We start from the raw sequence: 57,671 nt of genomic DNA on the forward strand, positions 1-57,671 counted from the left end.
GCTCATGTGCGCTGCCCATCGCAGCGAGGTGTTGGCCGCCGTTCGGGCGGCCTTGACGCAGGGGCGGCCCTGCCGGCTTGTCGCCACGGCACTGATCGAAGCCGGCGTGGATATCTCGTTCCCGATCGTCTACCGCGCAGAGGCCGGGCTCGATTCCATCGCCCAGGCGGCCGGGCGATGCAACCGGGAGGGCCTCCGGGCTGTTGATGACAGCGAGCTCAGGATTTTTGCAACGGCCAATGATGCATGGGCGCCGCCACCCGAGCTGCGCCAATTCGCCGACGTGACGCGCGACGTATTGAGGAACAGCCAGGGAGACCCGCTGGATCCTGCCACCATTGAGAAGTACTTCAAATCGCTGTACTGGGCCCGCGGCGATGACGCGTTGGACAGACATGACCTGCTGGGCACGCTGGAGGGTGCGCGGATCGACAGCCTGCCCATGGAAACATTGGCCGAGAAGTTCAGGATGATCGAGACCGCACAGCGCTCCGTAATCATCCCTTTCAAAGAAGAGGGCCGCTCGGCCGTTCGAGACCTTCACTTCGTGAGTGGTTTGGCCGACATCAGCCGCCGCCTGCAACGCTATCTGGTGCAGGTTCCGCTGTACGGATTCGAAGCTCTGCGCAAGGCTGGTGCCATCGAAGCCGTGCGCCCGAAAGAGTTTGGGGATCAGTTCTTTGTTCTGGTCAATGAGAGCCTGTATGGCGAGCACGTCGGTCTGAGTTGGGAAGCGCCGACATTCATCAGTGTCCAGTCATTGGTCCAGTAGATCGCTTCATTTGCTCCGGAGAGAGCCGGAAGCATCCATCGAGAGGTTAGGGAGGCAAGATGGGATTTGGTATTCGTTTGCATGTGTGGGGCGAGCGAGCCTGCTTCACACGGCCGGAGATGAAAGTTGAGCGCGTCTCGTACGACGTCATGACGCCCTCAGCGGCGCGCGGCATCCTCGATGCCATTCACTGGAAGCCGGCATTGCGATGGCATGTCGACAGGATTCACGTGCTCCGGCCGATTCGATTTGAGTCCGTCCGCCGCAATGAAGTCGGCAGCAAACTCGCCCCCGGTGCTGTGAGCAAGGCGATGAAAGCACAAACCGTGGGGGGCCTTTGCAACGTTGTCGATGAAGATCGACAGCAACGCGCCGCCACGGTCCTGCGCGATGTGGCCTATGTGATCGAGGCGCACTTTTCGCTCACACCCAAAGCCGGGCCAGACGACTCGGTGGGGAAGCATCTGGACATCTTCAAACGCCGAGCCCGAAAGGGCCAATGCTTCCAGATGCCCTGTTTTGGCGTGCGTGAATTTCCGGCGCATTTTGCGCTGGTGGAGGATGCGGACGCCATGCCTCCTGCCCACACGACGCTCGCGGGATCACAAGACCTGGGCTGGATGCTGCTGGATATTGATTTTGATCAGGGCAGCACGCCGCGCTTTTTTCGGGCGCGTATGCAGGACGGCGTGATGGAGGTTCCTCCCTGGGAGAGCGTGGAGGTGAAATCATGATCGTTGAGGCGCTTGCGCTGCAATACCAGCGCCTGATCGAGCGTGACGAACCCGGACTCGCCCCCTATGGCTACAGCCCGGAACAGATCAGCTTTGTGGTCGTGTTGTCTCCAGAGGGCGATGTGGTGGACGTTCAATCACTGCTCGAAGTCATCGGGAAAAACGTCCGGCCGCGCCGCATGACGGTCCCGCAGCCGGAGAAGCGGGCGTCCGGGATCAAGCCGAACTTCCTGTGGGACAAGACCAGCTACACCTTGGGCGCCAGCGCCCGAAGTAAACGGGTGCTGGAGGAGCATGAGGCCTTCAAGGCATTCCATGTCCGCGTACTGGCTGGCGAGGTGGATCCCGGCCTGGCAGCATTCTTGAAATTCCTGAAAAAGTGGCAACCCGAGCAGTTCACGTCCCCTCGGTTCCCGAAGGAAATGCTGGACACCAACTTGGTTTTCAAGCTGGATGGTGAAAGGCAATATCTGCATCAGCGGCCCGCCGCGCAAGCGGTGCGCGCGCGGCTGTTGGCCGCTCCCGTAGACGACGATGTGTCCCTCCCAGTCCGTCGATGCATGGTCTCCGGGGAGATTGCTGCGGTGGCGCGGCTACATCCCCCCATCAAGGGCGTGGATCGTGCGCAGAGCTCCGGGGCGTCCATGGTTTCGTTCAACCTTGAGGCATTCAAATCGTACGGAAAGTCCCAGGGTGACAACGCACCGATGTCGGCGCAAACCGCCTTCGCCTACACCACGGTGCTGAACCATATGCTGCGGCGTGGTCCTCACAATCGACAGCGCTTCACGGTAGGAGATGCGTCCGTCGTTTTCTGGGCGGAAGCTCAGGACTCGCAAGCCGCCCACAGCAATGAAGATTTGCTGGCGATGCTGCTCAATCCCGACAGCCGACCGGATGACGGGAAGGAGACGGAGGCAGTACGGCATGTGCTGGACGGGATCGCCAAGGGGAGACCTTTGGCTGAGCTGGATCCTCGGCTGCAAGCGGACACACGCATGTTCATCCTCGGGCTGTCGCCGAATGCGTCGCGCCTGTCGGTCCGATATTGGTTGCGGGATACGTTGGGGGACCTGGTGCAGTGCCTGCATCAGCATGCGCGTGACCTGGAACTGGAACCTTCGCCGTGGAAGACCGAACCCAGTGTTTGGCGGTTGTGCCTGGCGACCGCGCCGTCCCGCGGCGATCCCCCCAAAGCCAAGGCGGACGATGTCCTGCCTCAACTCGCGGGCGATGTCATGCGGGCAGTTCTGACGGGAGGGCGGTATCCGCAGAGCCTGCTGAATCACATCGTGATGCGTATGCGGTCCGATGGGGATATCAGCGGCGTGCGGGTGGCCTTGTGCAAGGCGGTACTGAACCGCGAACTGCGACTGTCTCAATCCAAACAACAGGACAAGGAGGTTCCAGTGAGTCTAGATGTTGATTCCACCAACGCCGGCTATCTGCTCGGGCGGTTGTTCGCAGTCCTCGAAGGCGCGCAGCGAATGGCACTGGGTGGGCAGGTGAATGCCACCATCCGTGATCGATATTACGGGTCTGCCTCTGCCACGCCCGCTCTGGTGTTTCCGCTGCTGCTTCGCAATACGCAGAACCATATGAGCCGACTCCGCAAGGATAAGCCCGGTGCTGCGGTTCATCTTGAGCGGGACATTCAGGCCGTCATGAGCAAATTGCCGGGTGAGTTTCCGAAGCACCTGGGTCTGCAGGATCAAGGCCGCTTCGCAATCGGCTACTACCACCAGGCGCAGGCCCGATTTCAAAAGCCAGACGTGGATTCCGCTGCTCACAGCCGCGGTGACACCGCTGATGCCAACACCACCGAGGGAGGAACCCAATGAACGCCATCCAACATCGCCATGAGTTTGTGTTTCTGTTCGACGTCACCAACGGGAATCCCAACGGGGATCCGGACGCCGGCAACCTGCCGCGGCTGGACCCGGAAACGAACAAAGGAATGGTGACGGACGTCTGCCTCAAGCGGAAGGTCCGTAACTTCGTGGCACTTGAGAAGGGGGATGAGGAAGGCTTCTCGATCTACATGCAGGAGAGGGCGGTGCTGAACCAGCAGCATGCCCTTGGACGCAAGGCGGTGGGGCTGGACAAGGAGACTGCCGATGAACTCAAGAAATTGCCCAAGGATGAGGCCAAGGCGCGTGAACTGACTGCGTGGATGTGTCGCAATTTCTTTGACGTCCGCGCGTTTGGTGCCGTCATGACCACCGGGGTGAATGCCGGGCAGGTGCGAGGTCCGGTGCAACTGGCATTTGCGACGTCCGTGGATCCGGTCTTGCCTGTCGAAGTGTCCATCACCCGCATGGCGGTGACGACGCAAAGGGAGGCCGACGAGCAGAGCGGTGACAACCGAACGATGGGCCGCAAGCACATCATTCCGTATGGGCTTTATCGACTGCACGGGTTTGTCTCGGCCAAGCTGGCAGAACGAACGGGATTCACGGAGACTGATTTGAGTCTGCTGTGGAAGGCTCTGATCAACATGTTTGAGCACGATCGATCTGCCGCCCGTGGAGAGATGGCGGCGCGCAAGCTGTTTGTCTTTGAGCATGAGAGTGCCATGGGCAATGCCCCGGCGCACACGCTTTTCGAGACGGTGGAGATCCAGCGGCTGATGGGTGAGGGCGATGGTCCGGCCCGGTCGTTCAAGGACTACGCCGTGGAAGTCAAGCGCGATAGGCTTCCAGCGGGCGTCATGCTGCACGAACTGCTGTGATCAGACAGTGGGGCCGTTCGAGGGGCTTGCATGGATGACAAGCTGTGGGTCCCCCTGTCTGCGCTGCAACACTATTTGTATTGCCCCAGGCAATGCGCGCTGATACATGTAGAGCAACTGTGGGCTGAGAGTCAGCATACCGCCGAGGGGCGTTTGCTGCATGAGAGGGCCGACACGCCGAAGGTGGAACGACGTCGGGGCGTTCGCACCGTCACGGCGGTTCCGCTCAGCCATACCGGTTTGGGCATCACGGGTGTGGCTGATGTGGTGGAGTTCCGCCGGGGCGAGGATGGTTTGGAGAAAACCTATCCGGTTGAGTACAAGCGAGGGCGTCCAAAGCCGAATCGCAGTGATGAGGTCCAACTCTGCGCCCAGGCCTTGTGCCTGGAGACCATGTTGGGATGCCAGGTCGAGGAGGGGGCGCTGTACTACGGCGAAACAAGGCGGCGCACGCCGGTGCAAATGGATGAGGAATTGCGCGCCATCACGATCGCAACGATCGCGGCCACACGCACTATGTTGGTGGGTGGGACGACACCCTTGGCTACGTATTCCCCCAAGCGCTGTGACAACTGCTCTTTGCTGGATCTGTGCCAGCCGCAACTGCTTTGCCGCGGTGAGGGCGTGCAGCACTGGCTGCGTTCGCAACTAAAGCGGGAGTGAGCGATGCGTCGTCAACTCAACACTCTGTATGTGACTACGGAGGGGGCTTGGCTGCGCAAGGACGGCGCCAACATCGTCATGGACGTGGATGGCGAAACTCGCGCGCGTTTGCCAGTCCATATGCTGGATGGGCTCGTGTGCTTCGGCCGGGTCCTGGTGTCTACACCGTTGCTCGGCTTCTGCGCAGAGCAAGGCATCACGGTGTCATTCTTGACCAGTTATGGGCGTTTCCAGGCGCGGGTGGAGGGGCCCGTGTCCGGGAACGTACTGCTTCGGAGGGAGCAGTACCGACGCACGGATGATCCTGCGTCGTGCGCGCTGATCGTGCAGAACATCCTGGTTGGAAAGCTGCATAACCAAAGGGCTGTATTGGGCCGCGGCCTGCGGGACCATGCGGATAAGCTTTCTGACGCTGCAAATGCCGCGCTTCAGCATGCCCACCAGCGACTCGACCGGATCATCAAAAAGGTACAAGCCGAGGGTGATGTCGACGTTCTGCGCGGACTGGAGGGTGAGGCCGCTCAATGCTATTTTGGCGTGTTCGATCATCTCATTCGCAGCAGCGATGGCGCCATGCGATTCAGGAGTCGAAGCCGAAGGCCTCCGATGGACGCGGTAAATGCCTTGCTCTCATTCCTGTATACGTTGCTCACGCACGATTGCAGGTCGGCATTGGAAAGCGTTGGACTTGACCCGGCGGTCGGATTCCTGCATCGGGACCGTCCGGGTCGGCCCAGCCTGGCGCTGGACTTGTTGGAGGAATTCAGGCCGATGATGGCTGACAGGCTGGCGCTGTCGATGATCAACCTGAAGCAATTAACTGCCAGGGACTTCCAGACGATGGAGAACGGGGCCGTGCAGTTGAGGGAAGAGTCCCGGAAGAAGGTGTTGACGGCCTATCAGGAAAGAAAGCGCGAAGACTTGATGCACGCGTTCCTGGGAGAGAAGGCACCGATAGCGCTATTGCCATTTCTCCAGTCCCAACTCATGTCCAGGCACTTGCGCGGTGATCTCGATGGTTATCCACCATTCCTTTGGAAGTGAGGGATGTGAGGTGATGGTCTTGGTGAGCTATGACGTGAACACGCAGGACAAGGCTGGCGTGAGGAGGCTGCGCCAGATTTCGAAAGCGTGTTTGAACCTGGGGCAGCGGGTGCAGTTGTCAGTGTTTGAGATCGAACTCGAGCCAGCCCAGTGGGTGGCGCTGAAAGCGCGGCTGATCTCCATCATGGACCCCGCGACGGACAGTCTTCGTTTTTACTATCTCGGCAAGCGTTGGCAGAGCAAGGTGGAACACGCGGGAGCCAATGCGGCGCTTGATCTACACGCGCCCCTGATTTTGTAAGTGCAGCGCGAACCGGTATTGATTGGGAGTTGCGTGGGAGGTTCGCAGCGCGCTAAGGGCTTGCTGCCATTGGTGAAAAGCGTCAGAGAGGCTGGGCAGGCGCTGCAGGCACACGTTTGAAAGGAGGGTTCGCATTAGCGAATCCTTTTTTTTAACTGGGAGAATGGGTTACGAAGACGGGGTCGCGCCCTTCACGGGCGCGTGGGTTGAAACAAGTCCCGACAGGAAGGCCTGGCCATGATGAGGCGTCGCGCCCTTCACGGGCGCGTGGGTTGAAACCGCAAGGATGCTCCAGGCGTCTTCCAGGTGCTTACGTCGCGCCCTTCACGGGCGCGTGGGTTGAAACTGGCACCACGCCCGCAGGTTCGCCGGATCGCAGGTCGCGCCCTTCACGGGCGCGTGGGTTGAAACTCTGCCCTCCTCTTCCTCCTTCCTTCTCCTCTCCTGTCGCGCCCTTCACGGGCGCGTGGGTTGAAACGTCCAAATGCTGCCGGCCATGGTCGCCGCGTCACGTCGCGCCCTTCACGGGCGCGTGGGTTGAAACAATGTAGATGTCGAGCACCCCCTCACCCTTGCAAGTCGCGCCCTTCACGGGCGCGTGGGTTGAAACGTCCTCTTCTTTCACCAGCGCGTTGAGGATGTGGAAGTCGCGCCCTTCACGGGCGCGTGGGTTGAAACATCGCCTCGGTCCGCCAATTGCTGGCGACGTACAGTCGCGCCCTTCACGGGCGCGTGGGTTGAAACTGGAGCGTCTTGGGAGTCGTTTTCTGCAACTGACGGTCGCGCCCTTCACGGGCGCGTGGGTTGAAACTTGACGCTATTAGCAATCTCCGGGGGCGTTCCGTCGCGCCCTTCACGGGCGCGTGGGTTGAAACATGGCTATAAACGCGGAGCTGCCAAGCATCAGGCGTCGCGCCCTTCACGGGCGCGTGGGTTGAAACAGCCTGGGGTGGCTGGCCAGGAAGTTCGAGGTCAGCGTCGCGCCCTTCACGGGCGCGTGGGTTGAAACTCGCGTGAGTACCTGTGCGACTTCTCGGCCGCAGGTCGCGCCCTTCACGGGCGCGTGGGTTGAAACATTTCGACCGCGGCAAAAGAGGTCATCCGATGAGGTCGCGCCCTTCACGGGCGCGTGGGTTGAAACAGCGCCGACGCAGATCGATCCGCCCGCAGACAAGGGTCGCGCCCTTCACGGGCGCGTGGGTTGAAACTCGCCGAACTGGTCTTTGGGGTGGCGCTTCTTGTCGCGCCCTTCACGGGCGCGTGGGTTGAAACTTTCTAGAGGCGCAGGCACGGGCTACCCCGGCCGTCGCGCCCTTCGCGGGCGCGTGGGTTGAAACTCTCGCTCAATTGGCGCAACGGCACCAAGCGCGTGTCGCGCCCTTCACGGGCGCGTGGGTTGAAACTTTGATCCCCTGCGTGACCTGCTTGTGCGCCCCGGTCGCGCCCTTCACGGGCGCGTGGGTTGAAACACCGTACAGCAGTTCTTCCGACGCAATCGGGTTTGTCGCGCCCTTCACGGGCGCGTGGGTTGAAACTGTGAGCGCAGGTGCGGCGGTGTAGAGCTTGGTGGTCGCGCCCTTCACGGGCGCGTGGGTTGAAACTCCGTCATGCGGGCGATGATTTCGTGAGTGCTGCCGTCGCGCCCTTCACGGGCGCGTGGGTTGAAACCTGCACGTCCGTGATGCGCTCGGCGACCTGCTGCTTGTCGCGCCCTTCACGGGCGCGTGGGTTGAAACACTGGCACGCTCAACTACGGTGGCATTGAAGTTGGTGTCGCGCCCTTCACGGGCGCGTGGGTTGAAACTTTGCCAGGAGGGCGCGGGCTTCTGTCCACGCATGTCGCGCCCTTCACGGGCGCGTGGGTTGAAACTCCACGTCGCCGATGGTGCCAGTCGATTCCGTCGTGTCGCGCCCTTCACGGGCGCGTGGGTTGAAACGAATTGCCGTGCACGGGGCCGACATCAAGCTCACGTCGCGCCCTTCACGGGCGCGTGGATTGAAACCCCTTTGATGCCGTGGGCGGCTTCGATGGCGCGAGTCGCGCCCTTCTCGAGAGCGTGGGTTGAAACCGCTCCACCCAGGGAGGCGAGTGATGGAATAGGCGTCGCGCCCTCCACGGGCGCGTGGATTGAAATCCTCTCCATGTTGGTCATGTCGCACCCTTCACCGCCGCAGGACACCGCAGCCGGTCATCGCGCACCGGCGCGTGTTCAGGCCAGGCGATGACCTCCCGTCAGCTCTCCACGCCCGTAATGTCCCGCTATGAGCCCCCGAGCCGGCCTGGGGTCTCAGCGAAGTCAACCCGACAAACCCCCGGGCCTGCAGCGTCCCACGCCGAATCCCGCGCCTTCATCACCCGGGCACCGCCCATCGGACAGGGGAGGGCCGATCCGCGCGCCGTAACAACTTTTTTTCTGCCCGCCATTTAAGTCCCCGCTCCCCCCAGTCGTCCTAAGCAGGTGAGGGCAGTTCACACCGCCCCTCACCAAACAAGCGCAAGACCACTCTTTAGGAGCGAACATCATGTTGAGCCTGCACACCAACGCCGCGGCCCTGTCGACCCAGAACTCGCTGAGCTCGACGCAGAAAAACCTCTCCACCTCGATGACCCGCCTGGGCACCGGCTATCGCGTCAACTCCGCGATGGACGACGCCGCCGGCCTGCAGATCGCCACCCGTCTGGATGCCCAGACCCGCGGCATGGCCGTGGCCCAGCGCAACACCCAGAACGGCATCTCGATGCTGCAAACCGGTGAAGGCGCCCTGAATGAAGTCAGCAACATCCTGCTGCGCATGAAGGACCTGGCCACCGAAGCCTTCTCGGCCTCGTCCACGACGACCGACAAGACCGCGATGCAGAACGAGTACGACGCCCTGGGCACCGAACTCACCAACATCGTCAAGAACACCAGCTTCGGCGGCACCCAGCTGTTTTCCGACGGCACCACCATCGACGGCTCCAACGGCAAGATGAGCGCCGCCATGAGCTTCCAGATCGGTGCTTCCGCCGGTGAAACCATGTCGGTGGACGTCAGCACCCAGCTGACCGCCCTGGCCACCTCGCTGGGCAACATCTCGTCGCAATACGCCGCCACGCCGGCTGCCGGTACCGAACTGTCGGCCACCGCCAACACGCTGCTGACCACGCTGGGCACCGCCATCGACAAGGTGGGTGAACTGCGCGCGTCCTTCGGTGCTGCCGCCAACCGTCTGGACCATGTCTACAACAACCTGCAGAACATGAGCACCAACACGACGGCTGCCAAGGGCCGCATCATGGACACCGACTTCGCGGCCGAGTCGTCCACGATGACCACCAAGCAGATGCTGATGCAGTCCGGCACCGCGATGCTCAAGCAGAGCAACAGCATGTCTGGCCTCGTCATGTCGCTGCTGGGCTGATCGACGCACCACACCCCCCTCGGCGGTGCCGCTGGCACCGCACTTCTCAGCAGCCGGGTGTTCACCCGGCTGTTTTTTTGCCTGGACAGGCATGAAGGCAGGGCGCCATGGCGACTGGATCGAGCTCCTCCCTCTCGCCGATCTCGGCGGTCTCGGCCACGGCGCGCATCTCGGCGCCCGGTCGCGATCCCCAGAGCCTGCAAGCCGGCGATCTGTTGCGTCTCACACCCGGCAGCCGGGCCACCGGCGGCTGGACGCTGGAGTCGCTGGAAGGCAGCCAGGTGCTGTCCCTCATCCAGCCGCCGATGGACGATCTGGCCCCGGGCGACGAGGTGCTGATGCGGGTGGTGAGTGTTTCGCCGCGTCTGTCGCTGGAAGTGGTGGAACGACGCGGCAGAGGGCCGGGCGTTGCCGCGGCGGTGGATGCGTCGGCTTTCGAGGAGTTGTCCGGTGAGCGGCCCGCCGATGCGACCCGCAGTGAGGCTCGGACACGGGCCGCAGGGCCAGGCAACACCACCGCCGATCTGCCCGGCGCCGAGCGCTATATCCAACGTGATGGCCAACGTGATGGCCGACGTGATGGCGCAGGCCTTCAACAGGCGTCAGCGCCCCTCCGGGGTGACAGCACCTGGGCACAGCTGAGCTCCCTCCGCGCCGATCTGGCCGGCTGGCGGCGCCAGATGTTGTCCGACCCGGGCATGCCATCCCGATCCCTCAGTACCGCGCAACTGGTGCAAGGCTGGGCCCAGGCCCTGCAGCAGGGGCGTCCGCCGGTGTCCCCGGGGGGAGAGCCGTTCTGGTTGTTGCCGCAGCCCTACTGGCTGCGCCACGAGCGTCATGAGCGCGATGGGGCTTCGTCGGAGTCCCCCCGCTCGCCCGAACCGGAGCTTGACGACGAACCCGCCCTCAGCCTGCTCTTCAAATGGAAGGACGCTGCCATCGGCATGCAGCTGCAAGGCCCGCGCCATGCGCTGAAGCTGATCCTGCTGGCGGAGTCTGAGCAGGTGTTGACGGCCTTGCGCAGCGAGTTGCCGGCACTGGTCGCCGCGCTGGTGCGGGCCGGCGTGCGGCTGCAGCGGCTGGGGTGGCGGCAGCAGGCGCTTTGGGTGCCGGTGGATCCGTTCCCGGATCTGCGCGCCGACCCCGGCCTGCTCAGTGCCGCCGCGGAGCTGATGCTTGCGCTGCGCTGAACCTCACTTCAAGCCGCCACTGAGGAAGGCCTTCAGTCGCTCGCTCTGCGGCGAGGTCAGCACCTCGCGCGGAGGACCCTGTTCTTCCACCCGGCCCTGGTGCAGGAACATCGTGTGGGTGGACACCTCGCGTGCAAAGCCCATCTCATGGGTCACGACAATCATGGTGCGGCCTTCCGCGGCCAGGTCGCGCATGACCTTGAGCACCTCGCCCACCAGCTCCGGATCCAGTGCGGACGTGGGCTCGTCGAACAGCATCACTTCCGGTTCCACCGCCAGCGCGCGGGCGATGGCCACGCGCTGCTGCTCCCCGCCGGACAGCTGAGCCGGGTACACATCCTTGCGGTGCGACACACCGACACGTGCCAGCAAGGCTTCCGCCTTTTCGATGGCCTGGGCGCGGGGCTGCTTGAGCACATGCACCGGGGCCTCAATGACGTTTTCCAGCACCGTGCGGTGGGCCCACAGGTTGAAGTTCTGGAAGACCATCGCCAGACGGGCGCGCCAGCGCTGCAATTGCGCGGCGTCGGCGGCCCGCAGGCTGCCGTCACGGTCCTTGACGAGCTTCAGTTCTTCATCGCCCAGGCGCAGCTGGCCCTGGTAGGGCTGTTCCAGCAGGTTGAGGCAGCGCAGAAAGGTGCTTTTGCCGGAGCCGCTGGAGCCGATCAGGGTGATCACATCGCCGGGGCTGGCCGACAGCGAGATGCCCTTGAGCACCTCCCGGTCGCCATAACGCTTGTGCAGGTCAAGGACAGAAAGACTGGCGGCGGACATCAACGGGCTCCCAACAACTTGCCGGTGCGCAGCGCTTCGCGTCCGGCGACTTTGGCGACCTTGGCGCCGGCGGTGACCAGACGCAGCGTATCGCGTGCAAACAGCAGTCCATCGACCGGACTCTTCAGTTCCGTCACCGACGCGGAGATCGGGTCGATGACATGGGCCAGCACCTCACCCTGTCTGACTTCGGCGCCCACCTCCCGAATGAAGGTGAGCACACCCGGCACCGGGCTCTGGATGGGCATGCAGCCGGCCAGCGGGCGGGCGTCTCCCACCGGCGCGGGCGCGGGCGTCACCGGGCCGCTGAGGGCGCCACGGAAGGTGAGGAAATCGATGATGGCCTGGGCATCGTGGCTGGCCAGGTCGTGGTGCACGTCCTGCTGGCCGCGCAATTCCACCGTGACCGACAGGCAGGCCTGCGGAATCGGGAACCGGTCGCCGAAGTGCGCCTTCCAGCGCCACCAGGGCTGGGAGCAGGCTTCGTCGAAAGGCTGGTCGCCGGAATCCATTGCCAGCAGCGTGACCGCGGCGCCCAGGTAGGCGGCCAGCGGCTCGCATTCGGGCCAGCACGGCGTCTCGGTGTAGAGGTGCACCAGCGCCTGGGCGTCGCAATGCAGGTCCAGCACCACATCGGCGTCACAGGCCAGGCGCATCAGCGTCTTGCGCAGGGCCTGCAGCTCGGTGGCGGCCGGCGCCGCGTCGATCTCGGTGCGCAGCGCCCGACGCAGCACGGCCACATTGTGGGCGGCATCACCGGTCAGCGCCGGCGCCGCACGTTCCGCGGCAGCGTCGATGAAGACCGGGTAGTGGCGGTTGAAATTCTCGCCGGAGAGCGACTCGAAGCGCCCCAGATGGGACTGCAGCCACCACTGCGACAGACCAATCGGGTTGGCCATGGGCACCAGCACGATCTCGCCCTGGATGCGACCGGCCGCTTCCAGGGCATCCAGTTGGCGGCGCAGATGCCAGGCGGTGAGCATGCCGGGCAGTTCATCCGCATGCAGCGACGCCTGGATGTAGATCTTGGGGCCGGCGCCCGGCTGGCCATAGTGTAGCGAGACCAGTTCACGCTGGGTGCCGGGCGAGGGACTGGGCAGGAGATGTTGTTGGACTTGCATGGCGAAATGAGGATGGTCCCTGGCGCTGCTCACGCCGGGCAGGGCGGCAGCGGCAACAGGGGCGCTTCAAGGGCATCAGGGCATCAGAGGCGTCAGAGGGCGTCAGAGCGCTTCGCAGAGGGGGCAACGGCGCGGCCGGGCTGAAACCGGGATGCGCCTGCCGGCCTGCTTCACCGAGGCATCAGCGGCTTGAGCCACCGGGCCTCGGCTTTGTGGAACAGGCCCACCAGCACCAACGTAAAGCAGAAGTAGAACAGAGCCGCGGTGATGAAGGCCTCGAAGGGAATGTAATAGGTGGAGTTGATCTCCCGGGCAGCGCCCGTGAGGTCCATCAGCGTCACGACGCTGGCCAGCGAGGTGCCGTGCAGCATGAAGATCGCTTCGTTGCTGTAGGCCGGCAGCGAACGCCGCAAGGCGGACGGCAGCACGATGCGGCGCAGCATCACCCAGCGGGTCATGCCCAGGGCTTTGGCGGCCTCGATCTCGCCGTACGGCAGCGCACGGATGGAGCCGGCGATGATCTCGGTCGTGTAGGCGCAGGTGTTCAGCACAAAGGTCAGGCAGGCGCAGAACCAGGCCGAGCTGAACAGCGGCCAGACGGCGCTTTGCTGCATCCATTCGAACTGGCCCAGGCCGTAATAAATGAGGAACAGCTGCACCAGCATCGGCGTGCCGCGAAAGACGTAGGTGTAGACCCAGATCGGGCGGGACAGCCACGGAATCGGCAGGGTGCGCAGCACCGCCAGCGGGATGGCCAGGGTCAGGCCGATGAGCAGCGAAATGCCCAGCAGCTCCGCCGTGGTCACGGCCCCTTCCAGATAGCGAGGGAAGTTCTCGAGGATGGCGTCCAGGTTCATGAGCGGCGAGGGTTCAGGAGGCGTCGGAGCGGGCAAGGCTCGTGAGTCACGTCAGTGCATCGCTGGCATGGCGTCAGGCCGGTGCGGCAGGGGAAGGCGATGGGACGGCCCATCACAGCGACTGACGCCGCACACCGATGGACAGCCGCTGGTTCAAGTGGCTGAACAGCAGTTCCGAGAGGGTGGTGAACACCAGGTAGATCAGCGCCACCGCGCTGTAGAACACAAACGGCTCGCGGGTGCTGCCGGCAGCCTGCATGCCGCGGGTCATCAGGTCATGCAGGCCGATGACGGACACGATGGCGGTGCTTTTGATCAGCACCAGCCAGTTGTTGGACAGGCCCGGCAGCGCATGCCGGAACATCTGCGGGAACGTGATGCGCCAGGCCACCTGTCGCGGCGACATGCCATACGCCAGGCCCGCTTCCCGCTGCCCGGGCGGCACCGCCAGGAAAGCACCGCGGAAGGCCTCGGTGAGGTAGGCGCCGAAGATGAAGCCGATGGTCAGCACGCCGGCCACAAATGGGTTGATGTCGATGTAGTCCTCATGGCCCAGTGCCATGGCGACGTTGTTGACCAGCACCTGCCCGCCAAAGAAGATCAGCAGCATCAAAAGCAGATCGGGCACGCCGCGGATCAGCGTGGTGTAGACGGTGGCCACCGCTTTGGCGGCGCGCCATCGCGACAGTTTGGCCAGCGCCCCCAGCAGGCCCAGCAGCATTGCCAGTGCCATCGAACTCAGCGCCACGGCCAGGGTCAGCAAGGAGCCTTCCAGCAGGCTGGGCAGATACCCATGCAGATTCATCAACGTCTCTTTGTCAGACCGGGCCTGCCGCCCCTCACTGCGGAAGCGGCAGGCCATGGAGGGTCCCTTCAGCGAAGCGACCGCCCGGAAGTCACTTCACCGAAATGTCGTACTTGAAGTACTTGTCGTTCAGCTTCTTGAACTCGCCGTTGGACTTCAGGGCGGCGATGCCGTCGTTGAACTTCTTGGCCAGGGTCTTTTCGTCCTGCTTGCGCAGGCCGACACCGACGCCGACACCGAAGTACTTCGGATCGTTGTACTCGGGGCCGACCATTTCATAGCCCTTGCCGGCCGGGGTCTGGATGAAGCCCATGTCGGTGGCGACCATGTCGGCCAGGGTCAGGTCCACACGGCCGGACTTCAGGTCGAGGAACGCCTGGTCCTGAGTGGCGTAGCGAACGATGTCGCTCTGCTTGAAGGTGGCATCCACAAACTTCTCGTGGATGGTGGCGCGCTGCACGCCGATCTTTTTGCCCTTCAGGCCGGCAGGCGAGAAGTCGAACTTGGTGCCTGCCTTGGCGGCGAAGCGGGCCGGCACGCTGTAGTAGGGGTTGGAGAAGGCGATGACCTTCTTGCGCTCATCGGTGATGGACATCGACGCGATGATCGCGTCCACCTTGCGCGACTGCAGGGCGGGGATGAGGCCGTCGAAGTCCTGCTGCACCAGGGTGCATTCGGCCTTCATCTGGGCGCACAGGGCGTTGGCCAGGTCGATCTCGAAGCCCTTGAGCTTGCCGTCCGCGCCGACTTCGGAGAAGGGAGGGTAAGCCCCTTCCACGCCGATGCGGATCTTTTTCCACTCAGGCGCCTGGGCCTGGACACCGGCCGCAGCCAGCATGGCAGCCGCCACCAGGGTGGCGCGGGCAATCAGAAAGCGACGTTGCATGAAGTTTCCTTTGTGGGGGATTCAGAAAGCCCGATGTTGCAATGCGGCATGACTCGCAACCATCAGGGTTATAGAGAGTGCAAAAACGTGTAGACCGGCCGGACGGTGGACAAAGGGTCCTCCTCCTGGGGGACATGGCCCAGCGCCGGGAACATTTCGAGCCGGCTGCCGGGGATCTGTTGCTGGAAGATGCGGGCCGCTTCCGGCGGGATGAGCTGGTCCCGGCCGCCCCACAGAATCAGCGTCGGGGCCTGGATGCGGGGGAGCAGGTCGGCAAAGCGGCCCGGTGTGCGCTGCGCCAGCCGCTGGGCCAGCGCTTCGCGGTTGCCCTCCCGCAACGTCAGCTCGAAATAACGGTCCACCAGCGAGGCGGTGACCTTGGACGGGTCGCCATACACGCTCTTGATGCTGCGCTCGACCAGCGGTCGGGGCAGGAAATTCCGCGCCAGGGCGCGGAGCAGAGCCGATTGAGGCACCCGAAAACCGGCGGGGACGGCGGTGCTGGCCACATCCAGATTGCCGGCGTCCACCAGGACCAGGGCGGCGACCTGCTCCGGATGCCGCGCCGCATAACCCCAGGCAATGCCGCCGCCCAGTGAATTGCCGCCCAGCACCACCCGCTGCAACTTCAGATGGGCGAGGAAACGCTGCAGAAATCGGTCATAGGCTTCGTCGCTGTAGTCGCCCTGCACGGAGGGACCGGTGAGGCCGAAGCCCGGCAGGTCGAGGGTGATGACCCGGCGCTCGGTCTTGAGTTCCGACACCCAGCCGGCCCAGGTGTGCAGGCTGGCGGCGGTGCCATGCAGCAGGACGATGGGGGCGGCGTCGTCCCGCGGACCTTCGTCACGCACATGCACCAGCTGCGTCCGACCATCGCCCATCGGCAGTTCGATGAAGTCGGATGGCGCCTCCGCCCAGCGGCTCAGCAGGCTGTCCAGCGGACGGTCCGGGGCATGGAAGGCCATGGCCAGCAGCGCAGTGGCCAGGACCAGGAAGCCCAGCAGCTTCATCAGCCTGGCAAGCACGGTGGGACGTTCGCTCATGCCGCTCAGTGGCCGCTCAATGGCGATCCAGCGCTTCGTTGTCGGGGGAGGGGGCCAGGCCCGGATCGACCGCCCGGCGCTCGTCGAAGACGAAGCAGTCGCCGTGGTAGTGGTCGCCGCCGACTTCCTCGAAGTACTTCAGGATGCCGCCTTCGAGCTGGTAGACGGGACCGCCCAGGCCCTGGTCGGCCAGGTAGAGCGCCGCTTTTTCGCAGCGGATGCCGCCGGTGCAATAGCTCACCACCGTCTTGCCTTCCAGCTCGGCCCGGTGGGCCCGGACCGCGTCCGGGAATTCGCTGAACTTGGTGATGCGCCAGTCGATGGCGCCATCGAAGGCGCCGACATCCACCTCGAAGGCGTTCCGGGTGTCCAGGGTGACCACCGGCCGGCCGTCATCGTCATGGCCCTGGTCCAGCCAGCGCTTGAGCGTGGCGGCAGGCAGGGCGGGGGCGCGGGGGCTGCGGTCCGGCCGGATGGTGGGGTGATTCATCCGGATGATCTCCGGCTTGACCTTCACCAGCAGCTTGCGGAAGGGGACGGTGTCGCTCCAGCTCTCCTTGGGCGCGAGCGCCGCGAAGCGGGTGTCCGCGCGCAGGGCGTCCACCCAGGCATGCACGTCGGCGGCGGGACCGGCCAGGAAGAGGTTGATGCCTTCTTCGGCGATCAGCACGGTGCCCTTCAGGCCCAGCTGGCTGGCATGGGCATGCAGCTGGTCGCGCAGCGACTGGGGGTCGCTGATGCCAACGAACAGGTAGCAGGAAATGTTGAGGATGGTCGGGCCGGAAGTGTTCACGTCGGCAAACCGGGCGCAGGGCCCGTGGCTACGGTGCAAAACCGGCGATTGTAGGTGGTGGGCCAGGCCGGCCGGACGCAGCATTCCGTGCATGGGCGTCAGTCGCTGGGCGGGTCCGCAAGTTCGGTGCCGAGGGCGCTGTGCGCCCCCCGGCGTCAGCGGCTGGTCTCACGCGGCGGTTGGCGGTCCACCTTCACGTCGGTCGGCCGCACCCGCACCGGTGCACTGGCGGTGCAGATCTCGGTGTGCTCGGGGCTGTGGACAAACCAGCCACCGCGGTGGCGACGGGCATTGAGCAGGGCCTGCCAGGTGGGCGTGTCGGTGCGCATCACCTGAAGCTGGGGACGCTGGTCGGCCGGCATCGCCGCGGCCAGGGTCACCCGGGTGATCGGCTGGCGCTGTTCGGCCTTTTCGTAGAACCCCAGACGGCCGGTGCCGCGGGGCAGGGCGGAGAGGTATTCCATGCCCTTGAGCACCCGGCCGACCACGGTGATGTTCAGGTCCAGCCCGCGCGGCGCGTGGCCGATGACGACGTACAGCTCGGCGCCGGTGCTGGAATCGACCTCGTTGCCGCGGCCGGCGCCGACGGTGGCGTAGCAGTGCGCCATCCAGGCGCGTCCGGTGGCCGGGTCGGCCGCGACCGGGAATCCGTCCACATGGCCGGCGCGCGGCGCCCAGCCGTCCGGATCCGGTAGCACGGTCAGGGGCAGGCCCTTGAGCGGCACATCGAATTCAGCCGGCAGGTGGGCGGTGGCACCGGCCGGGAAGGGACGGGCCTTGCCCTTGACGCCGGTCTCGTCGTCATCGGCGTCCGGGTCGCCCCACTGGGTCACATAGTTGTCCTGCACCCGCAGGATGGCCAGGCCATCCCAGTAACCGCCGCGGGCCAGCGCCCGGATGTTGTCCACATGGCGCGGCGCAAAGCGCGGTGCCAGTTCGATGTAGGCCTCGCCTTGCGGCAAGGTCATGATGAGGAGGTTGTCCGGGTCCACCTCGCGCCAGGCGGCGGCGGGCGAGGTGGCGATGATGTCGGCGGCGCTGGGCAGCGTGGCGGCCGAGGCAGCACTGGTGGGGGCTGCCGGCGCCGCCGGGGCCTTCGGGGATGTCGCGGCCTTCGCGGCCTTCGCGGACTTCGCAGCCTTCGCGGCTGTCGGGGCCGTTGCGGACTTCGCCGCTGTCGAGGCCGCCGGCGCTTCTGCCGCCATCACCGGCCCGACCAGACCCAGCACCACCAGGGCGCTGCACAGCGAGCGCCAGGTCGACTTGGGCGCAGAGGCCGGGGCCGACGCCTGCGCCAGCACCTGGACGGACACCGGCGCTGTGGGCGACATGGATGCCGACAACACCGGTATCGACGCCGATAGGGGCGCCGCCAAAGGCGCCTCCCGAGAGACAGACACGGCGGACGGCACAGCAGACAGGTCGGACATCTTCCAGGCGCTCCAGGCAGGCATCATTGGGTGCGCAGAGCATAGCGCCCGGGAAGGGGATGCCAGACGCCCGAAGGGGTGGCCGTCCTCCCTACAATCCCGGATATGGCTTTTGTTCACCTCCGCATTCACACCGAGTTTTCCGTGGTCGACGGCACCCTGCGCGTCGACGATGCCGCCAAGGCTGCCGCCAAGGACGGGCAGGTGGCCCTGGGCCTGACCGATCTGGCCAACATGTTCGGCGGGGTGAAGTTCTACAACGCCTGCCGCAAGAAGGGCGTCAAGCCCATCCTGGGGGCCGAAGTCTGGCTGGAGGCGGACAGCCACGACAAGCCGCCCAGCCGGGTGCTGCTGCTGGTGCAGAACATCCAGGGTTACCTGAACCTGAGCGAACTGCTGTCCCGGGCCTGGATCCAGAACGTGCAGCGCAACCAGGCGCTGCTCAAGCTCGAATGGATGCAGGAGCTGAATGAAGGCTTGATCTGCCTGGGCGGCATGCAGTTCGGCCCGATCGGCCAGGCGCTGGTCGCCGGTGACGCCACCCGGGCGATGGACTGGGCCCGGCGGCTCGGCGCCATCTTCCCGAATCGTTTCTACATCGAGCTGCAGCGCGCCGGCCTGCCCGGCCAGGAAGCGCTGGTGCGCCAGCTGGTGCCGCTGGCGGCCAAGGCGGGCCTGCCGGTGGTGGCCACCCACCCGATCCAGTTCCTGGAAGAAGACGACTTCGAAGCCCATGAAGCGCGGGTCTGCGTGGCCGAAGGCGAGACGCTGGCCAATCCCAAGCGCATCAAGCGCTTCCTGCCCAGCCAGCACTTCAAGAAGCAGGCGGAGATGGAGGCGCTGTTCGCCGACATCCCCAGCGCCATCACCAACACGGTGGAAATCGCCCGGCGTTGCAGCCTGACCCTGGTGCTGGGCAAACCGCAGCTGCCCAACTTCCCCACGCCGATCCGTGACGACGGCACCCCGATGCCGATGGAGCAGTACTTCCGCCAGCTCTCTTACGAGGGCCTGGAAGACCGCCTGAATCTGCTGTTCCCGGATCCGGCGAAGCGGGAGGCGGTGCGTCCCCGCTACGTGGAGCGGCTGGAGTTCGAGCTCAACACCATCATCAAGATGGGCTTCCCCGGCTACTTCCTCATCGTGGGTGACTTCATCCGCTGGGCGAAGAACAACGGCTGCCCGGTGGGTCCGGGCCGGGGCTCCGGTGCCGGCTCGCTGGTGGCGTATGTGCTGCTGATCACCGACCTGGATCCGCTGCAATACAACCTGCTGTTCGAACGTTTCCTGAACCCGGAGCGGGTGTCGATGCCTGACTTCGACATCGACTTCTGCCAGGGCAACCGCGACCGGGTGATCGAATATGTGAAGGACAAATACGGCCGTCCGGCGGTGAGCCAGATTGCCACCTTCGGCACGATGGCGGCCAAGGGCGCGCTGCGTGACATCGGCCGGGTGCTGGGCATGGGCTTCGGCCATGTCGATTCCATCGCCAAGCTGGTGCCCGCGCCTCCGGGCAAGACGGTGACGCTGGCCAAGCTGCCGCCGGACTTCGACCCGGACAAGGCCAAGATGGTCTATGCCCGGCATGAGTCGCCGGAGATCGAGGAACGCGAAAAGCAGGACGAGGAAGTGGCCGGCCTGCTGGAGATGGCCGCGCGGGTGGAGGGCACGGTGCGCTCCATTGGCATGCACGCCGGGGGCGTGCTGATCGCCCCGGGCAAGATCACCGACTTCTGCCCGCAATATCAGCAGCCGGGCTCCACCTCGGCGGTCAGCCAATACGACAAGGACGACGTCGAAGCCATCGGCCTGGTGAAGTTCGACTTTCTGGGTCTGGCCACGCTGACCATCCTGGAGCTGGCCAAGAACTTCATCGTCTCGCAGTATCCGGAACACAAGGACTTCGCCTTCGAGACGATTCCGCTGGACGACAAGAAGACCTACAAGCTCTTCTCCGACGGCCTGACCGAATCGGTGTTCCAGTTTGAATCCAGCGGCATGCAGCGCATGCTCAAGGACGCCAAGCCGTCCCGCCTGGAAGACCTGATCGCCCTGAACGCGCTCTACCGCCCGGGCCCGATGGACCTGATCCCCAGCTTCGTGGCCCGCAAGCACGGCAAGGAAGTGGTGGAGTATCCCCATCCGCTGGTGGAGCCGGTGCTGTCCGAGACCTACGGCATCATGGTCTACCAGGAACAGGTGATGCAGACGGCGCAGGTGCTGGGCGGCTACTCGCTCGGCGGCGCCGACATGCTGCGCCGGGCGATGGGCAAGAAGAAGGCCGAGGAAATGGCCATGCACCGCGACCTGTTCCGCAAGGGCGCCGCGGAAAAGGGCATCGACCAGAACAAGGCCGACGAAGTCTTCGACCTGATGGAGAAGTTTGCGGGCTACGGCTTCAACAAGTCGCACGCGGCCGCTTACTCGCTGCTGGCCTATCACACCGGCTGGCTGAAGGTGCATTTCACGGCGGAGTTCTTCGCCGCGAACATGACCATCGAATCGGACGACACCGACAAGCTCAAGGTCCTGATGAAGGACGCCAAGCTGTTCGGCATCGAGTTCGAGCCGCCCAACATCAACCTGGGCGTCGGCCGTTTCGAGCCGATGCCGCCCACTGCCGGCGTCGACAGCACCGACAAGCGCGGCGGCACGCCCCGCTCCCGCAAGATCAACTACAGCCTGGGCGCCGTCAAGGGCACCGGCGCCGGCGCGATCGAGGCCATTGTGCGGGCCCGTACCGAAGGCGGTCCGTTCAAGAGCTTCTTCGACTTCTGCGCCCGGGTGGACCGCAAGTCGGTCAACAAGCGGGTGGTGGAAGCGCTGATCAAGGCCGGTGCCTTTGACGCGCTGGAGCCGGACCGTGCGCGGCTGCTGGCCAGCGTGTCGCTGGGCTACACCTATGCGGACAACCTGGCTCAGAACGTCAATCAGGGCGGCCTGTTCGACTTCGATGACACCCATGGCAGCTCCACCGCCGAACCCGAACTGGTGGACGTGCCGAGCTGGGGCATCAAGGAACGGCTGAGCCTGGAGAAGACGGCCATCGGCTTCTACCTCTCCGGCCACCTGTTCGACGAGCATGAGCCGGAGCTGCGCAAGATGGTGCGGCGCCGCATCGTGGATCTGCAGGACAGCCGCGAGCCGGTGGTGGTGGCGGGCATCGTCAGCGACATGCGGGTGATCAACGGCCAGCGCGGCCGGGTGGGCATCTTCAAGCTGGACGACAAGACCGATGCGATCGAGGCGGTCGCCAACGAAGAGATGCTCAACACCCACAAGGAACTGCTGACCGAGGATGAACTGGTCATCGCCGTGGGCAAGGTGCAGAACGACCGCTTTTCCGGCGGCCTGCGGATGAACATCCAGCAGGTCTACAGCCTGCCGGCGGCGCGCGCCAAGTTTGGCCGCTTCCTGCGCACGGCGCCCAATCTGCCAGCCGCCACCGTGCTGGAGCTGATCCGCAACTGGCCGGCCAAGCGGGTGGAAACCGAGCAGGGCGTCCTCAGCCAGGGCCTGGAGTTGCGCATCCCCATCCGCCGGGATGGTGCCGTGGCCGAACTGGGGCTGGGCGGCGCCGGCAAGTTCTGGCCGAGCGACGAGGCCTTGAAGAAGCTGGCGCCGGCCGAGATCGTGTACGACTCGGGCGGTTGAGGCCCCGGGGATCGGCTGTCGATCCCCCATTTGACGGATCAATTCCGCCGTTCAGTCTGGGTTGTCGAGCGTAAGCTTGATCCCATCATGGACGCCCCCACCAAGACCGGCCTGATCCTCACCGGAGGCGGGGCGCGTGCGGCCTATCAGGTGGGCGTGCTGGCGGCGATTGCGCAGCTGCGGCGTGATGCCTGCGCCACCGAAGGCAGCCCGTTCCAGGTGATCGCCGGCACCTCGGCTGGCGCCATCAATGCCGCCACGCTGGCCTGCCAGGCGGACGACTTCTGTTCCGCTGTCGATGGGCTGATGTACATCTGGCAGAACATCCATGTGGATCAGGTGTATGCGGCCGACTCGTTCGGCGTGATCCGCAGCGGCGCCCGCTGGCTCACGATGATGAGCCTGGGCTGGGCGTTGGCCCGCTGGCGGCGCACTCGCCCCCGCAGCCTGCTGGACAACACGCCGCTGCGCGGCCTGCTCAGCCGCTGGATCCAGCTGGACCGGCTGGACCGCATGCTGGCGGAGGGCCATCTGGATGCGCTGGCGGTGACCGGCTCCAGCTACACCTCCGGCCATCACGTCACCTTCTATCAGACCCACGAGCCGCGCGCGCCCTGGGTGCGCAGCCAGCGGCTGGCGGTGCAGACGGAGCGGCTCAGCATCGAGCATCTGATGGCTTCATCGGCCATTCCGTTCATCTTTCCTGCCGAGCCGCTGGACCTGCACGGCCGCATGGAGTGGTTCGGGGATGGGTCGATGCGCCAGACGGCGCCGATCTCGCCGGCGGTGCACCTGGGGGCGCACAAGGTGCTGATCATCGGCGCGGGGCGGATGCATGAGGCGGGCGGGGAAGGGCCGGCCAGCCCGACACCGTCCGGCCACCCGAGCCTGGCGCAGATTGCCGGGCATGCGCTGTCCAACATCTTTCTGGATGCGCTGGCGGTGGACATCGAGCGGATGCAGCGCATCAACAAGACCCTGTCGCTGCTGCCGTCCGAGTCGCTGCGCAGCACGCCGCTGCGTCCGCTGGAGGCCCTGGTGATCGCGCCCAGCCGGCCCCTGGACAGCCTGGCCTCGGAGCATGTGGGGCATCTGCCGCCGCCGATCCGCGCCTTGCTGCGCAGTGTGGGCGTGTCCGGGGAAGGCGCCAGCGCGAGTGGATCGGCGCTGCTGAGTTATCTGCTGTTCGAGCCGGCCTACACGACCGAGCTGATCATGCTGGGCATGGCCGACACGCTGGCGCGGCGCAGTGACATCCAGCGCTTCTTCGGCTGGCCGGCGCAGGCGCCACAGATCGATCCGGCGTTGATGCGCAAGCGCGCGGGCGGCTTTGCGTTGCAGATGCCGCCGAATCCCCCGGGGCCACCGCGACTGGTGGCTTGATGCCGGGCGACCGCGAGGTTGGTGCCGGCTTTGGGGCCGCGCAACGGGTCTGGGGTCGGCACCGAGGCGTCCGGCGCCATCGCGTTCAAGGCAGGCGCAGCTCGGCCATCAGTCCGCCCGAGGGCCGATTGGTCAGGGTCAGTTCGCCGCCCTGACGCTGCGTCAATTCCCGCGCGATGTAGAGTCCGAGGCCGGCGCCCCCGGTGTGCCGGTTGCGTGAGTCTTCGAGGCGGTAGAAGGGCTCGAAGACGGCGTCCAGCTTGTCCGGCGGAATGCCCGGTCCGTGATCACAGACGTGCACCCAGGCGCCCCGGCTGTCCCGACCGGCCCGTACCTCCGCCTGACCGCCATATCGCAGCGCGTTGCCGATGAGGTTGCCCAGCACCCGGCGCAGGGCCATCGGCTGGCCTTTGGCCACGACCGGGTCGCCTTGCTCGAAGCTGACCCGCTGGCCCTGCTCGGCGAGATCGTCCACCAGCGACTGCGCCAGCGCGCCGAGGTCCATGTCCCGCATCTCTTCGGATGCACCCGGCCCGTCACCGCGGAACAGCTCCATCACCGCATCCACCAGCGCATTCATCTCGTGGATGTCCTCGACCGACCGGACCCGCTGCTGCTCGCCGATGTCCAGCGTCTCCAGCCGCATCCGCAGCCGGGTGAGCGGGGTGCGCAGGTCATGGGAGATCGCAGCCACCATCAGTCCGCGCTCATTGAACTGGCGCCGCAGCTGCCGCGCCATCGCATTGAACACCTGTGCCGTCTCACGGACTTCCAGCGTGCCCTGGTGTTCATCCAGCAGCGGCAGCTTGTCCTGCTTGTGCAGCGAGCTGCCGAGGGTGCGGGAGGCCCGCACGAGGTCCCGCATCGGTCGGGCCAGCCAGCGTGACGCCAGCCAGGCGGCCAGCGCCGTGACCAGCAGCCGGATGCCGTAGTCCACCATCAGGGCCTTGTTGCTGAGGCCGCGGAAGGGGCCGCGTTCCCGACCCGGGCCACCTTCCATGAATTCCGGACCCGCGCCCGGAATGGTGGGTTCCATCATCGCCGGCCCACGCGCGTCGTCGCGCCGCTCACCACGCGGGTCCGGATCGAAGCGCTGACGGTCGTGGCTGCCCGCGCCACCCGGGGGCGCGCCGATCTGTCCCATTGGCGGCAGCGTCGGCGCGACCGGCATGTGCGTGAGCGGCATGTTCCAGCCCTCCACCCACTGCACGGTGAGAATCGCCAGCACCTGCGCGGCCACCAGCGTGATCCACAGCAGCAGAAAGATCCGTCGGGCGAGCGTGTCGCCCAGGATGCGGCCGATCCAGGCCTTCAGCCCTGCACGTGGGGCCACGGGATCATTCAAGACTGCACCTGGGCATCAAACAGGTAGCCCTCGCCGCGCATGGTGCGGATCAGGCGGGGCTCCTTGGGCGAATCGCCCAGCTTCTGGCGCAGGCGCGAGATGGTCAGATCGACGCTGCGGTCGTTGACCTCCACCCCGGGCGCCCGGGTGAGCTCGATCAATTGCTCGCGGGAGAGCACCCGCCCCGGCCGCTCCACCAGCGCGGTCAGCATGCGGTATTCCGCGCTGGACAGCGGCACGACCACCTGCTGCGGCGACACCAGCTGACGCAGCAGCCGGTCAAAGCTCCAGCCTTCGAAGCGGAATTCCCGGCGGGTCTGAGCGTCGCTCTCGCCCCGCTTGGCCCGGCGTCGGATGGCGTGGATGCGCGCCACCAGCTCGCGCGGCTCAAAGGGCTTGGCGAGGTAGTCGTCGGCGCCCATCTCCAGGCCCAGCACCCGGCTGATCGGATCGCCGTGGGCGGTGAGCATGATCACCGGCACGCTGGCGTGATGCTGCTGGATCCACTGACACAGGCTCAGGCCGTTTTCATCCGGCAGCATCAGGTCGAGCACCACCACATCAAACACCTGCGCCGCCATCAGCCGACGCATTTCGCGGCCATCGGCCGCGGCACTCACCGTGACGCCAAACTTCTGCAGATAGTCCTGCAGGGACGCACGGATCTCTGCATCGTCATCGACCACCAGACAACGGGTCATTCGTTCCTCCACCAGAGGCGCCGGCCGTGAGGCCGGTGCGTCGCCGCACGATACACGACCGGCAGGCAGGGCGGGAGGGCAGGGCGGCCGTGGCGCGGCGGCGTCGTGACGTCGGTCGCGATCCCGGTCGTGGCTGCTGTCGCGAGGCGTGCCGACGTCGGCCGGTGGCCAGGCGGAGGGAAACGGAGGATGCGTCACGCGGAGATTCCGACGGTCAGGGTGGCGGCATAACCGGCCGTGGTGCTCCCGGTGACGGTGGCCAGCTGGGTGCTATAGCCGTCGCTGAAGATGTTGTCGGTGGCGAAGCTCATCTGGTTGAAGTTGGTCAGGCTGCTGCTGTAGGTGGACAGCGCATAAACGGCAGCGCACACCTCGGTCGGGAAGGCGATCTGGGACGTCTTGACCTTGTTTGAATACGAGGTGGCCGCAGTGACGCTGGGATAGACCTCGAAATGCATGTGGGGCATGCGGCCCGAGTAGCAGCCGGGGACGATGGTGGTGAAGGTGACGGTGCCGTCGCTGCCGGTGACCTGCACGCCGCGCAGGTAGTTCTCGCCGGTGATGCCGCTGCTGTAGAGCGAATAGCGGCCCAGGCGGTCGCAGTGCCAGAGATAGATGGCGTAGCCGGAGAGGTCGGCACAGCTGTTGGCCGCGTTGACCAGGGTGAGGGTGACGGTCAGCACCACGCCGTCCGCCGTGCCGCTGGCGGAGGCGACACTGCTGCGGATGTCGCTGCGCACGATGCCGGAGAGGGCCAGCGCATTGACCACGCCGCTGCTGGTGCTATTGGAGCCGTCGCCGGGGTAGGGGCCGGCCGTCTCTTCGGGAATGACGCTGCAGGTGGCGGTGCCCGATGAACCGCTGCTGCCGCTGCTGCCGCTGCCCGAGCTTCCGGAACTGCTCGATCCACTGGAGGAACTGCTGCTGCTGCTGTCGTCCGAGCCGCCGCCGCCGCATCCGATCAGCGGCAGCGCGCCCAGTCCTGCCACACCCGCCAGCAGGCCCAGCGCGCGACGGCGCTGCTGCTGCCGCGTCATCACCGTCAGGTCGTGGGCCAGACCGAGATGATGGTCGTGGCCGTGGCCACCGTGAGCATCTTCATGAGCGGTGGCCGCGAGCGCGGAAGGGCGGAAGTCGGGTCGGCAAAGAGGCATGAGGAACTCCGTCGAAGGGAGTCCTCATTGGAGCGACGCAGAATGTCGGCGACTTAGCCAGTTTGTGTCAGCGCCGAAACATGCCGGGACGCACGCCGCATCGCCGCATGGACGCCAGGTCTCCTGGCCACCCGGTCGGCACCGGGTCTTTGCAACGGCCTCAGTGCTGCACCTGCACCATGCTGGCATAGGTGCCGCCAGCGGCGAGCAGTTCGTCGTGGCTGCCGCGTTCGATGACCTGGCCGTCGGCCATCACCTGGATGATGTCCGCCCGGCGGATGGTGGAGAGGCGGTGGGCAATGACGATCAGCGTCTTGCGACCCTGCCATTGCTCCAGCGCCTGCTGCACCGCCCGTTCGCTTTCCGTATCCAGGGCGGAGGTGGCTTCGTCGAAGATCCAGACCGGCGCGTCCTTGTAGAGCGCGCGCGCAATCGCCACCCGCTGGCGCTGGCCGCCGGAGAGCTTGCTGCCGTTGGCGCCGATGTTGGTGTCCAGCCCTTCCGGCAGGCCCTGCACAAAGTCCCACAGCGCCGCGGCGCGCAGCACCTGTTCCAGCTTGGCGTCGTCGCGCGGCTGGGCATAGGCGATGTTGTCGGCCACCGAACTGTCGAACAGTACGATGTCCTGCGACACCACCGCAAACTGCCGGCGCAGATTGGCCTTGGTCAGCTCGTCGATCGGCACGCCGTCAAACAGCACACGACCGCCGTCCGGATGCTCGAAGCCCAGCAGCAGGCTGACCACCGAGGTCTTGCCGGCGCCTGAGCTGCCCACCAGTGCGGTGGTGCGGCCGGCGGGAATCTCAAGGTCGAGCCCGCGCAGCGCATCGCGGTTGGCGCCGGGGTAACGCAGGGTCACCTTCTCCAGCTGGATGTGGCCGCGGCCGTCGTGGATCTCCCGGGTGCCGGTGTCCCGTTCGGCGGGCAGGTCCAGCATGCCCATGCAGCCGCGGGCGATCACCAGTGCATTGGTGATGGGCTGCATGACGTCGCTCAGGTGACGCAGGCGGGAGCTCATCAGCAGCAGGGCGGTGACGAAGCCGGCGAACTCACCCACGCCGGTGCCGGTCTGCCGCGCCTGCAGCAGCGCCAGGCTGACGATGATCGAAATCCCGACGCTGGCCATCAGCTGCGACAGGGGTTGGGCCAGGGCATTGGCGGCGGCGGTCTTGAGGGCACTGCGCTGCACCTCACGGGCACGCTCGGCAAACCGGGCGCGCTCATGGTCGGCCGCATCGAAGCTGCGCACCACGCGCCAGGCGCGGGTCACGTCCTCAATCACCGTCACCAGCCGCAGTTGTGAGTCGTAGGCCCAGCTGCCCATGCGGCGCACCCGGCGGTTGACCTTGCGAACGACAAAAGCCAGACCGGGCACGGTGATCAACGACAGCAGGGTCAGCTTCCAGTTCAGGAAGAACAGATAGCCCATCAGCGTAATGGCCGGGAGCCCGTCCCGCAGGATGGTCACCAGCGAGCCGGCCACCAGGCCGACCACCTGCTGCGGATCACTCACCACCTTGCTCACGGCGGTGGCGGGCTGCAGGTTGGTATAGACGCGGGCGTCGGCGTGCAGCAGTGTCTGCAGCAGGGCGGCGCGGATGTCCATCACGGTGCGGGAGATGGTCCAGTTCAGCAGGTACTGGCCGCAGAAGCTGAACAGGCCGCGCAGCGCGAACAGGCCGATCAGGGTGACCGGCACCATCCAGATGGGGAAGCTGTACTGGGTGGTGCCCACCGCGCCGGTCTTGGGATTGAAACCCTCACCCAGCGCGAAGTTGATCAGGTTGGGGATCAGCGGTTCGGTGGCGGCCACCAGCAGGTAGGAGAGCACCGTCAGGAACAGCCCCACACGGTGGGGCTTCATGAAGCGCCACAGACGACTGGCCGTCGGGCCCAGCGGTTCAAGCGGGGTGGAAGCGGAGGGAGCTGCGCTCATGGATGCAGGGCGGCGGACGCGCGAAGGCCGCGTCCGCAAAAAGGCGAAAAACGGATTGTGCCCGGAATCGGGACGACCCTGCGGGCCACCCGGGGCGGGGCGTGGAGCCGTGCGCTGAGCTGGCGGCCAATGCAGCCTTGACGCCGCCCGGCGGGCAGCGTGTCAGGCCGCGCCTCAGTTCGGCGACGCCTGGCCGCCGCCGCCGTCGCCGTCGCGAGTCTCGAGCAGGTCGTGAGCGGTTTTCAGCGCGGCCGCCACGATCTGGTCCATGTTGTAGTAACGGTACTGGGCCAGCCGACCAACGAAGGTCACGCCTTGCGCCGCTTCCGCCAGGGCGGCGTAACGCTTGAACAGCGCTTCATTTTCCGGCCGTGGCACCGGGTAATACGGATCGCCCTCGGCCTGGGGGAACTCCCGCACGATGGACGTGCCGGCATGCTGCTCGCCGGTCAGGTGCTTGAATTCGGTGATGCGGGTGTACTCGTGGTCATTCGGATAGTTCACCGTGCCCACCGTCTGGTACTGCTCGGTGTCCGGCAGATGCTGATGGTCAAAGCGCAGGCTCCGGTAGGGCAGCGGGCCATAGCAATGATCGAAGAAGGCGTCGATCGGGCCGGTGTAGATGATGTGGCTGCCGGCGAAGTCGCCGCGCACCGCCTTGAAGTCCACACCGGTGCGCACGGTGATGCCGGGATGGTCCAGCATGCGCTCGAACATGGCGGTGTAGCCGTCGGCGGGCATGAACTGGTAGGTGTCGGCGAAGTAGCGGTCGTCGTCGTTGCTGCGGGTGGGAATGCGGGCCGCCACGCCGGCGGAGAGCTGGGACAGGTCCAGTCCCCACTGCTTGCGGGTGTAGCCGCGGAAGAACTTGTCACACAGGTCGCGGCCGACGCTGTTGAGCACCACGTCCTCGCTGGTCTGCAGCGGCTCGCGGGGCTCTCGGACGGTGTCCAGGTAGCCCTGCACCTCGTCTTCGGTCAGGGAGAGACCGTAGAGCTGATTGATGGTGGTGCGGTTGATGGGGATGGGCAGCAGCTGCTCCCCGACCTGCGCCAGCACCCGGTGTTCGTAGAAGCGCCAGGTGGTGAAGCGGGAGAGGTACTCCATCACCTTCTTGGCATTGGTGTGGAAGATGTGCGGACCGTAAGGGTGGATCAGCACGCCATTCGCGTCCCGCTCGTCGTAGGCATTCCCGCCGATGTGGGGGCGCTTGTCGATGAGGTGGACGGTCTTGCCGGCATCCGCCAGCACGCGGGCACAGACGGAGCCGGCATAACCGGCGCCCACGATGAGGAAGTCTGGGGTCATGGAGGGTCTGCGGATCGTTGTTGTGACGGGGCTGGCTGAGATTGTGCGCCAAGCCTGCACCGGCAAGGGGCGGGCCGGGTCGGGGTGAACGAGGGGTCGTGAGCGCAGGACAGGGGACTCGGACAGGGGCTTGAGGGGACGTTGGGAAAGGTCAAGCCTCCGATACACTGTTTCCATGACCGTTCCCGCTTCGGGCGCGCCCGCGGGTGGGACCCGCCGCGTGCTGCATTTCGTCACCGGCGGCTTTTCCGGCGCCACCCAGGTTGCCGTGGAGCTGTGTCTGTCCCAGCAGAAGGCGGGACGGCTACAGCCCATCCTCGTGCTGCGCCAGAAGCGCACCACCGATCCGGCCAAAGTCCAGGCTCTGCGCGACCAAGGGCTGGAGGTTCATCTCGTGCCCGGCTGGGCCCACTTCGCCACCGTCTCGGCGCTGCGTCGGCTGTGTCTTGCACTGCGGCCGGACGTGATGATGGCCCATGGATTCCCCGAGCATCTGCTGGGCCGGGAAGCGGCGCTGGAAGCCGGTGTGCCGGTCATCGTGCAGGTGGAGCACAGCGCCCGGGAACGGTATCGATTCTTCTCGCTTGCCCAGGCCCGGCGGCTGGCCGCGCGCAGCTCCAAGCTGGTGGGCGTGTCCGAAGGCGTGCGGCAGCGGCTGGTGTCGCTGGGCATGCCGGAAGAACTCACTCTGGCGATTCCCAACGGCATCCGCCTGGCCCGGTTTGCCGAGGCGGATGCGCATCCGCATGCGCAGCGGGAGGCCGGCATCGTCATGTCCGCGCGCTTCGCCCGGCAGAAGGACCAGCCAACGCTGATCCGCGCCATTGCGCTGCTGGCGGAACGGGGGCTGCGGCCGCCGGTGTACCTGGCCGGCAGTGGTCATCCGCTCTACATGGGCCAGTCCGAGCGGCTGGTGAAGCGCCTGGGGCTGGAGGGGCAGGTGCGCTTTCTGGGCTATCACAAGGAGATGCCCAGGCTCTTGATGAGCCAACGCATCTTCGTGCTCAGCACCCACTGGGAGGGCATGCCGCTGGCGCTGCTGGAAGGCATGGCGGCGGGCTGCGCCTGTGTGGCGTCCCTGGTGCCGGGCGTGGAGGGCGTGCTGGAGGCGGGCAAGACCGGGTTGCTGACGCCTGAGGGCGATGCGCGGGCGATGGCCGATGCGCTGGAGCAGTTGCTGCGGGATGAAGCGCTGGCCCAGCGGCTGGGGCAGGCGGCGCGACAGCGTGCCATCGAGGAGCACAGCGTCGAGCTGATGATGCAGCGGTATGAAGATCTGGTGATGAGCCTGCCGCCGTTGCCGTCGGCGCGGCGCTGATCGGAGGGGCCGGTCACGCAGTCGCGCCCGGCGTGAGGACGGCCTTCAACGAGGAGGCGTCTGCGCGCGGCCCAGCCACCGCTCCAGACGCCAGGCGCGCAGCCACCAGCCACGACGGCGATAGCCGGTCAGCAGGGCATCCAGAGGCATCGGCAACTGTGCCAGCATCAGGTCGCGGTACTCGTCGATCCATGCCGGCGCCCGCGCCGGATCGAATCGCCACATCATGCGCGAGGCACCGATGAACTTGCGCGCCACCGTGTTGGCCCAGGCGAAACACGCCTCGGCACTCAGCCGCTGCGGGCTGCGCTCGCCCGCTCGGGTCGACTCAGCCGCTTCCTTCAGGCCCGTCATGGCCCACGCCAGATCACCGGCCTTGTCGGGATTGAGCGTGTGCATGATGGACCCGGCCCGCTGGCGGTAAGCCACCCAGACCTCCGGTTCGTACCAGAGGTCCGGCGCACGCAAGGCGATGAAGGGCAGCAGGTGCATGTCCTCGAAATGCCGGCCCGCCGGAAAGCGCAGGTCGCTGCCCCACAGGTCCCGCCGGGCAATCTTGGACCACGGGTGCATCTGGCCGCCGCGGAAGGTGCCGCCCATGATGACGCTCGGATCCGTGATGCGCTGGCGTACCGGACCCTTGAAGGTGCTTTTTCGCGGATGGCCGCGCAGGCGGTGCTTGAGCTTGGGGGCCTCCCGGATCATGCGGTAGTCACACATCACCAGCGACGGCGTGTGCTGGTCGATGATGGCGCGCAGGCGGGGCACGGCGCCGGGCATCAGCCAGTCGTCGGCATCGAGGAACCAGAAGTAATCGCCACGGGCGTTGTCGAGCAGCGTGTTGCGGGTGACCGAGACGCCCTGGTTGCGTTCATGGAAGAGGCAGCGCACACGCGCGTCTTCCAGCGCGAGCTGGCGCATCAGCGCGGGCGTGCCGTCGGTGGAGCAGTCGTCCACGATCAACACTTCCACCTGGGCCGCTGACTGCGTGGCCGACCGCGCATCCGACCCCGCTTCCGCCAGCGCGTCCGCTTGAGACAGCGCCGACGCCACGCTCTCGCGCAGATAGCCCTGCACGTTGTAGGCGGGGATCAGAAAACTGAGCCAGGGACGCGACATCGGCGACCCGCTCATTCCCGCCAGTGATCGGCGATCCAGGGCGCCGGCAGCGGACGCCGCCAGTTGCCATTGCTGCGTCCGGCCAGCGCGTCTGGCGGATTCATCACGCCGTGGAAGATCAGGATGCGGGCGCCCGCCGGAATGCGGGGCGCCTGCCAGTAGTTCAGCGGCCAGCGCGGAATGCAGTGGTACTTGAAGCTGGCGCACCAGCGCGCGTCCCAGTATTGCAGCTGCCCCTTGCGATGGATCTCATCGGAGAGGTAGGCCTGCTCATTGCGGAAGGTCTGCCGGATGGATTCGAACTCGCGTCGGAACTTGGCCAGCACGTCGGCGTGAGCGCCCAGGGTGAAGCGGTAGACCGACGAATTGCCGGTGATGCGCCAGGGGCGTTTCCAGTCGTGAATGATCAGGAATTCACCGGGCACTTCGAAGAACGGGGTGATGTCGTCCACGATCACCACGTCCAGGTCCAGGAAGAGGGCGGTGCCGCGCAGTCCGTGCAGGTCGGCCTCGAAGGTGGTCAGCTTGGTCCAGCCGCGTTCGGGGATGCCTTCGGGCAGCGCCAGCGCGGGAATCGGCAGGCATTGCACCTCGGACCGGATGCCTTCGCTGCGGTCGGTCAGGCAGACGAACCGGAAGTCCCCGCGCAGGTGACGACGCACCATGGCATAGAGCCGGTTGACGTATTCGGGGCCGTACTTCGTGCCCCACTTCATGCAGAGGATGACGCGGTCGGCGTCGGCGTCGGTGGGGGCGGGGCTCGTCGACATGGCGGGATGCGGGGCTGAAATCGATGCGGAAGCGGGGCGGACGGGAGGGGTCAGCAGGCGTCGTGGAGGGATGGGGCGCTCAGGCGGGCGGACCCGTTCAGAGCTCTTCCACCCAGCGCGGCGGATAGCTGTCCCAGCTCAGGCAGCCCGGACATTGCCAGAAGTAGTGCTGCGACTCAAAGCCACAGGCGGCGCAGCGGTAGCGCTGCAGCGGCCGCACCGCGCGTTGCAGGGCGCCGCCCACCAGCTGGGCCTCGTCGTCGTTCAGCGGCTGCTGACGGGCCTGGCTTTGTTGCAGCAGCTGGGCGGCGGCGGACAGGGCAGGTTCCACCCGCAGATGGTCGGTCAGGCGCCGGCGCTGGGCGACCGGGTCGGGTTCCAGCAGGGCAATCGCCAGCAGCATCGCCATGCTGGGATGGCGGCGGTATTGGGATTCGAGCAGCGTCAGGGCCTGGGGCACCGACTGGGTGGCCAGAGCCGCCTGGGCATAGTCGCGGGCGACGAGGTTGAAGGCGTCCGGATTGGCCTTGAGCAGGTCGCCGTAGACGGCGAGGGTGCCGGCCTGGTCGCCGTCGCGGGTCAGCATCTGGCCTTGCAGCACGTAGGCGCGGGCCGATTGGGGGGCGCGCTGGCGGGCGCGTTCCAGCCATTGGCGGGCGGCGGGCAGGTCCTGGTTGCTTTGGGCTTCCAGGGCCAGTTCGCACCAGTAGTTGGCGATGCGGCTGGCAAAGGAGCCGGTGCCGGTGGCTTCGAGCGACTCGGCCACATCGGCGGCCTTGGCCCATTCGCGGGAGCGCTCGAAGAGGGACAGCAGGGCCAGGGCGGCTTCGCGGTCGAAGGCGGTGCCTTTCAGGGCTTCGTAGGCGGTTTCGGCGCGGTCGAAGAGGCCGGCTTTGAAGAAGTCCTGGGCGAGGGCGTACTGGGCGCGGTCGCGTTCGTCCTTGGGCAGGTCGCCGCGGGAGAGCAGGTGCTGGTGGACGCGCACGGCGCGTTCGTATTCACCGCGGCGGCGGAACAGGTTGCCGAGGGCGAAGTGGAGTTCGGAGGTGTCGGGGTCGGCCTGGACGGCTTCGATGAAGGCGTCGATGGCTTTGTCCTGCTGTTCGTTCAGCAGCAGGTTGAGTCCCTTGAAATAGGCACGGGGGGCGTCGCGCTGTTCCCGTTTCCATTGGCGGGAGTCCAGTTTGGAGGCCAGCCACCCGAGGCCGAAGATGACGGGGACGCCGATCAGCAGCCAGGTCAGATCAAATTCCATCGGGGAGCTTCGGGTCGGGGGAGGGAGGGGAGGGCAGGTCGGCGGCGGGGGGCAGACTGCGGGCGGCGGCGCGTTTGTGGCGCCACCAGGCGGGCACCATGGCCAGCACGCCGAAGGCGCATCCGACGGCGAAGACGAGGAGCACCACGATCACCAGAGGAGCGCGCCAGGCCTGGCCGAAGAACCAGTGCACGACGACCTCCTGGCTGTTGTTCAGCGCGAAGGCGAAGAGGGTGAAGAACAGGAAGGCACGAAAAAGCCAGACCAGGATTCGCATGGGCGCGATTCTAGGCGCCGCGGGGCGGATTATTCCGAAGGGCTGACGTCGGCGGGCAACTGTGCGTCGACGGCTTCGCGCAGGGCTTTGCCCGGTTTGAAATGGGGGACGAGCTTCTCGGGAATCAGCACCTGCTCGCCGGAGCGCGGGTTGCGTCCGGTGCGTGGGGGGCGGCGGTTGATGGAGAAGCTGCCGAAGCCGCGGATCTCGATGCGGTGGCCGCGGGCCAGGGCATCGGACATGGCGTCGAGGATGGTTTTGACCGCGAATTCCGTGTCACGTTGGGTGAGCTGGCTGAAGCGCTCGGACAGGTGGGCCACCAGGTCGGATCGGGTCATGGTTCTTGGAATCTGAAGAACAACAGGCCCGCACATGCGAGCCTGTCGAGGGGGACTACAGCGGCATCAGCCTACCTCAGGCCGTTGCCGCTCTGTACCAGTAAAAGCCTGATTTTCCGCGAAAAATGCAGCAAAGCCGCACTCCGCGTCAAACCACCGTCGCTACGCTCCACCCGAAGAAATCTGGGTAGGCAAGCCCACCCACCACGCATGAAGCAAAGGCTCGGTGGGCACTGCCCACCGGCCGTCCTTCAAGCCACATCCGGAGTCAGGGTCTCCCTGACTCCTGGATGGCGCCCCCTGGGGGCAGGAGCGCAAGCGACTGGGGGGGCCAATCCTTGCGCCCCCTGGGGGCAGGAGCGAAGCGACTGGGGGGCTTAGTTTTGGTCCAGCTTGGCGCGCAGCAGTGCGCCCAGGCTCGTCGTACCGGCGTTCTCACGCTCGTTCGACTGGGACAGACGCTGCATGGCTTCCTGCTGGTCGGCGTTGTCCTTGGCCTTGATCGACAGCTGGATGCTGCGGGTCTTGCGATCGACGTTGATGATGATCGCGGTGACTTCTTCGCCTTCCTTCAGCACGTTACGGGCATCTTCCACGCGGTCGCGGGCGATTTCCGAAGCGCGCAGGTAGCCGGTGACGTCTTCACCCAGGTCGATTTCAGCGCCACGGGCGTCCACCGTCTTGACCTTGCCGGTGACCGACATGCCACGGTCGTTGACCGAGACGAAGGTCGAGAACGGGTCGCCGTCCAGCTGCTTGATGCCCAGCGAGATGCGCTCGCGCTCGACGTCCACAGCCAGCACGATGGCTTCGACTTCCTGGCCCTTCTTGTAGTTGCGGACAGCCGTTTCGCCCGGCTCGTTCCACGACAGGTCGGACAGGTGCACCAGGCCGTCGATGCCCTGGGCCAGGCCCACGAACACGCCGAAGTCGGTGATCGACTTGATCGGGCCCTTGACGCGGTCGCCGCGCTTGACGTTCTCGGCGAACTCTTCCCACGGGTTGGCGCGGCACTGCTTCATGCCCAGCGAGATGCGACGCTTGTCTTCGTCGATCTCCAGGACCATGACTTCCACTTCGTCACCCAGGGAGACGACCTTGGAAGGAGCCACGTTCTTGTTGGTCCAGTCCATTTCGGACACGTGCACCAGACCTTCGATGCCCGGTTCGATTTCCACGAACGCGCCGTAGTCAGCGATGTTGGTGACCTTACCGAACAGACGGGTGTTGGCCGGGTAGCGGCGCGACACGCCGAACCACGGATCGTCGCCCAGCTGCTTCAGACCCAGCGAGACGCGGTTCTTCTCGGCGTCGAACTTCAGGACCTTGGCGGTCAGTTCCTGACCGACCGTCACCACTTCGCTCGGGTGACGGACACGGCGCCAGGCCATGTCGGTGATGTGCAGCAGGCCGTCGATGCCGCCCAGGTCCACGAACGCACCGTATTCGGTGATGTTCTTGACCACGCCGTTGACGATGGCGCCTTCGGTCAGCGTTTCGAGCAGCTTGGCGCGCTCTTCACCCATGGAGGCTTCCACCACAGCGCGACGCGACAGCACAACGTTGTTGCGCTTGCGGTCCAGCTTGATGACCTTGAATTCCATGGTCTTGCCCTCGAACGGGCTCATGTCCTTCACCGGGCGGGTGTCCAGCAGCGAACCGGGCAGGAAGGCGCGGATGCCGTTGACCAGGACGGTCAGGCCGCCCTTGACCTTGCCGGACACGGTGCCGGTGACGAACTCGCCGGATTCCAGCGCGTTTTCCAGCGACAGCCACGAGGCCAGACGCTTGGCCTTGTCGCGCGACAGGATGGTGTCGCCGTAGCCGTTTTCGATGGCGTCGATGGCCACCGAGATGAAGTCGCCCACCTGGACTTCAACTTCGCCCTGGTCGTTCTTGAACTCTTCGACAGGCACGTAGGCTTCAGACTTCAGGCCGGCGTTGACCACCACGAAGTTGTGCTCGATACGGACCACTTCAGCCGAGATGACCTCGCCGGTGCGCATGTTGGCGCGTTGCAGCGATTCCTCGAAAAGGGCGGCAAAAGATTCAGACATGTGAAATTTCCTTGCCAGGCACAGAGCGTCCGGCGCTTGGGGTGCAAGCGGCCTGATCCGAGAGGTGCGCGGGCATGTTGTGCAAGTGGCACTTGCGGGTTAGGTTGTTGAACACGTCACCCCCGATGAACTGACGTTCGGAGGGAGGGGTGACGCTCCTGGCATGCGAACAGCGAAAAACGCCCAGAGGGCTGGCGGATCAGTGAGGGAACGGGCGCTTTGTCTGCCACCAGCCCAGCACCAGATCCTTTGAAGCCTCAATGGAATGTGCGGAGTTGTCCAGCTCGATCGCGTCCGCAGCTGCCTGAAGGGGTGATGCGCTGCGGGTTTTATCCCGCGCATCACGCGCTTCCAGATCTGCGCGCAAGTCTTCGAGTTTAGCCGGGATGCCCTTGGAAATCAATTGATGGAACCGGCGCTCGGCCCGCGTGGCGGCGGTCGCGGTCAGGAACACCTTGAGCGGGGCGTCCGGGAAGATGGCGGTGCCCATGTCGCGGCCGTCGGCCACGAGGCCCGGCAGGCGCCGGAAATCCAGCTGCAGCTGATGCAGGGCCTGCCGTACGGGCGGGTGGGCGCCCACCTGGGAGGCCATCAGGCCGGTGGCTTCCTGGCGGAGTTCGTTGCTCACATCCTCGTCGTCCAGCAGCACCCGGCCCTGTTCGAAGCGCAGATCCAGTGTCGGCACCAGGGCAGCGACGGCGGCGCCGTCGGCGAGGTCCACGCCGGCGCGGTGGGCGGCGAGGCCGGTCACCCGGTAGAGCGAGCCGGAATCCAGCACGCCATACCCCAGCGCACGGGCGACCTCATCGGTCAGCGTGCCCTTGCCGGAGGCCGTCGGACCGTCGATGGTGATGACGGGAATGTCCTGCGGCCGGGCCTGGACGACACTGAACAGTGTCTCGAAATAGTCCGGGAAGGTCTTGGCGACGCATTGCGGGTCCAGGATGCGAACCGGTACCGCCTGTTCCGAGCGACCGGCGATCAGGCCGTTGAAGGCCGCCAGCGAGAAGCACATCGCCACCCGGTGGTCGTCGTAGGTGTGGATGGCGGCCGGCTGCCAGTGCTGCAGCGGATGCACCCGCAGCCAGTCCGGGCCTTCCTCCACCTCGGCGCCGAGCTTGCGCAGTTCGGCGGCCATGGCGGCGATGCGGTCGGTTTCCTTCACCCGCCAGGAGGCGATGTTGCGCAGGGTGGTCGGGCCGTCGGCATACAGCGCCATGACGGCCAGGGTCATCGCAGCGTCCGGGATGTGGTTGCAGTCCAGGTCCAGCGCCCGCAGCGGCCAGGCGCCGCGGCGCACTTCCAGCCAGTTGGCGCCCAGCGTCACGGCGGCGCCCATGGCTTCGGCCGCCTCGACAAAACGAACATCGCCCTGCACCGAGCTGGAGCCAACGCCCTCGATGCGGATGGGCGCCGATTCGGCGGCAATGGCCCCCAGCGCCACAAAGTACGAGGCGGAGGACGCATCCCCTTCCACATGCACCACGCCGGGCGATGCATACCGGCTGCCCGCCGGGATGACAAAACGCTGCCAGTCGGCATCGCGCTGCACCTGCACGCCGAAACGGGCCAGCAGGTCGAGGGTGATCTGCACGTAGGGCTTGGAAATCAGCTCGCCGGTGACTTCAATGACGATGTCGCGGGCGCCCTGGCCGTCCGGTCCGCCCGCAGCCACCAGCGGAAGGGCCAGGAGCAGGGCGGTCAGGAACTGGCTGGAGACATCGCCGCGCACCTGCACCGGGGCGTCCAGGCTGAGCGGCGCGGGGCCTTGCAGGCGCAGCGGCGGATACCCTTCCTGGCCCAGGCAGTCGATCGGGCAGCCCAAGGCACGCAGGGCGTCCACCAGGTCGCCAATGGGGCGCTCATGCATGCGGGGCACGCCGGAGAGCTCGAACCGTCCGCCCTGGGTGGCGGCGAGGACCGCCAGGGCGGCGGTCAACGGCCGCATCGCGGTCCCGGCATTGCCCAGGAACAGCTTCGCTTCCTTCTGCTGCAGCCGACCGCCCAGCCCGGTGACCGACAGCACGCCATCGTCCCGGTGATGCAGCTCGCAGCCCAGCTCCCGCAGGGCGGCGATCATGACCTTGGTGTCATCCGAGTCCAGCAGGTCGTGCACCAGCGTTTCGCCGGCGGACAGGCCCGCCAGCAGCAGCACGCGGTTGGAGATGCTCTTGGAGCCGGGCAGGGTGACGGTCCCGGCAGCGCCACGCAGCGGCGGCAGATCGAGGTAGGCGGTCTTGTACATGGGGCCGATTGTCGGTCCAGAACGACCGGCCCGGCCTTCCCCAGAACGCTACTTTGACTTCGACGGCGCTGGCGGCGTGCTCAGCTGCCACTGGCCCCGGCCTTCGGAGGCCTGGCGGATCATGGCTTCGAGCCCGGAGGTGTCGCCCTTCTGGATGGCATGCTCCATCGCGTCCAGCGACTCGCGGAACTTCTGCGTCTGGGTCAGCAGTTCCTGCTTGTTGGCGATCAGGATGTCGCGCCAGATGGTGGGGTCGCTCGCGGCAATCCGGGTGAAATCCCGGAAGCCGGAGCCGGCCAGGCTCAGGAAATCGCGGCCGGATGGCTGCTTCGCCACCGCATTGAAGTAGGCATAGGCCAGCAGGTGCGGCAGATGGCTGACGGCGGCAAAGGCGGCGTCATGGTTGTGCGGCGCCATCTTCAGCACCTGGCAGCCCAGGGCGGACCAGACGTCGGTGGCTCTTTGCACCAGCTCCGGACGGGTCTGTTCCAGCGGCGTCAGGATGACCTGGCGGCCCTGGTAGAGATTGGCATCGGCATGCTGCACGCCGGCGGATTCCTTGCCGGCGATGGGATGGGCCGGCACAAAGGTCGGCAGCTGCTTGCCCAGGGCGCGGCGGGCGGCGTCGACGACGTCGCCCTTGGTGGAGCCGACGTCCATCAGCAGCACGTCGCTGTGGATCAGGTGGCGGATCGCCTTGAGGGTGGACTCGGTGGCGGCCACCGGCACGGCCACCAGCACGATGTCCGAGCCGGACACCGCCAGCAGCGCGGATTCCGCCGCCAGATCGATCACGCCCATGCGCCGGGCCGTTTCGGTGGTGGACGGGGATTTGCTGTAGCCCACCACACGGCGGACCAGGCCGGCCTTCTTCATGGCCAGCGCAAAAGAGCCTCCCATGAGGCCGCAGCCGATCACACCGAGTTGATTGAAGGTCGCAGACACCGCTTTTCTACCCGCCTTGCTAGCCGATTGACTACCTGTTTTGCTGGGGGCCTTGTGAGCCCCCGGGCTGCCGTTTTGATTGGCCGATTTGCTCATGCCTGCATCCGATGTGCCGGCATCTGAGCTCCCATGTGCATTGCCTGTTCGAGTAGCCGTCTTGTCACCCCATGATTGTGAGGCCTGAAAGCCGCTGTGCCTGCCCCTGCTTGCGGGTTGCCCGTGCAAAGGTCCCGCGCCCGGTGGTCAGGCCTTGAGCGGATAGGCGCCGATGATCTTGAAGAAAGCGCAGAGTTCCCGCAACTCCGCCAGGGCTGCCGCCACATGCGGCTGGGACGGATGGCCGTCCAGGTCGATGTAAAAGTAATACTCCCACTGACCGGTGCGGGCCGGCCGGGATTCGAGCCTTGTCATGGACACGCCATGCTGCTTGAGCGGCACCAGCAGGTCATGCATCGCCCCGGGCCGGTTGTGCACCGACACGACGAGGCTGGTGCAGTCGCGGCCGCTGGCCGGCGGCATGTCCATCGTCTGCGGCAGCGTGATGATGGCAAAGCGGGTGCGGTTGTAGGCCTCGTCCTGCACCGCATGGGCCACGATGTGCAGGCCGAAGAGCGGCGCGGCGCGTTCGCTGGCGATCGCCGCCCACGCCGGGTTGGTGGCCGCCAGGCGGGCACCTTCGGCATTGCTGGAGACGGCGCGGCGCTCGGCGTTGGGCAGATGCTTGGACAGCCAGTTCTGGCACTGGGCCAGCGCCTGCGGATGGGCCAGCACGGCTTCCACGCCTTCGAGCGAGTTGTCCTTGCGCAGCAGGTTGTGGCGGATCAGCAGGCTGACTTCACCGACCTGATGGGTGGGCGTGTGCAGGAAGAGGTCGAGCGAGCGGGTGACGACGCCCTCGGTCATGTTCTCGACGCCGACGACGCCATACTGCGCGCTGCCGGAGGCGGTGGCGTGAAAGACCTCGTCAAAGCTGTTGCAGTAGATGAGGTCGGCCGCGCCGCCGAAGTATTCGATGGCGGCCTGCTCGCAGAAGGTGCCGAAGGGACCCAGCACGGCCACCCGCTGCGGCGACTCCAGCGCCAGGCAGGCGGACATGATCTCGCGCCAGATGGCTGCCACATGTTCGCTCTTGAGCGGACCGGGATTGGCCGCCTTGATCTTGGCGATGACCTGCGCGACGCGGTCGGGCCGGAAGAAGGGGGTGCCGTCGCGGCGCTTGATTTCGCCGACCTGCTCGGCCACGTGGGCGCGCTGGTTCAGCAGGGTCAGCAGCTGGCTGTCCAGCGCATCGATCTGGTCACGCAGCACCAGCAGCTCAGGGCTGGCGACAGGTGTCGGCAGGGAAGAAGGGTCGGCGGCATCAGCCATGTTGGGTCTCGAAGTCCTTGAGGTAGCTCACCAGAGCCTGGACACCCTCCAGCGGCATCGCGTTGTAGATCGATGCCCGCATGCCGCCCACCGACTTGTGGCCTTTGAGTTGCAGCAGCCCGCGCGCCTTGGCACCCGCCAGGAAGTCGTCGTTCAGACGTTCGTCGCGCAGGAAGAATGGAATGTTCATCCGCGAGCGCGCTTCCGGCGCCACGCGGTTGGTGAACATCGACGAGCCGTCCAGCGCCTGGTAGAGCAGGGTGGCCTTGTCGATGTTGCGTTGTTCAATCGCTGCCAGTCCGGTCTTGCCGGCGTACTGGAAGCGGCGGATCCACTGGAACACCAGGCCGGCGACATAGATCGCGAAGGTCGGCGGGGTGTTGAACATGGAGTTGTTGTCTGCCACCGTCTGGTAGTTGAAGGCCGACGGGCAGATGGGCAGCGCACGGCCGAGCAGGTCGTCGCGGATGACGACCAGGGTCAGGCCGGCGGGGCCGATGTTCTTTTGCGCGCCACCGAAGGCCAGGCCCACCCGGGACCAGTCCATCGAACGCGACAGGATGTGGGAGGAGCAATCCACCACCAGCGGGGCGTCGCTGCCCAGCGCCTTCAGGTCGGGCAGCTGCTGGAATTCCAGCCCGTCGATGGTCTCGTTGCTGCAGACATGCACGTAGGACGCATCCGGGCGCAGCTGCCAGGTGGATGCGGCGGGCAGCGATTCATAACGGCCCTCCGGCGTCGCGCTGTCAGCGGCGATCCTGACGTCCGCATAACGCCGCGCCTCGGCGGCGCTCTTGCGGGACCAGACGCCCGTCTGCACCACGTCCACCGCGCCACCGCGGGAAAGGTTCATCGGCACGATGGCGTTGGCACCCAGCCCGCCCCCCTGCATGAACAGGATGTGGAAATTCGACGGGATCTGCAGCAGCTCGCGCAGGTCGCGCAGCGCCGCCTCGTGGATCGCGCCGAATTCCTTGCCGCGGTGACTCATCTCCATCACCGACATGCCGCTGCCCTGCCAGTCCAGCATCTCCGCGGCCACCTGGGTCAGCACCTCTTCAGGCACTGCCGCGGGACCGGCGGAAAAATTGAAAGGGCGTGGGGTCGCGGTCATGGAGGCGTGCCTTACTTCTTGGGCGACGAAGCCGGAGCGGCCGTCTTGCCGGCCGGGGCCTTGGCGCCAGCGCCGGAAGCGCCGGTGGGGGCGTCCAGACCCAGCTGCTTGGCAATGTTGGTCTGCAGGGCGTTGAACTTCTCGTCCAGGGCCTTGCCGTTGTCGTCGATCAGGCGCTTGGTGTAGGCGGCTTGCAGTTCCGGCGCCACGTCAGCGAACTTCTTGCTGACCGGCGATTCCAGCCAGGCCACCAACTGCTTCAGCTCGTCTTCGGTGAACTTCTCGTCCAGGGTCTGGCCGATGGTCGAGGCCTGGATGGCCTTGCCCTTTTCGACCAGCGCCGGGGCGTTGTCGTCCATGAACTTGCGCAGCGTCTGGTCGATCGACTTGGCGGTCGCGTCGCGCTTGGCTTCCGGCAGGTTGCGGATGGCGGGGATCAGCTTCTGGGCCAGGTCATTCACCGGGCGGTTCAGCACGCTCACCGTCAGCTGCTCGATGGCAGGCTGCTGCAGCTTGAGCACGCGACCGATCAGTTCCTTCTTGGCCGGGGAGCTGTCGGCCTTTTGAGCGAAGGCCAGGGGAGACATCATCAGGGCGGCCGCAAGGGCACCCACTTGGACATGCTTGAGCAACAAGGTCATTCCTTCGCGTCAGGTTCGGAAGTGGGGCCGGTGGCGACATTGCCATCGGTCGAGGAAGTCGGTTGGGTCGGGTCGGCGCCTTCGACACCGTCGCCGGCGTTTTCAACGGCGTCGTTCTCCACGATGCGCTGCAGGCCGGAGAGCTTGGCGCCTTCGTCCAGTGCGATCAGGGTCACGCCCTGCGTGGCGCGGCCCAGTTCCCGGATCTCCGCCACACGGGTGCGCACCAGCACGCCGGTGTCGGTGATCAGCATGATCTCATCTTCGGGTCGCACCAGCGTCGCGGCCACCACGCGGCCATTGCGCTCGCTCTGCTGGATCGCAATCATGCCCTTGGTGCCACGGCCGTGGCGGGTGTATTCGGCGATGTTGGTGCGCTTGCCGTAACCGTTTTCGGTCGCGGTCAGCACGCTCTGGCTTTCGTCTTCGGCCACCAGCATGGCGATCAGGCGCTGATCGGGTTCCAGCATCATGCCGCGCACGCCGCGGGCCTGACGGCCCATCGGACGCACGTCGTCTTCATCGAAGCGCACGGCCTTGCCGCCGTCGGAGAACAGCATCACGTCATGCTGACCGTCGGTGAGGGCGGCGCCGATGAGGTAGTCCCCGTCGTCCAGGTCGACCGCAATGATGCCGGCCTTGCGCGGGTTGCTGAAGTCCTTCAGCGACGTCTTCTTCACCGTGCCCAGGGCGGTGGCGAAGAAGATGAAGTGGTCTTCGGGGAAGGTGCGGAATTCACCGGTCAGCGGCAGGATGACGTTGATCTTCTCTTCCGGCTGCAGCGGGAACATGTTGACGATGGGCTTGCCGCGCGAATTGCGCGAGCCCTGCGGCACTTCCCAGACCTTCAGCCAGTACACCCGGCCCCGGTTGCTGAAGCACAGCATCCAGTCGTGGGTGTTGGCGATGAAGAGCTGGTCGATCCAGTCGTCTTCCTTCGTGGCGGTGGCCTGCTTGCCGCGGCCGCCACGGCGCTGCGCGCGGTATTCACTCAGCGCCTGGCTCTTGATGTAGCCGGTGTGCGAGAGCGTCACCACCATGTCGGTGGGGGTGATCAGGTCTTCGGTGCCCAGTTCCTGGGCGTTGTGCTCGATCACGCTGCGGCGGGCGCCCAGCTTGGTCTGGCCGAATTCCTGACGCACCGCGACCAGCTCGTCGCTGATGATGGTGGTCACGCGGGCCGGCGTGGCCAGGATGTCCAGCAGGTCGGCGATCTGGGCCATGACGTCGCGGTATTCGCCGACGATCTTGTCCTGCTCCAGGCCGGTCAGGCGCTGCAGACGCATCTGCAGGATTTCGCCTGCCTGGTCGTCGGAGAGGCGGTAGAGGCCGTCCGACTGCATGCCGTATTGCAGCGGCAGGCCTTCCGGACGGTAGGCGTTGGAGCCGCCGGCGGTGTCCCCGGCGGCGCGGGTGAGCATCTCGCGCACCAGCGACGAGTCCCAGGAGCGCGCCATCAGCTCGGTCTTGGCCACCGGCGGGGTGGGGGACTCGCGGATGATGCGGATGAACTCGTCGATGTTGGCCAGGGCGACGGCCAGGCCTTCGAGCACGTGACCCCGCTCGCGGGCCTTGCGCAGTTCGAAGATGGTGCGGCGGGTGACGACTTCGCGGCGGTGCTCCAGGAAGACCGTGATCAGGTCCTTCAGGTTGCACAGCTTGGGCTGGCCGTCGATCAGCGCCACCATGTTGATGCCGAAACTGTCCTGCAGCTGCGTCTGCTTGTACAGGTTGTTCAGCACCACTTCGGGCACTTCACCGCGCTTGAGTTCGATCACCACCCGCATGCCGGACTTGTCCGACTCGTCCTGGATGTGGCTGATGCCTTCGATCTTCTTTTCCTGGACCAGCTCGGCGACGCGCTCCAGCAGCGTCTTCTTGTTCACTTGATACGGGATCTCGTCAACGATGATCGCCTGGCGCTGGCCGCGGTCGATGTCCTCGAAGTGGACCTTCGCCCGCATCACCACCTTGCCGCGGCCGGTGCGATAGCCTTCCCGCACGCCGCTCAGGCCGTAGATGATGCCGGCGGTGGGGAAGTCAGGCGCGGGGATGATCTCCATCAATTCTTCGATGGAGCATTCCGGGTTTTTCAGCGCATGCAGGCAGGCGTCCACCACCTCATTGAGGTTGTGCGGCGGAATATTGGTGGCCATGCCCACCGCAATACCCGACGAACCGTTGACCAGCAGGTTGGGCAACCGGTTGGGCAAAACCAGCGGTTCCTTTTCGCTGCCGTCGTAGTTGGGGCCGTAATCGACAGTTTCCTTGTCGATATCGGCCAGCATTTCGTGGGCGATTTTGGACAGGCGGATTTCGGTGTAACGCATGGCGGCGGCGTTGTCGCCGTCCACCGAGCCGAAATTGCCCTGACCGTCCACCAGCATGTGGCGCAGGGAGAAATCCTGAGCCAGACGAACGATGGTGTCATACACCGCGCTGTCACCGTGCGGGTGGTATTTACCAATCACGTCGCCCACGATACGGGCTGACTTCTTATAGGGACGGTTCCAGTCGTTGTTGAGCTCGTGCATCGCGAAGAGCACGCGCCGATGCACTGGCTTGAGGCCGTCACGCGCGTCGGGGAGGGCGCGTCCCACGATCACGCTCATCGCGTAATCGAGGTAGGAGCGGCGCATCTCCTCTTCGAGGCTGATCGGCAGGGTTTCCTTGGCGAACTGGGTCATGCGCGGCAGGCCGCGCGCGTGCGAGCGCCGGCCTCTGGATTGAGCAGAAGAGAGACATTCTAAATGCCCGCGCTTGTCGTACCTGCGCAACAGCTTTGCGCCCGAGGGCGGTGCACCCGGCGAGAATGAAATCGACCTGTTGCCCTATGGCACAATCGGTCGGTCCCTAGGAGAAACCCTCGGTCTTGTGCAGTAGTACGCGCGGTCCCTGGTTGCTCTTGAGGTTTTTAGTTCCGACATTGGACATTTCGCAGGGCAACTGCGGCTTTCCTTGAGAGGAGAATCATGAAGAAACTGAACCGCGTGGCGTCGCTCTTCGCTGTCGCTGCTTTGGCCACCTCCGGTGCAATGGCCCAGACCGTGGACAACTGGCGTGCAACAGACGGCACCGTTTGGAAGAACGGCACGAACGAGCTGTGCTGGCGCGATGCCTTTTGGACCCCGGCCACGGCCGCCAAGGAATGCGACGGCGCGCTGAAGCCTGCCGTGGCGCCTGCTGTGGCACCGGCTCCCGCTCCGGCTCCGGCTGCTGCCCCGACCCCGGCTCCGGCCCCGATCGTGGTCCCGCCGAAGCCCACCAGCGAAAAGGTCACCTACGCTGCTGACGCCTTCTTCGACTTCGACAAGTCGGTCCTGAAGCCGGATGCCAAGACCGCTCTGGACGACCTGGTCGGCAAGACCGGCGACATCAACCTCGAAGTGATCATTGCCGTCGGCCACACCGACAGCGTTGGTTCCGACGAGTACAACCAGAAGCTGTCGGTTCGCCGCGCTGAAGCCGTCAAGGCCTATCTGGTGAGCAAGGGTCTGGAAAAGAACCGCGTGTACACCGAAGGCAAGGGCGAGAAGCAGCCTGTGGCTGACAACGCCACCGCCGAAGGCCGCGCCAAGAACCGCCGCGTCGAAATCGAAGTGGTCGGTACCCGCGCCGTCAAGTAATCGTGCCTCACGCATCGGGCTGACAACAGCCCGTTGCTGAAACGATCAGAACCCCGCATGCCGAAAGGCCTGCGGGGTTTTTTCTTCGTCTACCATTGCGCTCCATGGCCAACGTCGATGCAAACGAACTCGCGAAATTCAGCGAGCTGGCCCACCGCTGGTGGGATACCGAAAGTGAATTCAAACCCCTGCACCGGATCAATCCGCTGCGATTGAACTGGATCGATGGCTACAGCCCATTGGCCGGCAAACGCGTGCTGGATGTGGGATGCGGGGGCGGCATCCTGGCAGATGCGATGGCCCGCAAGGGCGCGAATGTGCTGGGCATCGACCTGGCGGTGAAGTCCCTGCGGGTGGCCGAACTGCACGCCATGGAGGCGGGCACCGAGAACGTCGCGTATCAGGAGATCGCGGTGGAAGATCTCGCGGCGCAGCGCCCGGGTGAATTCGACGTGGTCACCTGCATGGAAATGCTGGAGCACGTGCCGGATCCCGCGTCGGTCGTCACGGCGCTGGGGCGTCTGGTGAAGCCTGGCGGCTGGGTGTTTCTCTCCACGCTGAACCGCAACGCCAAGTCATTTCTGATGGCGATCGTCGGCGCGGAATATGTGCTGCGCCTGCTGCCCGCCGGCACCCATGAATATGGCCGCTTCATCAAGCCTTCGGAGCTGGGGCAGATGTGCCGCGATGCCGGACTGGAACCGCAAGGCGCCAAGGGGTTGACCTTCAATCCGCTGACGCAGCGCTACAAGCTGGGCAGCGACACGGATGTGAACTACCTGCTGGCCTGCCGTCGGCCGGGTTGAGGGTCGCACCTCGCGACCTTGGATGGGGGCCAGGTCATGCCGGCCTACGGATTGAAGGGTTATTCGCCTGTCCCCTGTCGAGGGGGCGGTGCGCTGGAGTGCATGTGTTGAGCGGAAAGGAAGCGGTGAGGTCGGTGCGCGCGGTGCTGTTTGATCTGGACGGCACGCTGGTGGACAGTGCGCCTGACCTCGCTGGCGCCACCAACGACATGCTCGCGGCGCGCGGGCTGCCCGAAGTGCCGTTCGAGCGGCTGCGTCCGATGGTGGGCGCGGGCGCCCGCGGCATGATGGGCGTGGCCTTTGGCGTGACGCCTCAGGACGAGGCCTTCCCGGCGCTACGCACCGAATTCTTTGATCGTTACGAGGCGCGGCTGCTGCAGGCCACGCATCCGTTCGACGGGGTGGCCGATCTGCTGACGGGTCTGTCGGCGGCGGGCCTTCGCTGGGGCATCGTCACCAACAAGATCGAGCGCTTTGCGCTGCCACTGGCGCGCGGCATGGGCTGGGAAGGTGTGGCGTCCGCCCTGATCGGAGGCGACACCACGGCGCACAGCAAACCGCATCCGGCACCGCTGCTGGAGGCTGCGAAGCGCAGCGGCGTCGAGCCCCATCACTGCATCTATGTCGGTGACGACGCGCGCGACATCCAGGCCGGCAAGGCGGCCGGCATGCCGACGGTGGCGGTCCGCTGGGGCTACCTGGGGCAGGGCGAGCCCATCGAGGCGTGGGGGGCGGATGTGATCTTCGACCGACCCGCCGAGCTGCTGAACTGGCTGAGGATGCGCCGGGCCTGAGACACCGAGTCGCTCGGGGCCTGCTGGCCTGCAGGAGCCGGGGGGTGCGTGTATACTGGTGGCACGCTTTCATAGGGGGCGACCTGGTTTCGACGTGGGTTCTGATGCGTCGCAGGGCATGCCGAGGGCCAGTATCCTCGTAAATCCACCTGGAAACAAAGTAACTGCAAACGACTCACAGTTCGCAGCCGCAGCTTAATTGCAGCGGCCCTCTCAACGGTTGGCCTATGGGCCGGGTCTGAGCCGCAAGGCGAAGATTGAGAGGTTAATTTCATAGGCTGGCTTGTGCCCGGGCACCTTGGGTATGAGCGAGATTTAGGGTGCTGGCTGGTGAGGTAGCGTGCTGCTGCGCGACCTGACTGGCGAGATCCAAAACAGACAGCTACGCATGTAGAACTGTACGTGGACGGCTTGCGGACGGGGGTTCAATTCCCCCCGCCTCCACCAACTCTTCAATCAGTGAGTGCAATGACGCTCACTGGTCGATCGAAGGCCTGAATCTCAGCGATTCAGGCCTTTTTCTTTTCCAAGCCCTATCATCGGCACGCCTTTTGCCTTGCGTGCCCCCATGGGTTCTGATCCCCGCCCTTATCGCCACTATTTCGCCTGCGAGCACTGCGACACGCTGTATCGCCGGCCGCATCTCTCCGGCCATGAGGTGGCGCGCTGTGAGGTCTGTGGCGCGGTGCTGCTGCGCGCGAACCGGCTGAGCCTGGATCAGTGGCTGGCGCTCACCGTGGCCGCCGCCATCACCTTCCTCATCGCCAACCTGCGCCCGGTCGTCCTGATCAATTTCCAGGGCGCCCACAACGAGGCCACCGTCTGGGGCGCGATCATCGCGCTGGCGCAGCGTCCCACCGCGCCCATCGCCGTACCCATGGCGCTCACGCTCATCATCGTGCCGCTGTTGCAGATCAGCGCGCTGCTCTGGGTGCTCGGTCACGCGCGCGCCGGTCAGCGTCCTCCTGCGTTTGAACTGATGATGCGCCTGCTGGTGGGCCTGCGCCCCTGGAGCATGGTGGAGGTCTGCCTGCTGGGCATCCTGGTGTCGATGATCAAACTCTCCGACGTCGTCTCCGTGACGCTGGGCGCCGGCACCTGGGCCATGGGGGTGCTGACCATTCTGTTGGCGGTCATTGCGAGCCGGGACATGCATTGGCTGTGGGACCTGGTGGACGAGCCCGCACTCGCGCGTGAAGAAGGCCTGGCCGACGACGGCGCGGCCGCAGGAGGCCGCCTTGGCTGAGCCGCCGACCACCCAGGTCCATCGCCCGCGCGCCCACGAGCTGGGCCTCATCGGCTGCCACAGCTGTGGGCAGGTCAGCACCCGCCGCGGCATGTTCGATTCGCAGGCCTGCCCCAGGTGCGGCGCGCCCATGCATCACCGCAAGCCCAACAGCATCATCCGCGCCTGGGCGCTGCTGATCGCCGCCCTGATCCTCTATGTGCCGGCCAACCTCTATCCGGTGATGTTCACCCAGATGCTGGGCCAGCGTTCCGAGAGCACCATCATGAACGGCGTGATCGAGTTCTGGCGCTCAGGCGCCTGGGACATTGCGCTCATCATCTTCATCGCCAGCGTTGCCGTGCCGTGCACCAAGTTCGTCGCCATGGCGGTGCTGCTCGTCACGACGCAGCGGCGCAGCACCTGGGCCCAGGCCGAGCGCAGCCGCCTCTACCGCTTCGTGGAGCTGATCGGTTATTGGTCGATGCTGGACGTCGTCGTCGTTGCCCTGGTGGCCGCGCTGGTCAAATTCCGCCAGCTCAGCGACATCGAGCCCCGCATCGGCATCCTCTTCTTCGGCATGGTCGTGATTCTGACCATGCTCTCCGCCATGAGCTTCGACCCTCGCCTGATCTGGGACGCCGAGACAACGAATGAATCCTCCCGCTGACGACCCCACACCGCCGCCTCCCCCGCAGCAGCCGCCGCGGCCGCAGCCGCCATCGGAGGCCTCTCCGGCGCGTGCATCAGGAACCCCGCCGGACGCTCCGGTGTCGCCCGGGCCCGACCCGCTGGACGTGCCCCGGGTGAGCACACCCGCGGTGCGGCGACGGCGTGGCGTCTCGCTGGTTTGGATCGTGCCGGCCGTGGCCGCCATCGTGGCCCTGTCCATCTTCGCGAGAAGCTGGAGCAATGAAGGTCCGGAGATTGTCATCAGCTTCCAGACCGCCGCCGGCCTGGAGGCCGGCAAGACCCCGGTCAAATACAAGGACGTGACCGTCGGCAGCGTGCGCGACATCACGCTCAGCCCCGACCGCACCCACGTGCTGGCCACCGTCAAGCTGACGCACAGCGCCGCCGGCCTGGCACGCACCGATTCGCGCTTCTGGGTGGTGCGGCCCCGCATCGGCGCGGGCGGTGTGTCTGGCGTGGACACCTTGCTCTCCGGCGCCTACATCGGCGTGGACACCGGCAAGTCCGAAGAACCTCAGCACGACTTCAAGGGGCTGGAAGAACCGCCCGCTGTCATCAACGGCATGCCGGGCAAAACCTTCATGCTGCGTGCGACCGACCTGGGCTCGCTGGACATCGGATCGCCCGTCTATTTCAGGCGCGTGCAGGTGGGCCGTGTGGCGACCTACAAGCTCAATGAGCGGGGCACCGGCGTCGATCTGCAGATCTTTGTGGACGCCCCGTACGACCGCTTCGTCAACAGCAACACCCGGTTCTGGAACGCCAGCGGCCTGGACATCTCGCTGGGCGCCGACGGGTTGAAGCTCAATACGCAGTCGGTGGCGACCATCGTGGCCGGCGGCATTGCCTTCGCCACGCCGATGGACGATCCGAACCCGCTGAGCGCGGCGCGTACCACCTACATGCTGGCCAATGACGAGCAGACGGCGATGGCGCGGGCGGATGGTCCGCCTCAATATGCGCGATTCCGTTTCGATCAGTCCCTGCGGGGGCTGACGGTCGGCGCGCCGGTGGAGTTCCTGGGCCTGAACATCGGCCGCGTGACCGGCGTCACGCTGGATTTCGACCCGGTGCGCAAGCGCTTTCCTGCGGTTGTCAGTGCGGAGATCTTCCCGCACCGTCTGGACGCGGCCATGCAGCATGTGCCGGTGAAGGAGGGTGATCCGGAATCGGTGACGATGCAGTTCGTGAAGAACCTCGTCGAGAACGGCCTGCGCGCCGAGGCCCGCACCAGCAACCTGCTGACCGGGCAGCGCTACATCTCGCTCGAGTTCTATCCCGGTCAGCCGAAGATGACGATGGCGCTGCAGAGCCCTCTGCAGATTCCGACCATCGACAAGAAGGTGGATCAGATTCCCGAGCAGGTGGTGCACATTCTCGACAAGATCGAGAAGCTGCCGATGGAGCAGGTGGCCAACAACCTGAACAACAGCCTGCTGGAGCTCAACGGCACCTTGGTCACTTTCCATCAGACGCTCAACCAAGTGAACGGCCAGGTGCTGCCCGAAGCGACCGCAACCTTCCAGCAGGCGCAGCGCACCCTCAGTGCGGTCGGCGGCGCGGTGGGCGAAGACTCCCATCTGCAGCAGGACCTTTCCGCGACGCTGCGGGAGGTCGAGCGCTCGGCGCGGTCGCTGCGCAGTTTGACCGACATGCTGTCGCGCCATCCCGAATCGCTGATCCGCGGGCGTCCGGCGGATGGGCCTTTGCCGACATCCTCGATGTCTCCGGCCAGTGCGGCCGTCCCCGCACCGCAGCGTCCCGCCACAGCTCAGGAGGCCCGGCAGCCATGACCGCTTTGTTCAATGCTTTGGGACGACGCGAGAAGCGCGCGGTGCTGATGGGCGCCCTCGGCGCCGCATCGCTGCTGACGGCGTGCGGCTCGCCCCCCGTGACGTCCTACTACACGCTGACGCCGCCGCCGAAGCCGCTCAATGAACCCGGGATCACAGGCTCCGGCGTGAGTGGCACGACGACGGCGAGCCCCGCCACGAGGCCTGCCACGGCAAGCACGGCAGGCACGGCAAGCACCGCAAGCACGGCCGGCGTGGCGCCCTCCAATGCGACAGGCTCAGCGTCTGCCGCGTCTGCCGCGTCTGCCGGCCCTGCTGGCCCTGCTGGCCCAGCCTGGTGGATCGACGTGATGCCGGTCGGCCTTCCGGAATCGCTGGACCAGCCGCAGCTCGTCATCCGCAAGAGCGACAGCGCAGTGGTGGTGCTGGAGCAGGCGCGCTGGTCGTCGCCGCTGAGTCAGGAACTGCGGGGGGCTTTGTCCGCGCAGTTGTCCCGCCGGCTCGGCACCCAGGACGTGAATGGACTGAGCGCGCCCGCTGGCCGAGATGTGCTGCGCATCAAGGTGCAGATACGCCGGTTTGAAGCGTGGCCCGGCGAGCAGGTGCATCTGGCGGCGGACTGGACCATCGTGCAGTCCACCCACCAGGAGCGCCGCGTCAGCTGCCACACCGAGCTCAGTCAGCCGGCGGGCGCCGATGTCGGCGCGGTGGTGCAGGCGCAGCAGCGTCTGGTGGCGTCCCTGAGTGATGCAGTGGCCGCGGTGGCGGCACGCTGGCCGCAGGCAAGCTGCAGCGCGGGGTGAGCAGTGACCCAGCGCCTTGAAGCGCCGGGCCTGCTGCTCTCCGGAATGCCCCACTGCACCGCCGCACCAAAACCCATGGACCTGCGGTACTGCGGCACTCGCCCGCTGCCTTAGGGCAGCGAGTTCAACGACGACCGCACGCCCTTGGAGAAGGTCGAGCCGTCATGCCGGTCCCAGTTGATGGACCAGGTCATCACCCCGCGCAGCGTCGGATAGGCCACCGGCGGCTTGATGGCGCCGCACTGCGTCAACCGGGTCAGGCAATTCAACGCCGCGTTGATCGTCGCCAGGCTTGCCTGTCCGCTGTTGGCGGAGGAGGGCCCTGACGGCAGACCGAAGGCCACCTGATCCGGCCGCAAGCCACGGAACACATAGGGCCCAGTGCCATTGTTGGTGGTGAAGCCCTCGATCAGCATGCGGCTGGTCGCCACCAGCATGTCGGCGCTGCCTTCTGCCAATCCATTGGTGGCGTAGGGGGTGTAGACCGCGCCGTTGTTGTAGTACTGGACGTGCAGGACGTTCAGCTCGTCGCGCAGGCCGTCGATGATCGGCAGATACGCGCCCCAGATGCCGCCATAGGCCACGTAGCCGCCCTGCACGTAGGGATGCTCGGGCGCCATCGACAGGTAGAAGCCGCTGCCGATGCGGGCCTTGAGCTGCTTCACCGCGGTCACGAGGTTGGTCTGTACCGCAGCCCCGGAGGTGACGCCGGCGCCGCTTTCGAGGTCGATGTCGATGCCGTCGAAACCGTAGCGCCGCATGATGGCTTCCACGCTGGTCACGAAGTTGCTGACCTGTGTGGCGTTGTTCAGCGTCACCGTGCCGTTCTGGCCGCCGAAGGACAGCACCACCTTCTTGCCTTTGGCCCGTGCGGCCGCGACATCCGCGATGAAGCGGGCCTCGCCGCCAGCGCCGCTGTCCAGGTTGAAGGCGATGTTGCCGTTGCCCGCGTCGTCGGCGAATGCCACAACGATGACGTCATAGTCGGCCGACACCTCGCTGATGGGGAAGGTCGGGCCCGAGGGGTTGGTGAAGTTGTGCCAGTAGCCGATCAACTGATGGGCGCCCGGGGCAGGGGCCGGACCGGGAGCAGGCGCCGGCGTGGGGGCCGGTGAAGGTGCCGGCGACGGTGATGGTGATGGTGAGGGCGATGGCGATGGCGATGGCGATGGCGATGGCGATGGCGACGGGCCTGGTGCCGGCGCGCCGCTGTAGATCGTCCATGGCTGGCCGGAGCCGCTCGGGCCGTTGTGGGTGGACGGCCGGTCGCCCTGGGTCCACCAGTTGGCGCGATACAGCACGCCGCCCTCGCTCACGATGGCGCCGCCCGGATAAGCGGTGGTGGCACTCCAGGTGCCATTGGGTGCAGGGGCGGGTGCAGGGGAAGGCGAGGGGCTTGGCACCGGCGTCGGCGTCGGCGCCGGCGACGGAGACGGAGACGGAGACGGAGTGGGCGAGGGACTGCCCGTCGCCGGTCCGACCAGCGTCCACAACGACGCATTCGTCGGATTCCAGCCGGTGCTGCTGTAGTCGGTCTGGTTGACGTTGGCCCGGTAGAGCTGACCGTTGTAGCTCACCACCGTGCCAGCGGTGTAGTAGGTGTCCGGTTTCCAGGCCGCCGTCTGTGCGGCCACCTGCAGGCTGAATGCGGCGGCGCTGACGGCAACCAGTGCGCGCAGCGGGTGGGCCAGGCCGCGAGCGGGGCGTGAAAGGGAACGTCGGTGCGGGGTCATGGGCAGTTCCAGAGTTGAAGTCCAGCGAGGTGGCGCAGCCACCCGGAAAGTCGCTGAATGCGCTTGCATCGAGCGACACCGTCGTCGGTGGAATCAAACTGGTATTACGAAAAATTGATTGAAGACCACCGCTTGGATACCACTTTCGGGAATTGGGTGAAAAAGGTCGCGAGGGGAAACCCTGAGTCGTGGTGACAAAACGTGGTGACACACGAAGCTCGAATCGCCGCCCTTCAGCGCCACCACGCGTGCACCTCCGGCGTGGCGCTTCGTCCTACATCAAAGCCCGGTGAAGACCCGCAGCCGGCGAGTGCCCCGATGGATAACGTTGGACTCAACACAGGAGCACATACATGGACAAAGCCCTCGCCCCCTTCAGCAAGTCGCAAGCCGTTCACATGGCCGGCATTCCGGAGCAGGTGATCGATTCACTGCTGGATACCGATCTGCTGGATTCCAGCGCGGGCAACCGCTTCACCTTCCAGGATCTGGTGCTGCTGCATGCTGCGCGTCGTCTGCAGGATCAGGGCGTGGCGAGTGACCGCATCATTGCGGCGCTGGCCAATGTCCGCAGATCGCTGGTGCCGGCCGCTTATCAGGACAGCCTGCGCTTCAAGGGCAGCGCGAAACCGCATTGAGCCCCGCCGACTGACCTCCAACAGGGTTTTCCTCGCACACTGTTGCCGAATGCCGGCGCTGTGTGAGCCGCGACCGCAGACGACACTGCGACAATCGTCGGCCGCATTTAATGCAACGAGGAGTCAGGATCCATGCCCTACCCGGAGGTTGTCGAGGAGGTTGCGAGTCGATCGCAACTTCGACTGGCCATCGGGCTGTCGCTCCTGTTGCTGGCGTTCGTCGCCATCGTCTTCCCCCATGCCGCCCAGCCGCTGATCGTCTTGCCGCACGTCAGCGGCATGTATGGCGCCGCGATTGCAATGATCGATCTGGCGACCTTCTGGTTGCTGATTTCGGCCTCCCATCAACCCCGTTCTCATGCCGTGATCGCCGCCGCGTACCTGTACGGCGGCTTGATGGCGGTGCTGCACGTGCTGTGTTTTCCGGGCGCGGTGTTTATTGAGGGCGCGGTCATTGGCTCGTCCCATGCGGCGAGCCTCGTCTTCATCACCTGGCGGGCCGGTTTTCCGCTCTTCATCCTCTGGGCAGTGCTCGTCGAGGGCCTGCCGGAGCGCACCCAGAGCGCCGCAGCCAGCCGGATGCCCACATTCGTCGCTGTGCTCGCCGTCGCCGCCGTGTTTTTTGCGGCGCAGTGGACCGACGTCGCCGCGATGGACACTGCCGGCCCCCAGCAACGATTCAGTGCGTTCACCGTCTACGGGTCTTATATCGCGGCGATCATCGCGGTGGTGGCCATCGGCCTCATCTGGCTGCGCGAACTTCATCACCGGTCGATCTTTGTCTGGCTGATGTTTGTGCTGACCGCCGAGGCGGCCGGTGTCTGGCTCAGCACCTACAGCGGCGGACGCTACACGCTGGCTTGGTACACGACGCGGGTGGAAGGGTTGGTTGCCAGTGCCGTGCTGCTGCTGCTGCTGGCTCAGCATTTCCGGCGCCTGCAACGGCACCTGGCGGAGACAGTCGGTGTGCTCAAGGCCCGCACCGATGACCTGCAGGCGGAAATCCATCGCCGTGAAAGTGCCGAGGCCAAACTCGCCCAGGCCAAGAAGATGGAAGCGGTGGGGCAATTGGGCGCGGGGCTGTCCCACGATCTGAACAACATCCTGCAGGTCATTACCGGGCGGCTGTCCATCCTGCACCGTCGTGCGGGTGCTCTGGCGGACGCCGACGTGGAAGTGATTCGGCGCAATGTCCGCAAGGCCGAAGCGATGACGCGGCAGCTGACGCTGTTGTCCGGCCGTCGGCGGATGAATGCCCAGCCGCTGCATCTGGCCACGGCGGTGACCGACATCGTTGATTCGGTACGGCCGCTGCTGGACGGACGTTATTCGGTGAAGCTGGATCTGGCGCCGGATCTTCCTGACCTGGCGCTGGATCCGCTGGAGCTGGAAATCGCGCTGACCAATCTGATGACGAATGCGCGCGACGCCATGCCGGACGGCGGCGTGATTGAGCTGCGTGCGAATGTGGATGCCACCCCGGACGGACCGTCCGCCGTGATGCTGACGGTGAAGGACCGCGGCGCCGGGATCCGGCCGGAGGTGATGGAGCGCATCTTCGAGCCCTTCTTCACCACCAAGGAGCCGGGCAAGGGCACCGGCCTGGGCCTGGCGCAGGTCTACGGTTTTGCCAAGGCCAGTGGGGGCCAGGTGGAGGTAGACAGCCGGCTGGGGCAGGGGACGCGGATGACGCTGGTGTTTCCGCTCGCTGCGGTGGCCATCGGCGCTGCAGCGAGCGGCGTGACCGAGGAGGGCGGCAGCGCAGCCGATGGGCAGGGCCGGAAGGCCCGCCCATCGGGTCTGGGTCCGGCGATGGCAGGCGCCGCGACCTCATCGCCGATCCAGGCCGGTGAAGTCATCCTGCTGGTCGACGACAACGACGACGTTCGCGACGCCTCGCAGCAGTTGCTGGCCGCCGGCGGCTTTGCGGTCCGCGCCGCGCAGGATGCGCATGAGGCGCTGCGGCTGATGGACGAAGGCCTGGTGCCGGATGTGCTGATCTCCGACATCGTGATGCCGGGTGGCGTCAACGGCGTGGAGCTGGCACGGCGGATCAAGGCACGCCGGCCGGATGTGCGGGTGG

47 protein-coding genes, 1 other RNA gene and 1 CRISPR repeat array (2 of these 49 running past the window's edge) are annotated in these 57,671 nt (G+C 65.9%); of the genes, 22 read left to right on the plus strand and 26 right to left on the minus strand.

Annotated features, from left to right (window positions below; genetic code table 11):
• The 9 genes from FHS28_RS20090 to FHS28_RS20130 all read left to right on the plus strand — a co-directional run.
• Positions 1-772: the 3' portion of a CRISPR-associated endonuclease Cas3'' gene (locus FHS28_RS20090; protein WP_088453616.1), read on the plus strand. Its footprint begins 1,469 nt before the window's first position; the window shows 772 of its 2,241 coding nt (coding positions 1,470-2,241); its start codon lies off the left edge, out of view; it ends in the stop codon at positions 770-772.
• Positions 773-831: 59 nt separating this feature from the next.
• Entirely contained in the window at positions 832-1,506 is a 675-nt protein-coding gene (gene cas5c / locus FHS28_RS20095) for a type I-C CRISPR-associated protein Cas5c (protein ID WP_088453617.1), read from the plus strand.
• A complete protein-coding gene (cas8c, locus tag FHS28_RS20100; protein WP_088453618.1) occupies positions 1,503-3,347 on the plus strand; it encodes a type I-C CRISPR-associated protein Cas8c/Csd1 in 1,845 nt (614 codons plus the stop codon). Before cas5c ends, cas8c begins: the two co-directional genes overlap by 4 nt.
• Positions 3,344-4,237, plus strand: a complete 894-nt coding sequence (cas7c, locus tag FHS28_RS20105) for a type I-C CRISPR-associated protein Cas7/Csd2 (protein WP_088453619.1) — start codon at positions 3,344-3,346, stop codon at positions 4,235-4,237. Before cas8c ends, cas7c begins: the two co-directional genes overlap by 4 nt.
• 30 nt (positions 4,238-4,267) lie before the next feature.
• Entirely contained in the window at positions 4,268-4,900 is a 633-nt protein-coding gene (gene cas4, locus FHS28_RS20110) for a CRISPR-associated protein Cas4 (RefSeq protein ID WP_088453620.1), read from the plus strand.
• Positions 4,901-4,903: 3 nt separating this feature from the next.
• Positions 4,904-5,944 carry a type I-C CRISPR-associated endonuclease Cas1c gene (gene cas1c, locus FHS28_RS20115; protein WP_088453621.1) on the plus strand — a complete coding sequence of 347 codons (1,041 nt, stop codon included), beginning with the start codon at positions 4,904-4,906 and terminating at the stop codon, positions 5,942-5,944.
• Positions 5,945-5,954: 10 nt separating this feature from the next.
• Entirely contained in the window at positions 5,955-6,245 is a 291-nt protein-coding gene (gene cas2 / locus FHS28_RS20120) for a CRISPR-associated endonuclease Cas2 (protein WP_088453622.1), read from the plus strand.
• Between the two features lie 181 nt (positions 6,246-6,426).
• Positions 6,427-8,380: direct repeats of the CRISPR family, unit length 32 nt; unit sequence GTCGCGCCCTTCACGGGCGCGTGGGTTGAAAC.
• A gap of 388 nt (positions 8,381-8,768) precedes the next feature.
• On the plus strand, positions 8,769-9,647 hold the full coding sequence (locus tag FHS28_RS20125) for a flagellin N-terminal helical domain-containing protein (RefSeq protein ID WP_088453623.1): 879 nt from the start codon (positions 8,769-8,771) through the stop codon (positions 9,645-9,647).
• A 107-nt stretch (positions 9,648-9,754) separates the two neighbouring features.
• Positions 9,755-10,837 carry a hypothetical protein gene (locus FHS28_RS20130; RefSeq protein WP_184295289.1) on the plus strand — a complete coding sequence of 361 codons (1,083 nt, stop codon included), beginning with the start codon at positions 9,755-9,757 and terminating at the stop codon, positions 10,835-10,837.
• 3 nt (positions 10,838-10,840) lie between these two features.
• Here FHS28_RS20130 and FHS28_RS20135 read toward each other — a convergent pair whose 3' ends face one another.
• From FHS28_RS20135 to FHS28_RS20170, 8 genes are all read right to left on the minus strand, one after another.
• Positions 10,841-11,611, minus strand: a complete 771-nt coding sequence (locus FHS28_RS20135) for an ABC transporter ATP-binding protein (protein WP_088453624.1) — start codon at positions 11,609-11,611, stop codon at positions 10,841-10,843.
• Positions 11,611-12,732 carry a succinylglutamate desuccinylase/aspartoacylase family protein gene (locus tag FHS28_RS20140; protein WP_088453625.1) on the minus strand — a complete coding sequence of 374 codons (1,122 nt, stop codon included), beginning with the start codon at positions 12,730-12,732 and terminating at the stop codon, positions 11,611-11,613. Before FHS28_RS20140 ends, FHS28_RS20135 begins: the two co-directional genes overlap by 1 nt.
• Positions 12,733-12,902: 170 nt before the next feature.
• The gene (locus tag FHS28_RS20145; RefSeq protein ID WP_088453626.1) at positions 12,903-13,589 is read right to left on the minus strand and encodes an ABC transporter permease; all 687 of its coding nucleotides are present in this window, start codon (positions 13,587-13,589) and stop codon (positions 12,903-12,905) included.
• 112 nt (positions 13,590-13,701) lie between these two features.
• A complete protein-coding gene (locus FHS28_RS20150; protein ID WP_088453750.1) occupies positions 13,702-14,394 on the minus strand; it encodes an ABC transporter permease in 693 nt (230 codons plus the stop codon).
• Positions 14,395-14,485: 91 nt separating this feature from the next.
• Complete coding sequence (gene aotJ, locus FHS28_RS20155) at positions 14,486-15,280, minus strand: L-arginine-binding protein AotJ (RefSeq protein WP_088453627.1); 795 nt, start codon at positions 15,278-15,280, stop codon at positions 14,486-14,488.
• A 68-nt stretch (positions 15,281-15,348) separates the two neighbouring features.
• Positions 15,349-16,323, minus strand: coding sequence for an alpha/beta fold hydrolase (locus FHS28_RS20160; protein ID WP_088453628.1), 975 nt, complete (start codon positions 16,321-16,323; stop codon positions 15,349-15,351).
• A 16-nt stretch (positions 16,324-16,339) separates the two neighbouring features.
• Positions 16,340-17,116: a sulfurtransferase gene (locus FHS28_RS20165; RefSeq protein WP_310736831.1), complete on the minus strand. Its 777-nt coding sequence runs from the start codon at positions 17,114-17,116 to the stop codon at positions 16,340-16,342.
• Positions 17,117-17,271: 155 nt separating this feature from the next.
• The gene (locus FHS28_RS20170; RefSeq protein ID WP_221194098.1) at positions 17,272-18,546 is read right to left on the minus strand and encodes a peptidylprolyl isomerase; all 1,275 of its coding nucleotides are present in this window, start codon (positions 18,544-18,546) and stop codon (positions 17,272-17,274) included.
• A gap of 105 nt (positions 18,547-18,651) precedes the next feature.
• Between FHS28_RS20170 and dnaE the strand changes: the two genes are divergently transcribed.
• Both dnaE and FHS28_RS20180 read left to right on the plus strand, forming a co-directional pair.
• Positions 18,652-22,203: a DNA polymerase III subunit alpha gene (dnaE, locus tag FHS28_RS20175; RefSeq protein ID WP_088453630.1), complete on the plus strand. Its 3,552-nt coding sequence runs from the start codon at positions 18,652-18,654 to the stop codon at positions 22,201-22,203.
• 87 nt (positions 22,204-22,290) lie between these two features.
• A complete protein-coding gene (locus tag FHS28_RS20180) occupies positions 22,291-23,586 on the plus strand; it encodes a patatin-like phospholipase family protein (protein WP_088453631.1) in 1,296 nt (431 codons plus the stop codon).
• Between the two features lie 85 nt (positions 23,587-23,671).
• On the opposite strand, the gene FHS28_RS20185 is transcribed toward FHS28_RS20180, so the two are convergent.
• From FHS28_RS20185 to glf, 5 genes are all read right to left on the minus strand, one after another.
• Positions 23,672-24,931, minus strand: a complete 1,260-nt coding sequence (locus tag FHS28_RS20185; RefSeq protein ID WP_088453632.1) for an ATP-binding protein — start codon at positions 24,929-24,931, stop codon at positions 23,672-23,674.
• Entirely contained in the window at positions 24,928-25,632 is a 705-nt protein-coding gene (locus FHS28_RS20190) for a response regulator (protein ID WP_088453633.1), read from the minus strand. Before FHS28_RS20190 ends, FHS28_RS20185 begins: the two co-directional genes overlap by 4 nt.
• A 194-nt stretch (positions 25,633-25,826) precedes the next feature.
• Complete coding sequence (locus FHS28_RS20195) at positions 25,827-26,786, minus strand: dioxygenase family protein (protein WP_184295295.1); 960 nt, start codon at positions 26,784-26,786, stop codon at positions 25,827-25,829.
• A gap of 160 nt (positions 26,787-26,946) precedes the next feature.
• Complete coding sequence (locus FHS28_RS20200; protein ID WP_246410391.1) at positions 26,947-28,650, minus strand: ATP-binding cassette domain-containing protein; 1,704 nt, start codon at positions 28,648-28,650, stop codon at positions 26,947-26,949.
• Positions 28,651-28,896: 246 nt separating this feature from the next.
• A complete protein-coding gene (glf, locus tag FHS28_RS20205; protein WP_088453635.1) occupies positions 28,897-30,030 on the minus strand; it encodes a UDP-galactopyranose mutase in 1,134 nt (377 codons plus the stop codon).
• Positions 30,031-30,205: 175 nt separating this feature from the next.
• On the opposite strand from glf, the gene FHS28_RS20210 reads away from it, so the two are divergent.
• The gene (locus FHS28_RS20210) at positions 30,206-31,348 is read left to right on the plus strand and encodes a glycosyltransferase family 4 protein (protein WP_088453636.1); all 1,143 of its coding nucleotides are present in this window, start codon (positions 30,206-30,208) and stop codon (positions 31,346-31,348) included.
• Between the two features lie 45 nt (positions 31,349-31,393).
• Here the strand turns inward: FHS28_RS20210 and FHS28_RS20215 are convergent, their stop codons facing one another.
• From FHS28_RS20215 to gyrA, 12 genes are all read right to left on the minus strand, one after another.
• Positions 31,394-32,467: a glycosyltransferase family 2 protein gene (locus FHS28_RS20215; protein WP_184295301.1), complete on the minus strand. Its 1,074-nt coding sequence runs from the start codon at positions 32,465-32,467 to the stop codon at positions 31,394-31,396.
• Positions 32,468-32,478: 11 nt separating this feature from the next.
• Positions 32,479-33,237, minus strand: a complete 759-nt coding sequence (locus tag FHS28_RS20220) for a glycosyltransferase (protein ID WP_088453638.1) — start codon at positions 33,235-33,237, stop codon at positions 32,479-32,481.
• A gap of 97 nt (positions 33,238-33,334) precedes the next feature.
• Positions 33,335-34,492, minus strand: a complete 1,158-nt coding sequence (gene lapB / locus FHS28_RS20225; protein WP_088453639.1) for a lipopolysaccharide assembly protein LapB — start codon at positions 34,490-34,492, stop codon at positions 33,335-33,337.
• The gene (locus tag FHS28_RS20230; RefSeq protein ID WP_088453640.1) at positions 34,482-34,769 is read right to left on the minus strand and encodes a LapA family protein; all 288 of its coding nucleotides are present in this window, start codon (positions 34,767-34,769) and stop codon (positions 34,482-34,484) included. Before FHS28_RS20230 ends, lapB begins: the two co-directional genes overlap by 11 nt.
• 29 nt (positions 34,770-34,798) lie before the next feature.
• Entirely contained in the window at positions 34,799-35,107 is a 309-nt protein-coding gene (locus FHS28_RS20235; protein WP_088453641.1) for an integration host factor subunit beta, read from the minus strand.
• A gap of 377 nt (positions 35,108-35,484) precedes the next feature.
• The gene (gene rpsA / locus FHS28_RS20240; RefSeq protein WP_088453642.1) at positions 35,485-37,164 is read right to left on the minus strand and encodes a 30S ribosomal protein S1; all 1,680 of its coding nucleotides are present in this window, start codon (positions 37,162-37,164) and stop codon (positions 35,485-35,487) included.
• 199 nt (positions 37,165-37,363) lie between these two features.
• On the minus strand, positions 37,364-39,409 hold the full coding sequence (locus tag FHS28_RS20245; protein ID WP_088453643.1) for a bifunctional 3-phosphoshikimate 1-carboxyvinyltransferase/cytidylate kinase: 2,046 nt from the start codon (positions 39,407-39,409) through the stop codon (positions 37,364-37,366).
• Between the two features lie 48 nt (positions 39,410-39,457).
• A complete protein-coding gene (locus FHS28_RS20250; RefSeq protein ID WP_310736832.1) occupies positions 39,458-40,354 on the minus strand; it encodes a prephenate dehydrogenase in 897 nt (298 codons plus the stop codon).
• Positions 40,355-40,597: 243 nt separating this feature from the next.
• Entirely contained in the window at positions 40,598-41,722 is a 1,125-nt protein-coding gene (gene pheA / locus FHS28_RS20255) for a prephenate dehydratase (RefSeq protein ID WP_088453645.1), read from the minus strand.
• Entirely contained in the window at positions 41,715-42,836 is a 1,122-nt protein-coding gene (gene serC, locus FHS28_RS20260; protein ID WP_088453646.1) for a 3-phosphoserine/phosphohydroxythreonine transaminase, read from the minus strand. Before serC ends, pheA begins: the two co-directional genes overlap by 8 nt.
• Before the next feature lie 11 nt (positions 42,837-42,847).
• Positions 42,848-43,477 carry a DUF2059 domain-containing protein gene (locus tag FHS28_RS20265; protein ID WP_088453647.1) on the minus strand — a complete coding sequence of 210 codons (630 nt, stop codon included), beginning with the start codon at positions 43,475-43,477 and terminating at the stop codon, positions 42,848-42,850.
• Positions 43,474-46,164 carry a DNA gyrase subunit A gene (gene gyrA / locus FHS28_RS20270; RefSeq protein ID WP_088453648.1) on the minus strand — a complete coding sequence of 897 codons (2,691 nt, stop codon included), beginning with the start codon at positions 46,162-46,164 and terminating at the stop codon, positions 43,474-43,476. The genes FHS28_RS20265 and gyrA overlap by 4 nt, the downstream gene beginning before the upstream one ends.
• A gap of 285 nt (positions 46,165-46,449) precedes the next feature.
• Here gyrA and ompA point away from each other — a divergent pair, with 285 nt between their 5' ends.
• From ompA to FHS28_RS20310, 8 genes are all read left to right on the plus strand, one after another.
• Positions 46,450-47,103, plus strand: coding sequence for an outer membrane protein OmpA (ompA, locus tag FHS28_RS20275; protein WP_088453649.1), 654 nt, complete (start codon positions 46,450-46,452; stop codon positions 47,101-47,103).
• A 104-nt stretch (positions 47,104-47,207) separates the two neighbouring features.
• Complete coding sequence (gene ubiG / locus FHS28_RS20280) at positions 47,208-47,909, plus strand: bifunctional 2-polyprenyl-6-hydroxyphenol methylase/3-demethylubiquinol 3-O-methyltransferase UbiG (protein WP_088453650.1); 702 nt, start codon at positions 47,208-47,210, stop codon at positions 47,907-47,909.
• A 107-nt stretch (positions 47,910-48,016) separates the two neighbouring features.
• The gene (gene gph, locus FHS28_RS20285) at positions 48,017-48,703 is read left to right on the plus strand and encodes a phosphoglycolate phosphatase (protein WP_221194100.1); all 687 of its coding nucleotides are present in this window, start codon (positions 48,017-48,019) and stop codon (positions 48,701-48,703) included.
• A gap of 74 nt (positions 48,704-48,777) precedes the next feature.
• Positions 48,778-49,150: a transfer-messenger RNA gene (gene ssrA, locus FHS28_RS20290) on the plus strand.
• A gap of 121 nt (positions 49,151-49,271) precedes the next feature.
• Positions 49,272-49,949: a paraquat-inducible protein A gene (locus FHS28_RS20295; RefSeq protein ID WP_088453651.1), complete on the plus strand. Its 678-nt coding sequence runs from the start codon at positions 49,272-49,274 to the stop codon at positions 49,947-49,949.
• On the plus strand, positions 49,942-50,598 hold the full coding sequence (locus FHS28_RS20300; protein ID WP_246410393.1) for a paraquat-inducible protein A: 657 nt from the start codon (positions 49,942-49,944) through the stop codon (positions 50,596-50,598). Before FHS28_RS20295 ends, FHS28_RS20300 begins: the two co-directional genes overlap by 8 nt.
• Positions 50,582-52,414: a PqiB family protein gene (locus FHS28_RS20305; RefSeq protein ID WP_088453652.1), complete on the plus strand. Its 1,833-nt coding sequence runs from the start codon at positions 50,582-50,584 to the stop codon at positions 52,412-52,414. The genes FHS28_RS20300 and FHS28_RS20305 overlap by 17 nt, the downstream gene beginning before the upstream one ends.
• Positions 52,411-53,217: a PqiC family protein gene (locus FHS28_RS20310; RefSeq protein WP_088453653.1), complete on the plus strand. Its 807-nt coding sequence runs from the start codon at positions 52,411-52,413 to the stop codon at positions 53,215-53,217. Before FHS28_RS20305 ends, FHS28_RS20310 begins: the two co-directional genes overlap by 4 nt.
• 110 nt (positions 53,218-53,327) lie before the next feature.
• On the opposite strand, the gene FHS28_RS24685 is transcribed toward FHS28_RS20310, so the two are convergent.
• Positions 53,328-54,950 (minus strand): chitinase, encoded by a 1,623-nt coding sequence (locus FHS28_RS24685; protein ID WP_088453654.1) that lies wholly within the window; start codon positions 54,948-54,950, stop codon positions 53,328-53,330.
• Positions 54,951-55,303: 353 nt separating this feature from the next.
• Between FHS28_RS24685 and FHS28_RS20320 the strand changes: the two genes are divergently transcribed.
• A complete protein-coding gene (locus FHS28_RS20320) occupies positions 55,304-55,588 on the plus strand; it encodes a hypothetical protein (RefSeq protein ID WP_088453655.1) in 285 nt (94 codons plus the stop codon).
• A 132-nt stretch (positions 55,589-55,720) separates the two neighbouring features.
• On the plus strand, positions 55,721-57,671 hold the 5' portion of the coding sequence (locus tag FHS28_RS20325; RefSeq protein WP_088453656.1) for an ATP-binding protein. The gene runs 113 nt beyond the window's last position; the window shows 1,951 of its 2,064 coding nt (coding positions 1-1,951); it begins with the start codon at positions 55,721-55,723; its stop codon lies off the right edge, out of view.

It is taken from the genome of Roseateles terrae (assembly GCF_014192155.1).
GTDB classification, from domain to species: Bacteria; Pseudomonadota; Gammaproteobacteria; order Burkholderiales; family Burkholderiaceae_C; genus Roseateles; species Roseateles terrae.

Coding starts and splice junctions, on each gene's coding strand:
- FHS28_RS20230 (WP_088453640.1), bottom strand. CDS start 34,769: ATGCGAATCCTGGTCTGGCTTTTTCGTGCCTTCCTGTTCTTCACCCTC.
- cas1c (WP_088453621.1), top strand. CDS start 4,904: ATGCGTCGTCAACTCAACACTCTGTATGTGACTACGGAGGGGGCTTGG.
- cas4 (WP_088453620.1), top strand. CDS start 4,268: ATGGATGACAAGCTGTGGGTCCCCCTGTCTGCGCTGCAACACTATTTG.
- FHS28_RS20200 (WP_246410391.1), bottom strand. CDS start 28,650: ATGAAGCCCCACCGTGTGGGGCTGTTCCTGACGGTGCTCTCCTACCTG.
- FHS28_RS20190 (WP_088453633.1), bottom strand. CDS start 25,632: ATGACCCGTTGTCTGGTGGTCGATGACGATGCAGAGATCCGTGCGTCC.
- FHS28_RS20295 (WP_088453651.1), top strand. CDS start 49,272: ATGGGTTCTGATCCCCGCCCTTATCGCCACTATTTCGCCTGCGAGCAC.
- rpsA (WP_088453642.1), bottom strand. CDS start 37,164: ATGTCTGAATCTTTTGCCGCCCTTTTCGAGGAATCGCTGCAACGCGCC.
- dnaE (WP_088453630.1), top strand. CDS start 18,652: ATGGCTTTTGTTCACCTCCGCATTCACACCGAGTTTTCCGTGGTCGAC.
- serC (WP_088453646.1), bottom strand. CDS start 42,836: ATGACCGCGACCCCACGCCCTTTCAATTTTTCCGCCGGTCCCGCGGCA.
- FHS28_RS20135 (WP_088453624.1), bottom strand. CDS start 11,611: ATGTCCGCCGCCAGTCTTTCTGTCCTTGACCTGCACAAGCGTTATGGC.
- FHS28_RS20140 (WP_088453625.1), bottom strand. CDS start 12,732: ATGCAAGTCCAACAACATCTCCTGCCCAGTCCCTCGCCCGGCACCCAG.
- cas5c (WP_088453617.1), top strand. CDS start 832: ATGGGATTTGGTATTCGTTTGCATGTGTGGGGCGAGCGAGCCTGCTTC.
- FHS28_RS20130 (WP_184295289.1), top strand. CDS start 9,755: ATGGCGACTGGATCGAGCTCCTCCCTCTCGCCGATCTCGGCGGTCTCG.
- FHS28_RS20170 (WP_221194098.1), bottom strand. CDS start 18,546: ATGTCCGACCTGTCTGCTGTGCCGTCCGCCGTGTCTGTCTCTCGGGAG.
- FHS28_RS20125 (WP_088453623.1), top strand. CDS start 8,769: ATGTTGAGCCTGCACACCAACGCCGCGGCCCTGTCGACCCAGAACTCG.
- FHS28_RS20210 (WP_088453636.1), top strand. CDS start 30,206: ATGACCGTTCCCGCTTCGGGCGCGCCCGCGGGTGGGACCCGCCGCGTG.
- gyrA (WP_088453648.1), bottom strand. CDS start 46,164: ATGACCCAGTTCGCCAAGGAAACCCTGCCGATCAGCCTCGAAGAGGAG.
- aotJ (WP_088453627.1), bottom strand. CDS start 15,280: ATGCAACGTCGCTTTCTGATTGCCCGCGCCACCCTGGTGGCGGCTGCC.
- FHS28_RS20220 (WP_088453638.1), bottom strand. CDS start 33,237: ATGTCGACGAGCCCCGCCCCCACCGACGCCGACGCCGACCGCGTCATC.
- ubiG (WP_088453650.1), top strand. CDS start 47,208: ATGGCCAACGTCGATGCAAACGAACTCGCGAAATTCAGCGAGCTGGCC.
- lapB (WP_088453639.1), bottom strand. CDS start 34,492: ATGGAATTTGATCTGACCTGGCTGCTGATCGGCGTCCCCGTCATCTTC.
- FHS28_RS20180 (WP_088453631.1), top strand. CDS start 22,291: ATGGACGCCCCCACCAAGACCGGCCTGATCCTCACCGGAGGCGGGGCG.
- cas8c (WP_088453618.1), top strand. CDS start 1,503: ATGATCGTTGAGGCGCTTGCGCTGCAATACCAGCGCCTGATCGAGCGT.
- FHS28_RS20245 (WP_088453643.1), bottom strand. CDS start 39,409: ATGTACAAGACCGCCTACCTCGATCTGCCGCCGCTGCGTGGCGCTGCC.
- FHS28_RS20235 (WP_088453641.1), bottom strand. CDS start 35,107: ATGACCCGATCCGACCTGGTGGCCCACCTGTCCGAGCGCTTCAGCCAG.
- glf (WP_088453635.1), bottom strand. CDS start 30,030: ATGACCCCAGACTTCCTCATCGTGGGCGCCGGTTATGCCGGCTCCGTC.
- FHS28_RS20195 (WP_184295295.1), bottom strand. CDS start 26,786: ATGCCTCTTTGCCGACCCGACTTCCGCCCTTCCGCGCTCGCGGCCACC.
- pheA (WP_088453645.1), bottom strand. CDS start 41,722: ATGGCTGATGCCGCCGACCCTTCTTCCCTGCCGACACCTGTCGCCAGC.
- FHS28_RS20320 (WP_088453655.1), top strand. CDS start 55,304: ATGGACAAAGCCCTCGCCCCCTTCAGCAAGTCGCAAGCCGTTCACATG.
- FHS28_RS24685 (WP_088453654.1), bottom strand. CDS start 54,950: ATGACCCCGCACCGACGTTCCCTTTCACGCCCCGCTCGCGGCCTGGCC.
- ompA (WP_088453649.1), top strand. CDS start 46,450: ATGAAGAAACTGAACCGCGTGGCGTCGCTCTTCGCTGTCGCTGCTTTG.
- FHS28_RS20150 (WP_088453750.1), bottom strand. CDS start 14,394: ATGAATCTGCATGGGTATCTGCCCAGCCTGCTGGAAGGCTCCTTGCTG.
- FHS28_RS20305 (WP_088453652.1), top strand. CDS start 50,582: ATGAATCCTCCCGCTGACGACCCCACACCGCCGCCTCCCCCGCAGCAG.
- FHS28_RS20215 (WP_184295301.1), bottom strand. CDS start 32,467: ATGTCGCGTCCCTGGCTCAGTTTTCTGATCCCCGCCTACAACGTGCAG.
- FHS28_RS20265 (WP_088453647.1), bottom strand. CDS start 43,477: ATGACCTTGTTGCTCAAGCATGTCCAAGTGGGTGCCCTTGCGGCCGCC.
- FHS28_RS20310 (WP_088453653.1), top strand. CDS start 52,411: ATGACCGCTTTGTTCAATGCTTTGGGACGACGCGAGAAGCGCGCGGTG.
- FHS28_RS20160 (WP_088453628.1), bottom strand. CDS start 16,323: ATGAGCGAACGTCCCACCGTGCTTGCCAGGCTGATGAAGCTGCTGGGC.
- FHS28_RS20145 (WP_088453626.1), bottom strand. CDS start 13,589: ATGAACCTGGACGCCATCCTCGAGAACTTCCCTCGCTATCTGGAAGGG.
- cas7c (WP_088453619.1), top strand. CDS start 3,344: ATGAACGCCATCCAACATCGCCATGAGTTTGTGTTTCTGTTCGACGTC.